This window comes from Pseudomonas ekonensis, assembly GCF_019145435.1.
GTDB lineage: Bacteria > Pseudomonadota > Gammaproteobacteria > Pseudomonadales > Pseudomonadaceae > Aquipseudomonas > Aquipseudomonas ekonensis.
Genome location: NZ_JAHSTS010000001.1, coordinates 2,785,194 through 2,842,864 on the forward strand (window position 1 = coordinate 2,785,194; position 57,671 = coordinate 2,842,864).

General features: G+C 65.8%; 48 protein-coding genes (2 of these 48 cut by a window edge). 23 read left to right on the top strand and 25 right to left on the bottom strand.

Translation table 11 applies throughout. From position 1 onward, the window contains the following. The 3 genes from KVG96_RS12285 to KVG96_RS12295 all read left to right on the top strand — a co-directional run. Nucleotides 1–42, top strand: partial view of a hypothetical protein gene (locus KVG96_RS12285; RefSeq protein ID WP_217892312.1) — the 3' end only. It extends 288 nt beyond the left edge of the window; 42 of the gene's 330 nt are visible here — the last part of the coding sequence; its start codon lies off the left edge, out of view; the stop codon is at nt 40–42. 177 nt (nt 43–219) lie between these two features. Beyond that, a complete protein-coding gene (locus KVG96_RS12290) occupies nt 220–639 on the top strand; it encodes an organic hydroperoxide resistance protein (RefSeq protein ID WP_217892313.1) in 420 nt (139 codons plus the stop codon). 310 nt (nt 640–949) lie between these two features. Beyond that, nucleotides 950–1,516 (top strand): hypothetical protein, encoded by a 567-nt coding sequence (locus tag KVG96_RS12295; protein WP_217892314.1) that lies wholly within the window; start codon nt 950–952, stop codon nt 1,514–1,516. Nucleotides 1,517–1,591: 75 nt separating this feature from the next. Here the strand turns inward: KVG96_RS12295 and KVG96_RS12300 are convergent, their stop codons facing one another. Then, nucleotides 1,592–2,011 carry a cupin domain-containing protein gene (locus KVG96_RS12300; protein ID WP_217892315.1) on the bottom strand — a complete coding sequence of 140 codons (420 nt, stop codon included), beginning with the start codon at nt 2,009–2,011 and terminating at the stop codon, nt 1,592–1,594. Between the two features lie 137 nt (nt 2,012–2,148). Further along, on the bottom strand, nt 2,149–3,069 hold the full coding sequence (locus tag KVG96_RS12305) for a transcriptional regulator GcvA (RefSeq protein WP_217892316.1): 921 nt from the start codon (nt 3,067–3,069) through the stop codon (nt 2,149–2,151). 141 nt (nt 3,070–3,210) lie between these two features. Between KVG96_RS12305 and KVG96_RS12310 the strand changes: the two genes are divergently transcribed. The 6 genes from KVG96_RS12310 to KVG96_RS12335 all read left to right on the top strand — a co-directional run bounded on the left by KVG96_RS12310 (nt 3,211) and on the right by KVG96_RS12335 (nt 8,996). Then, on the top strand, nt 3,211–4,503 hold the full coding sequence (locus KVG96_RS12310) for an aminotransferase class I/II-fold pyridoxal phosphate-dependent enzyme (protein WP_217892317.1): 1,293 nt from the start codon (nt 3,211–3,213) through the stop codon (nt 4,501–4,503). A 26-nt stretch (nt 4,504–4,529) separates the two neighbouring features. Then, on the top strand, nt 4,530–5,402 hold the full coding sequence (locus tag KVG96_RS12315) for a TauD/TfdA dioxygenase family protein (RefSeq protein ID WP_217892318.1): 873 nt from the start codon (nt 4,530–4,532) through the stop codon (nt 5,400–5,402). Beyond that, nucleotides 5,399–6,433, top strand: a complete 1,035-nt coding sequence (locus tag KVG96_RS12320) for a hydroxyacid dehydrogenase (protein ID WP_217892319.1) — start codon at nt 5,399–5,401, stop codon at nt 6,431–6,433. The genes KVG96_RS12315 and KVG96_RS12320 overlap by 4 nt, the downstream gene beginning before the upstream one ends. A 15-nt stretch (nt 6,434–6,448) precedes the next feature. Beyond that, on the top strand, nt 6,449–6,871 hold the full coding sequence (locus tag KVG96_RS12325; protein ID WP_085582291.1) for a DoxX family protein: 423 nt from the start codon (nt 6,449–6,451) through the stop codon (nt 6,869–6,871). A 63-nt stretch (nt 6,872–6,934) separates the two neighbouring features. After that, the gene (locus KVG96_RS12330; protein ID WP_217892320.1) at nt 6,935–8,437 is read left to right on the top strand and encodes a UbiD family decarboxylase; all 1,503 of its coding nucleotides are present in this window, start codon (nt 6,935–6,937) and stop codon (nt 8,435–8,437) included. After that, complete coding sequence (locus tag KVG96_RS12335; RefSeq protein ID WP_217892321.1) at nt 8,430–8,996, top strand: UbiX family flavin prenyltransferase; 567 nt, start codon at nt 8,430–8,432, stop codon at nt 8,994–8,996. The genes KVG96_RS12330 and KVG96_RS12335 overlap by 8 nt, the downstream gene beginning before the upstream one ends. 142 nt (nt 8,997–9,138) lie before the next feature. Here KVG96_RS12335 and KVG96_RS12340 read toward each other — a convergent pair whose 3' ends face one another. Beyond that, nucleotides 9,139–10,494 (bottom strand): MFS transporter, encoded by a 1,356-nt coding sequence (locus KVG96_RS12340; protein ID WP_225927395.1) that lies wholly within the window; start codon nt 10,492–10,494, stop codon nt 9,139–9,141. 119 nt (nt 10,495–10,613) lie between these two features. On the opposite strand from KVG96_RS12340, the gene KVG96_RS12345 reads away from it, so the two are divergent. From KVG96_RS12345 to KVG96_RS12360, 4 genes are all read left to right on the top strand, one after another. Next, nucleotides 10,614–11,540 (top strand): LysR family transcriptional regulator, encoded by a 927-nt coding sequence (locus KVG96_RS12345; protein ID WP_217892323.1) that lies wholly within the window; start codon nt 10,614–10,616, stop codon nt 11,538–11,540. 154 nt (nt 11,541–11,694) lie between these two features. After that, a complete protein-coding gene (gene gstA / locus KVG96_RS12350) occupies nt 11,695–12,306 on the top strand; it encodes a glutathione transferase GstA (RefSeq protein ID WP_217892324.1) in 612 nt (203 codons plus the stop codon). 62 nt (nt 12,307–12,368) lie between these two features. Continuing rightward, nucleotides 12,369–12,740 (top strand): Rid family hydrolase, encoded by a 372-nt coding sequence (locus KVG96_RS12355; protein ID WP_217892325.1) that lies wholly within the window; start codon nt 12,369–12,371, stop codon nt 12,738–12,740. Continuing rightward, nucleotides 12,730–13,143, top strand: a complete 414-nt coding sequence (locus tag KVG96_RS12360) for a nuclear transport factor 2 family protein (protein ID WP_217892326.1) — start codon at nt 12,730–12,732, stop codon at nt 13,141–13,143. The genes KVG96_RS12355 and KVG96_RS12360 overlap by 11 nt, the downstream gene beginning before the upstream one ends. Before the next feature lie 27 nt (nt 13,144–13,170). On the opposite strand, the gene KVG96_RS12365 is transcribed toward KVG96_RS12360, so the two are convergent. Further along, on the bottom strand, nt 13,171–13,860 hold the full coding sequence (locus KVG96_RS12365; RefSeq protein WP_217892327.1) for an alpha/beta hydrolase: 690 nt from the start codon (nt 13,858–13,860) through the stop codon (nt 13,171–13,173). Between the two features lie 97 nt (nt 13,861–13,957). Then, nucleotides 13,958–14,893: a Ppx/GppA phosphatase family protein gene (locus tag KVG96_RS12370; RefSeq protein WP_217892328.1), complete on the bottom strand. Its 936-nt coding sequence runs from the start codon at nt 14,891–14,893 to the stop codon at nt 13,958–13,960. Nucleotides 14,894–15,191: 298 nt separating this feature from the next. On the opposite strand from KVG96_RS12370, the gene KVG96_RS12375 reads away from it, so the two are divergent. After that, complete coding sequence (locus tag KVG96_RS12375; protein ID WP_217892329.1) at nt 15,192–15,686, top strand: PaaI family thioesterase; 495 nt, start codon at nt 15,192–15,194, stop codon at nt 15,684–15,686. A gap of 162 nt (nt 15,687–15,848) precedes the next feature. On the opposite strand, the gene KVG96_RS12380 is transcribed toward KVG96_RS12375, so the two are convergent. After that, nucleotides 15,849–17,459: a mechanosensitive ion channel family protein gene (locus KVG96_RS12380; protein ID WP_217892330.1), complete on the bottom strand. Its 1,611-nt coding sequence runs from the start codon at nt 17,457–17,459 to the stop codon at nt 15,849–15,851. A 139-nt stretch (nt 17,460–17,598) separates the two neighbouring features. Between KVG96_RS12380 and KVG96_RS12385 the strand changes: the two genes are divergently transcribed. Next, nucleotides 17,599–17,748: a hypothetical protein gene (locus KVG96_RS12385; RefSeq protein WP_217892482.1), complete on the top strand. Its 150-nt coding sequence runs from the start codon at nt 17,599–17,601 to the stop codon at nt 17,746–17,748. Nucleotides 17,749–17,793: 45 nt separating this feature from the next. Beyond that, a complete protein-coding gene (locus KVG96_RS12390; RefSeq protein ID WP_217892331.1) occupies nt 17,794–18,456 on the top strand; it encodes a glutathione S-transferase family protein in 663 nt (220 codons plus the stop codon). 6 nt (nt 18,457–18,462) lie between these two features. On the opposite strand, the gene KVG96_RS12395 is transcribed toward KVG96_RS12390, so the two are convergent. Genes KVG96_RS12395 through KVG96_RS12410 form a run of 4 tightly spaced genes read right to left on the bottom strand, consistent with a single transcriptional unit; the run spans nt 18,463 to nt 22,674 of the window. Continuing rightward, nucleotides 18,463–19,581 (bottom strand): agmatine deiminase family protein, encoded by a 1,119-nt coding sequence (locus KVG96_RS12395; RefSeq protein WP_217892332.1) that lies wholly within the window; start codon nt 19,579–19,581, stop codon nt 18,463–18,465. Nucleotides 19,582–19,604: 23 nt separating this feature from the next. Next, entirely contained in the window at nt 19,605–20,708 is a 1,104-nt protein-coding gene (locus tag KVG96_RS12400; protein WP_217892333.1) for an extracellular solute-binding protein, read from the bottom strand. A gap of 1 nt (nt 20,709) precedes the next feature. Further along, complete coding sequence (gene aguB, locus KVG96_RS12405; RefSeq protein ID WP_217892334.1) at nt 20,710–21,618, bottom strand: N-carbamoylputrescine amidase; 909 nt, start codon at nt 21,616–21,618, stop codon at nt 20,710–20,712. Between the two features lie 3 nt (nt 21,619–21,621). After that, the gene (locus KVG96_RS12410; RefSeq protein WP_217892335.1) at nt 21,622–22,674 is read right to left on the bottom strand and encodes an agmatine deiminase family protein; all 1,053 of its coding nucleotides are present in this window, start codon (nt 22,672–22,674) and stop codon (nt 21,622–21,624) included. 138 nt (nt 22,675–22,812) lie between these two features. Here KVG96_RS12410 and KVG96_RS12415 point away from each other — a divergent pair, with 138 nt between their 5' ends. Continuing rightward, nucleotides 22,813–23,688, top strand: coding sequence for a LysR substrate-binding domain-containing protein (locus KVG96_RS12415; protein WP_217892336.1), 876 nt, complete (start codon nt 22,813–22,815; stop codon nt 23,686–23,688). 49 nt (nt 23,689–23,737) lie between these two features. Here the strand turns inward: KVG96_RS12415 and KVG96_RS12420 are convergent, their stop codons facing one another. The 9 genes from KVG96_RS12420 to gspG all read right to left on the bottom strand — a co-directional run bounded on the left by KVG96_RS12420 (nt 23,738) and on the right by gspG (nt 46,209). Beyond that, a complete protein-coding gene (locus KVG96_RS12420) occupies nt 23,738–36,244 on the bottom strand; it encodes a filamentous hemagglutinin family protein (protein ID WP_217892337.1) in 12,507 nt (4,168 codons plus the stop codon). 203 nt (nt 36,245–36,447) lie between these two features. After that, complete coding sequence (locus tag KVG96_RS12425; protein WP_217892338.1) at nt 36,448–37,551, bottom strand: substrate-binding domain-containing protein; 1,104 nt, start codon at nt 37,549–37,551, stop codon at nt 36,448–36,450. 547 nt (nt 37,552–38,098) lie between these two features. After that, nucleotides 38,099–39,310, bottom strand: coding sequence for a type II secretion system inner membrane protein GspF (gene gspF / locus KVG96_RS12430; RefSeq protein ID WP_217892339.1), 1,212 nt, complete (start codon nt 39,308–39,310; stop codon nt 38,099–38,101). Continuing rightward, complete coding sequence (gspE, locus tag KVG96_RS12435) at nt 39,310–40,716, bottom strand: type II secretion system ATPase GspE (RefSeq protein WP_217892340.1); 1,407 nt, start codon at nt 40,714–40,716, stop codon at nt 39,310–39,312. Before gspE ends, gspF begins: the two co-directional genes overlap by 1 nt. Continuing rightward, nucleotides 40,713–43,097: a type II secretion system secretin GspD gene (gene gspD / locus KVG96_RS12440; protein ID WP_217892341.1), complete on the bottom strand. Its 2,385-nt coding sequence runs from the start codon at nt 43,095–43,097 to the stop codon at nt 40,713–40,715. Before gspD ends, gspE begins: the two co-directional genes overlap by 4 nt. After that, complete coding sequence (locus KVG96_RS12445; RefSeq protein WP_217892342.1) at nt 43,094–43,642, bottom strand: type II secretion system protein M; 549 nt, start codon at nt 43,640–43,642, stop codon at nt 43,094–43,096. The genes gspD and KVG96_RS12445 overlap by 4 nt, the downstream gene beginning before the upstream one ends. After that, nucleotides 43,635–44,792 (bottom strand): type II secretion system protein GspL, encoded by a 1,158-nt coding sequence (gene gspL, locus KVG96_RS12450; protein ID WP_217892343.1) that lies wholly within the window; start codon nt 44,790–44,792, stop codon nt 43,635–43,637. Before gspL ends, KVG96_RS12445 begins: the two co-directional genes overlap by 8 nt. Further along, on the bottom strand, nt 44,789–45,742 hold the full coding sequence (gspK, locus tag KVG96_RS12455; RefSeq protein ID WP_217892344.1) for a type II secretion system minor pseudopilin GspK: 954 nt from the start codon (nt 45,740–45,742) through the stop codon (nt 44,789–44,791). The genes gspL and gspK overlap by 4 nt, the downstream gene beginning before the upstream one ends. Before the next feature lie 8 nt (nt 45,743–45,750). Then, complete coding sequence (gene gspG, locus KVG96_RS12460; protein WP_217892345.1) at nt 45,751–46,209, bottom strand: type II secretion system major pseudopilin GspG; 459 nt, start codon at nt 46,207–46,209, stop codon at nt 45,751–45,753. Between the two features lie 146 nt (nt 46,210–46,355). Between gspG and gspI the strand changes: the two genes are divergently transcribed. Next, nucleotides 46,356–46,742: a type II secretion system minor pseudopilin GspI gene (gene gspI / locus KVG96_RS12465; protein WP_217892346.1), complete on the top strand. Its 387-nt coding sequence runs from the start codon at nt 46,356–46,358 to the stop codon at nt 46,740–46,742. A 278-nt stretch (nt 46,743–47,020) separates the two neighbouring features. Here the strand turns inward: gspI and KVG96_RS12470 are convergent, their stop codons facing one another. After that, nucleotides 47,021–47,380, bottom strand: coding sequence for a DUF6124 family protein (locus KVG96_RS12470; protein ID WP_217892347.1), 360 nt, complete (start codon nt 47,378–47,380; stop codon nt 47,021–47,023). 553 nt (nt 47,381–47,933) lie between these two features. On the opposite strand from KVG96_RS12470, the gene KVG96_RS12475 reads away from it, so the two are divergent. Then, the gene (locus KVG96_RS12475; RefSeq protein WP_225927249.1) at nt 47,934–48,563 is read left to right on the top strand and encodes a hypothetical protein; all 630 of its coding nucleotides are present in this window, start codon (nt 47,934–47,936) and stop codon (nt 48,561–48,563) included. 284 nt (nt 48,564–48,847) lie between these two features. Continuing rightward, the gene (locus tag KVG96_RS12480; protein WP_217892348.1) at nt 48,848–52,462 is read left to right on the top strand and encodes an SIR2 family NAD-dependent protein deacylase; all 3,615 of its coding nucleotides are present in this window, start codon (nt 48,848–48,850) and stop codon (nt 52,460–52,462) included. Nucleotides 52,463–52,697: 235 nt separating this feature from the next. Here KVG96_RS12480 and KVG96_RS12485 read toward each other — a convergent pair whose 3' ends face one another. Beyond that, on the bottom strand, nt 52,698–53,129 hold the full coding sequence (locus KVG96_RS12485) for a type II secretion system protein N (RefSeq protein ID WP_217892349.1): 432 nt from the start codon (nt 53,127–53,129) through the stop codon (nt 52,698–52,700). 133 nt (nt 53,130–53,262) lie between these two features. Between KVG96_RS12485 and gspH the strand changes: the two genes are divergently transcribed. Both gspH and KVG96_RS12495 read left to right on the top strand, forming a co-directional pair. After that, nucleotides 53,263–53,715 (top strand): type II secretion system minor pseudopilin GspH, encoded by a 453-nt coding sequence (gene gspH / locus KVG96_RS12490; RefSeq protein WP_217892350.1) that lies wholly within the window; start codon nt 53,263–53,265, stop codon nt 53,713–53,715. Next, complete coding sequence (locus KVG96_RS12495; RefSeq protein ID WP_217892351.1) at nt 53,712–54,320, top strand: type II secretion system protein GspJ; 609 nt, start codon at nt 53,712–53,714, stop codon at nt 54,318–54,320. Before gspH ends, KVG96_RS12495 begins: the two co-directional genes overlap by 4 nt. A gap of 164 nt (nt 54,321–54,484) precedes the next feature. On the opposite strand, the gene KVG96_RS12500 is transcribed toward KVG96_RS12495, so the two are convergent. The 3 genes from KVG96_RS12500 to KVG96_RS12510 are packed head-to-tail and all read right to left on the bottom strand — an operon-like array spanning nt 54,485 to nt 56,740. Beyond that, a complete protein-coding gene (locus KVG96_RS12500; RefSeq protein WP_217892352.1) occupies nt 54,485–55,423 on the bottom strand; it encodes a FecR family protein in 939 nt (312 codons plus the stop codon). Nucleotides 55,424–55,475: 52 nt separating this feature from the next. Next, nucleotides 55,476–56,021 (bottom strand): RNA polymerase sigma factor, encoded by a 546-nt coding sequence (locus tag KVG96_RS12505; RefSeq protein WP_217892353.1) that lies wholly within the window; start codon nt 56,019–56,021, stop codon nt 55,476–55,478. Next, complete coding sequence (locus KVG96_RS12510) at nt 56,018–56,740, bottom strand: TonB-dependent outer membrane receptor (protein WP_217892354.1); 723 nt, start codon at nt 56,738–56,740, stop codon at nt 56,018–56,020. Before KVG96_RS12510 ends, KVG96_RS12505 begins: the two co-directional genes overlap by 4 nt. Before the next feature lie 149 nt (nt 56,741–56,889). Here KVG96_RS12510 and KVG96_RS12515 point away from each other — a divergent pair, with 149 nt between their 5' ends. Beyond that, a complete protein-coding gene (locus KVG96_RS12515) occupies nt 56,890–57,207 on the top strand; it encodes a hypothetical protein (protein WP_217892355.1) in 318 nt (105 codons plus the stop codon). A gap of 66 nt (nt 57,208–57,273) precedes the next feature. Here KVG96_RS12515 and KVG96_RS12520 read toward each other — a convergent pair whose 3' ends face one another. Next, nucleotides 57,274–57,671, bottom strand: partial view of a carboxymuconolactone decarboxylase family protein gene (locus KVG96_RS12520; protein WP_217892356.1) — the 3' portion only. The gene runs 43 nt beyond the window's last position; 398 of the gene's 441 nt are visible here — the last part of the coding sequence; its start codon lies off the right edge, out of view; the stop codon is at nt 57,274–57,276.

The window sequence follows — 57,671 nt, forward strand, 5'->3', positions numbered from 1 at the left end:
GAACGGATCGCCTACATCGACAACATTCCGGTCATAACCTGAGCCCTCACCTGCGGAGGATGAAGGCGGCCGGCCTCTACCGCGCCCGGCCGCCTTCACGCCCGAACTACACAACGATACACAACCCCGTCCCCCACGACACATCCCCAATACATGCCGCTGCCAGAGTGTGCCCCATCGAAGCCGACCGGCCTCGACCCACATAAAGGCGAACCTCCCATGACCCGTTCCAACGATACCGTGCTGTACACCGGCAAGACCCGCACCACCGGCGGCCGCGACGGCGCCGCGCGCAGTTCCGACGGCAACCTCGACATCCAGCTCTCCCCTCCGGGCTCCGGCGGTGCCGGCACCAATCCTGAGCAGTTGTTCGCGGCCGGCTGGTCGGCCTGTTTCATCGGGGCGATGGGCAAGGCTGCGGCGGCGCTGAAGGTGCGCTTGCCGGCAGACGTGGCGGTGGAGGCTGAGGTCGACCTGTGCAAGGCCGACAACGCGTTTTTCCTCCAGGCGCGCCTGAACGTCAGCCTGCCGGGGCTGGATCCGGCACTGGCACGCGCACTGGTGGACGCCGCCCATCAGACGTGCCCGTACTCCAAGGCGACCCGGGGCAATATCGAAGTGGCCATTGAGCTGATCTGAACCCTGCGCCCGGTCCTGACGCGCAACCCCTCGAAACGCCCGGTGCACCGCATCGGGCGTTTCATGTTCAGGGTCGTGCGAACGCCCTGGCGACCGCACCGTGCGGCACGATTGCGATCCTTGCGCCGAATCAAGGCGCGGCCTGAGGAACGTGGAGTTCGTCGGGGCTGCGTTGAAAGAGTCTAAGGACTGTGCTTTAAAGAATAAGCCACGAGCCGGGATGTCCGTGGCGCACTGCGCCTGGAAGGCGCCGGCCGACCGAGGCGGACAGTCTCCAGGTGTGACCGCAAACAATAAAAGGATTTTCGCTATGACTCTGTCTCTGCAAGACCTGAAACCCGATCAGATCGCCGAGTTCCAAAAGCAGTCGCAAGCGGCTTTCAACGCTGAAATCAAACGCCGGGAGGCCGTCACGAACGCCAAACCGGCACTGCGTGAGGTGCTCCACCAGAACGTGCACCCGCAATCGTTGTGCGGATGCGGATGCCAGCAGAACATCTGCGGCTACTTCAACTTCAACGGTTGCGGCTGCGGTTGCGGCCCTCACACCGAAACCATCCAGATCACCACATCGCTCTGCAACATCGGCCCTGAAGCGCCGCAGCAAGGCACCCCGGTGCGGTTCATCGGCCAGGCGACAGGCACCGGCACCAACATCAACATTTCCAATGCGTACATGCAGGGCACCGTGCCCGACGCGGAAAACCTCATCGGCGTTCCGTTGACCGTGAACCTGTCGATCAACCAAGGCACGCTCTCCCTGGCCATCTACGAAGGATCGCGCCTGCTGGCGGTGCTGATCCATCCGTCGCAGTACGCGGCCAACATCAGCGGTCAGTTCTTCGGCAGCGGTTCCGGGATGTTCGCACCGGCATAACGGCTTGAGCGAAACCGCGACAACAGAAAAGGCCTGCCGCAATGGCAGGCCTTTTCTTGTTTCAGGCGCCGGGGCTCATTGTTTGAGGATCAGCAGCGGCTCGCCCTTCTTGACGATGTAGGTCGCCAGTTCCGAGCCCTTGTCGGTGCCGATGTTCCGGGCGATGTGCGCCACGCCGGCCGGGATGAACAGCGAATCGCCGGCCTTGAGCGTGACCGGATCCCGGCCTTCGAGCTGGTACTCGAACGTGCCGCTGACCACATAGGCCACTTCGACGCCGGGGTGCGCGTGCCGGGGCGAGGTGACGCCCGGCGCGAAATCCACCCGGGCCTGGATGACTTCGCGGTCGGCGGTGCCCAGGTCCTGGTGCACCAGGTCCGTGCGGCTCAGGCCTTGCTGCCAGTTCTGCGGGGCGGGCGCCGGTTGCGCGGCCTGCGCCAGACCGGCCAGGCAGGCCAGTGCAACAGCCGAAAGCGTATTCAGATGACGTCGCATGGTGTGTCCTCTTCGAAGCAGTGGTTGACCCTGCCTACCTTGCGCCGGACATGTACCGCCGATGTGTCGCAGACCGAACGTTTATCAAGCCACTGTATCGGCGGGCGCCCCGGATACAGACGCATACAAAGTCCGCCTCAGAGCGGCGCCACGACGGGCTGCTCGCCGCTCTGCACCAGGTCGATCAGCCAGGTGCGGAACGCCACGACTTTCTTCGAGTCGGCGATCTCCAGCGGCGTCACCAGGTAGAAGCCCAGGTCGGACTTGAGCTTGAGGTTGAACGGCGCCACCAGCTTGCCGGCCTTCAGGTCGTCGTCCACGTAGGTGGAGCGGCCGATGCACACGCCCAGGCCGTCGATGGCGGCCTGCACCGCCATCATGGCCAGGTCGAAGGTGAGCCGCGTGCCCTCGGCCAGCTTCTTCGGCTGCCCTGCCGCGCTCAGCCACATGTTCCAGTCGTTGCTGGTCATGCCGCTGACTTGCAGCAAGGTGTGGTTGGCCAGGTCGACGGGGCTCTTCAGGGCCTTGGGGCCGGTCAGCAGCCTGGGGCTGCACACCGGAAAGATCTCGTCCGACATGAGCCAGTCGGCCCGCAGGCCTTTCCAGTCGCCGAACCCGTAGCGGATCGCCGCATCGATGCCGCCCTTGCGAAAGTCCACCAGTTCGGTGGAAGCGGTGACGCGCACGTCGATGTTGGGGAACGCGTCCTGGAAGGACGCCAGGCGCGGCAACAGCCATTTGGACGCCAGCGAAACCAGCGTGCTGATGGTCAACGCGCTGTTGTTGCAGGACTCGCGCAGCATTTCGGTGGAATAGCGCAGTTCGTGGAAGGCCGAACGGATGCCGGGCAGATAGGCGTGGCCTTCGGTGGTCAGCGCCAGGCCGTCCTTGAGGCGCAGGAACAGGCGGATGCCCAGTTCGTCTTCAAGCCGGCGGATCTGATGGCTGATGGCCGTCTGAGTGACGTTCAGTTCCTCGGCGGCCTTGGTGAAACTCATATGGCGAGCGGCAGACTCGAACGCTCTCAATCCATTGAGGGAGGGAATTCTGGCGACCATTAGCTTTGTTAATGCTCATGAGATTTTGTCATAAGGTAGCACCCAAGAAGTCCTTTGCAAAATGTTTCAGCGGTCGAGGATCCTAGCGTCGCTTTCAGGCCACAACGGCCTGAAAACGCCCACTCATAGGATGAGATCGCCGTGAACAAGACAGTTGAAATCAACAACAGCCCGGACGAAAAAGCTCCACAACTGAAAGCGCGCAATGCCTCCCGAATGGCCGAAATCAGTCGCCCGCATTTCGACGCTGCGTACGAAAAAGGCCTGATGGGGGTTTCCTGCCGCGTGCTTGACAACCGCCGCATCGAAATCGCCACCAGCGGCAAGGAAGTGATCGACTACACCCGCTGCGGCTACCTCAACCTGGACGCCCATCCCAAAGTGCTCGCCGCCGCCAAGGCGTCGATGGACGAAGTGCCTTCGGTGCACTTCTCCGTGGCCCGCACCCGTCTCTCCGCCGAGCCGCTGGCTCGCCTGGAGCACACGCTGGCCAAGCTGTTCGACGTCAACGGCGTGGTGGTCTTCCCGACGGTGGCCGCCGCCAACATGGGCGCCCTGCCCCTGCTGGCCGCCGGCCTGTTCACCGGCGGCGAGAAACCGCTGATCGCCTTCGACCGCTTCGCCCACGTGACCCTGCAGTACCACATTCCGGTGCTGCGCGAGGAAACCGACGTGATCGTCATCGAGCACAACGACCTCGAACACCTGGAGCGCCTGTGCCAGAGCGGCCGCAAGGTCGCCTATGTCGGCGACGGCGCCTACTCGATGGGCGGCGCGGCGCCGGTGCGCGAACTGCGCGCCCTGCAAGACAAGTACGGCCTGTTCGTCTACCTGGACGACGCCCACGGGATCTCGGTGGTCGGCCATCACGGCGAAGGCTTCGTCCGTTCGCAGCTGGACGGGCTGGACGGCAACACCATCGTCGCCGCCTCCCTGGGCAAAGGCTACGGCGCGGCGGGCGGCCTGCTGATGCTGGGCACCCGCGACATCGAAAACTCGATCCGCCGCTACGCGCCGACCTACGGCTTCTCCTGCGCGCCGAACATGGCGGCGGTGGGTGCCGCGCTGGCATCGGCCGAGATCCACGCCACGCCGGAACTGCACAAGCTGCAGCATGCGCTGCGCAACAACATGAAGCTGTTCGACCACCTGATCCCGACCGAAACCAGCGGCAGCGAACTGCCGATCCGGATCGTGCGCATCGGCAACGAACAGGAAGCCATCGCCAAGGGCGAGTACCTGCTGCAACAGGGCCACTACACCTCCGTGGTGTTCTTCCCGACCGTTCCGCGCGGTCAGGCGGCGCTGCGCATGTCGGTCACCTCGGCGCACAACCCGTCCGACATCCTCGACCTGAGCCTGATGCTCAAGAGCAGCGAATCGAACGTGGACACCGCGGCCGCCGGCCGTCAACCGGCCGCACTGGCCGTTTGACCGACGTCGCCGCAGGAGAAACCAACGTGAAGCGAACGGATCTGGCAGACAGTTTCGTCACGGCAGTGACGGACTTCGATATCAACACGGCCTCCCTGGGCGAAATTCGCGCCCTGCAGGAACTGGTCTATGAACGCAAAGTGGTCGCGGTGAAAAACCAGGCGCTGACCCGTGAGGGCTATCAGCAGTTCGCGGCGTGTTTCGGTGAGCTCGAACAGTTCAAGCTCAAGAGTTACCACGACCCGGCCTACCCGAACATCCTGGTGATCAACAACCGCAACGGCGCGGGTGCCGTCGGTGCGCGCAAGCTGGGCAACATGTGGCACAGCGACTCCAGCTACCTGGCCGAGCCGTTGCCGTTGACCATGCTGCACGCCCGGCAACTGCCCGAGACCGGCGGCGACACCCTGTTCGTCGACATGCAGTCGGTCTACGACGACCTGCCGCGTGAGCTGTACGAGCGGGTGCGCAACCGTCAGGCCGTGCATGACGTGCGCTGGACCTACAAGGTCAAGGAAGACGATGTCGGTGAGTCGATCCAGGAGATCTTCAGCCGCCTGGAGCAACACTTCCCGGCCAGCACCCACCCGACCGTCGCGGTGCACCCGCGCACCGGCCGCGAAAGCCTGTACGTCAACCCCGGCTACACCACGCGCATCAGCGGCTATGCGCAGGAGCAAAGCCGCGCGCTGCTCGACGAGCTGACCGCGTTCGCCCTGACGCCGGAACGGATCTTCCACTACCGGTGGGAGCCCAACGACCTGCTGATCTGGGACAACCGCTCGGTGTGGCACTGCGCCACGGAGCTGCCGCGGGAGGCCGAGCGGGTGATGTACCGCATCGGCGTCAACGACGGCGAGTTCTTTGCCCGTGACGCCGGACAGGAGCACGTCGCATGAGCAAGAAGCGCGTACTGGTCGCCCACATCCTGGGGGACGAAGGCAAGCGCATGCTGCGCGAACGCGACGACATCGAAGTGGTGGAGTTCCACAACATCATCGAGCAGGGCCGCTTCCAGGCCCTGCTCGAAAGCTTCGATGCCGTGCATGGCGTGATCCTGGGCCTGACCAGGTTCGGCGCCGCCGAACTCGAGCGGGCGCGGGGGCTGCAGGTGGTCTCGCGGATCGGCGTCGGGTTCGACGCGGTGGACGTGCCGGTCATGACCGCCGCCGGCGTGCCGGTGATGGTCTGCGCCAACGCCAACCACCGCGCCGTGGCCGAGCACACGCTGGGTTTCATGCTGGCCCTGGCCAAGCGCACCGAGGCGCTGTGCGGCCTGGTGCGCAGCGGCGACTGGCACCAGCGCTACGACTACCTGCCCACCGAGCTGGAAGGCCGTGAGGTGTTGCTGATCGGCTGCGGCCGGATCGGTGCGCGGGTCGCCGCGCTGTGCCTGGCGCTGGGCATGCGGGTCAAGGTCTATGACCCGTACCTGGCGCCGCAGTCCCTGCCGGTGGGGGCCGAGCCCGTGCCGGTGCTGGAGGCGGGACTGGCCAGCGCCGACTACGTCAGCCTGCACTGCCCGAAGACCGACGAGACGGTCGGTCTGCTGTCGGCGCAGCGCCTGGCCCTGATGAAACCGCACGCGTACCTGGTCAACACCGCCCGCGGTGGCATCGTCGACGAGCAGGCGCTGTACGGCCTGCTGGCCGAGAAGCGCATCGCCGGGGCGGCCCTGGACGTGTTCCTGCCCGAACCGCCGGCTCACCTCAGCGGCCTGCCGGGCCTTCCCAACGTGATCTGTTCGCCGCACCTGGCCGGGGTCTCCCGCGAGGCGGTCAGCCGCATGGCGAAACTGGCGGCCGGCAATGTGCTGGACGTGTTCGGCGATGCGCCGAACGCAGCGAACGCGGTGAACCCGCAGGTGTTCGACCGGAGCGCGCCGCAGGGCGTGCGCGCCCCCGCCGAAACCATCCCTTACCCAATCTGACTTGTGAGCAATGGAATGTACTTACGCTATCAGCTGTTCGATGACCAACGCGACGCCATGATCCTGATCGCCCGGATCATGATCCTGATCCTCTACGGCTACTTCGGTTTCACCTACGTCACCGACCACGGCAGCTTCGTGACTTACCTCAAGTCGGTGGACGCGCCGATCCCGGAGACCACCGCCATCGTGGCCACCATCGTCGAGTTCTTCGGCGGCCTGGCGCTGCTGTTCGGCTTCTGGACCCGGCCGATCGCCGCGATCTTCGTGGTCTACACCATCGGCACCGGGATCATCGGCCATGCCTTCTGGAACGCCACCGACCCTACGGCGCACCACACGCTCTTCGTGCACTTCTTCAAGAACGTGAGCATCGCCGGCGGCTTCCTTTTCCTTTGCCTGCTGGGGCCTGGAAAGTACTCGATCGACAAGCGTTGATCCCGGTGCGGCGGGCGGAGCGATCCGCCCGCCGCTTTTTTTCCGTTCCTGCGGACATTGATGATGAAAGAATTGATTGAACCGGTTGCCGACCTTCGAGACTGGCTGGCCCGCGCCGAGCGGATCGACGAACTGCAGACCGTCTCGCAAGCCGTCGACCCCCTCGAAGAAATGAGCGCCATCACCTACCTGGTCGCCCGCCAACCCGCCTCCCCCGCCGTCCTGTTCGACCAGCCCGACTCGCCCCTGGGCCTGCGCCACTTGTGGAACATCTTCGGCCCCAGCGTCGCGCGCACCGCGATCACCCTGGAAGAGCCGCCGCACACGCCGACCATGGAACTGATCCGGCGCACCAAGGACAAGCTGCGGCACAGCATCGCCCCGCTGGAGGTGTCGCAGGAGCAAGCGCCGATCTACCAGAACACCCTCACCGGCAACGACATCGACCTGACCCGCCTGCCCATCCCCAAGCATTGGCCCAGGGACGGCGGCGCCTACGCCGGCACCGCCGACGCGGTGTTCACCCGCGACCTGGAGTCCGGCTACCTGAACGTGGGCACCTACCGGATGATGATCCAGGGCCCGCGCGAGGTCGGCCTGTCGCTGGCGCCGGGCAAGGACGCGCTGCGCCACATCCACCAGGCCTGGGCCAAGGGCCAGGCGCTGCCTGTCGCCGCTGCCTGGGGCATCGACCCGCTGATGATGGTGGTGGGTTCGCAATCGCTGCCGCCGGGTATGTCCGAGTACGACTTCGCCGGCGGCATCAAGGGCAAGCCCATCGAAGTGGTGAAGGCCCGGCACTCGGACCTGCTGATTCCCGCCGCGGCGGAGATCGTCATCGAAGGCGTCATCCGCCCCGGCTCCACCCGTGAGGAAGGCCCTTTCGGCGAGTTCACCGGCTACTACGGCTACAAGGACATCGACTGCCCGCTGATCGAGGTGACCGCCCTGCATTACCGCACCCGGCCGATCCTGACCAACGCGCTGATGGCCGACTTCCCCTCCAACGAGCAAAGCGCGTTCTTCTCCACGATCCGCTCAGCCAAGATCTGGAACGACCTGGACAAGCTGGGCATCCAGGGGATCAAGGGCGTGTACTGCCCGCCGGCCGCCGCCGGGGCTTTCGGCATGATTGTCATCAGCCTGGAGCAGAAATACGCCGGGCACGCCGCCCAGGCCCTGGCGCTGGCCGGCCAGGTGCCGGGCGGCGCGTACATCACCAAGTGGATCGTGGCCGTGGACGAAGACGTCGACCCCACCGACATGAACCAGGTGCTGTGGGCCATGGCCACCCGGGCCACGCCCAGCGACGACATCGACATCCTGCGCAACACCCGCGGCTCGCCGCTGGATCCGGCGCAGAACCCGCCGCACAAGCGTTTCTTCGGCTCCAAGGCGTTGATCAATGCCTGCAAGGACTACCGCGACATCCGCAACTTCCCGACCCGCACGCTGCTGCGCCCGTCGGTCTACGAGCGCGTGCGCGAACGCTGGAGCGAGCTCGGCCTGCCGGGCGAGGTGCCGGCGATCACGGCCTTCGACACCACGGTGGACGCCCATGAGTAACGGGCAACGGCGCATCGTGGTGGGCATCAGCGGCGCCAGCGGCGTGGTCTATGGTGTACGCACGCTGACGCTGCTGCGCGAGCTCGGGATCGAGACCCACCTGATCATGACCCGCTCGGCCCAGGTCACCCTGGCCCACGAGACCGACCTGAAAGTGGCGGACGTCAAGGCCCTGGCCAGCGTCGTGCACGACCCGGCGGACATCGGCGCGTCGATCTCCAGCGGCTCGTTCAAGACCCTGGGCATGGTGGTGACGCCCTGTTCGGTCAAGAGCCTGTCGGAGATCGCCAGCGGCATCACCGGCAGCCTGCTCAGCCGGGCCGCCGACGTGACCCTCAAGGAACGCCGTCCGTTGGTGCTGATGGTTCGCGAAACGCCGCTGCACCTGGGCCACCTGCGCAGCATGGCCCAGGTCTGCGAAATGGGCGGCGTGCTGATGCCGCCGGTGCCGGCCTTCTATGCCCGTCCGCAGTCCATCGACGAGATGGTCGACCACACGGTGGGCCGGATGCTCGATCTGCTCGGCCTGGACAGCGGCACGGTGCGGCGCTGGGGTTGATCCCCGGCGTCGCCCGTGCCGAACGCTCTTTCACAATCTGACCCGTTACCCGCAACGTTGCCGTCGCCTGCCTGAAACCTTAGGGGCAGGCGACGCGACGTTGTTTCATTGCAACACTCTCCGGCGCGCCTCGGCTCGCCGGTCAGCATTCACTCACCGTGTCGACTTCCACGGTGTACAAGCGCAATACCGTCAGCAGCCCCGCCGCCAGAAACGCCAGGGCGATGATCGACAAGGCTGCGCCCGCCCGGCCCGGCCCGTCCAGAGTAGCCCCGAGCAGGGCGATGCCGGTCACGCCGCCGCACTGGCGCGCGGCGTTGAGCACCCCGGAGCCGACCCCGACCTTGCCGCTGGGCACACTGGCCAGGCAAGCGCCGACGATCACCGGCAGGGTCGCGCCGCCAAGGCCGATCAACAGCCCCCCGAGCGCCAGGCCGATCCGGTCCATCCCGTACAGCGCCAGCGACGCCGCCCCGAGCGATCCGCAGAGCATCCCCGCCGCCCCGACGCTGCGCGCGCCGAAGGCATTGGACAGGCGCCCGGACAGGCTGGCCATCACGCCGGTCGCGACGGTCATCGGGATCATCGCCACGCCGACCTCCACCGGCGTGCGGCCCTGGGCCTGCAACGCAAACGGCAGCGCGAACAGGCTGCCGTAGTAGGCCAGGGTCTGCAGGAACCCCGCACCGATGGCGGCGGAGAACGTCCGGGACGCGAACAGGTTCAGCGGCAGCATCGGTTCCGGCCGGCGTTGCTGCGACACGATGAAGGCGACGGCCGACACCAGCGCCACCAGCAACGCGCCGGCCACCCAACGGGTGCGCCAGCCCAGCACCGGCCCTTCGATCAGGGCGAACACCAGCGACACCAGCGCCAGCGCCGACAGCAGTTGCCCCGGCCAGTCGAGCGAGCGCGGCTGCACGCTCAGACGGCTGGGACGCATCGCGCAGCCCGCCAGCGCAATCAGGCAGAACGGCACGTTCAGATAGAAGATCGAGCGCCAGTCGAACAGTTCCACCAGCGCGCCGCCCAACAGGGGCCCGGCGACCAGCGCAGTGGCCGAGATCCCGCCCCACAAGGCCACCGCCTTGGCGCGCCGCCCCGTATCCGGGTAGGCCTCGACCAGCAAGGCCATGGAACTGGGCAGCATCAATGCCGCGCCGATGCCCTGCACCGCACGGGCGGCGATCAACGCCGCCACCCCTTGGGCCAGGCCGCAGGCCACCGACGACAGCGTGAACAGCAGCAGCGCCGACATGAACACGCGCCAAGCCCCCAGCCGGTCGCTCAGCGCACCGGCCGACAGCAGCAGGCTGGCGAACACCAGGGTGTACGCCCCGGCGATCCATTGCAGGCGGTCCATGCCCGCCGCCAGGTCACGGCCGATGCTCGGCAGCGCCACGTTGAGCGCGGTGACATCCAACGCAACCATGAATGAACTCAAGGCCACGCTCACCAGCACAGGGACTGCCGAGGCGGGGCCGACCGTCACTTCCATTGACCGGGTTTTGTGCACTTTGCGACACCTCACTGAGTATTCGGGAACCGATCCTGAGGCTGCGCAGACCCTTCGTAAAATTAGAAATCGATTACCCGAACATAAGAGGAGCTACTGAAATGATGAACCTGATGCATTGGCGCCTGCTGGTCGCCGTGGCCGACGCCGAGAACGTTTCCCGCGCCGCCGAGCGGTATGGCATCACCCAGTCCGGGGCCAGCCAGGCCCTGACCCAAATGGAAGAGGCCCTGGGGGTGAAGGTGTTCGTGCGCGACCGCCGGCAGACCAGCGCCACCGCCATCGGCCAGCAGATCATCGACCGGGCCCGGCGCATGCTGGCCGAGTTCGAGTCGATCCAGAACCTGGTGGACGCTTCGCGCGGTTGCCACTTGGGGCGGATCAAGCTGGCCAGTTTCCCTTCCGTGTTCGCCAACCTGCTGCCGCCGTTGCTGCAGAGCTTCAGCCGGCTGCACCCGGGCATCGAGATCGTGTCGCTGGAGGGCACGGACGAAGAGGTCGAGCAGTGGCTGGCCACCAGCAGCGTCGACCTGGGCGTGGTGATGAACCCCTGCCCTTCGCGCGGCGCGGTGCTGTTGGGGCGCGACTCCTGGGTGGCGGCCGTGCCGGCGACCCACGACCTGGCCCGCAGGTCCTCGGCCAGCACCGTGGCGCTCAAGGATCTGGTGGACGAGCCCTTCATCCTCGCCACCGGCGGCTGTCACCTCAACGGCCAGTCGCTGGTCGAGCGCGAGGGCCTGAAGCTCAAGGACATCAAGATCAGCGTGCGCGACTGGACCACCGCGTTCGCGCTGATCAGCGAAGGCATGGGCATCTCCATCGTGCCGGCCTCGACCCTGCCGGTGGACCGCCGCGGCATGCGGGTCTTCGAACTGAGCAAGCCGATCTACCGCGAGTTCGGCCTGGTCTGCTCGCCGTCCGGCGAACGCACCCCTTCGGCCCAGGCGTTCCTCAACGAGATCCGCAAGTCGACCCTGGGCAGCCACATCCCGATGACGGTTCGCAGTACGGAAGCGAAAGTCGCCTGAGCGACCATAAGGGCACCTAATGATGGGTGCATAGGATCGTAATTTTACCGAACGATGACATGCCACCACTATGTCTGGAACAAGGTTCACAGCCGCTCCGGAGCCGGAACGGCCACACGCCCGGGCAGCCGTTGCCCGCCTATGAGGAGATACCATGAAACTGTACTTTGCCCCGATGACCTGCTCCCTGTCGCCTCACATCGTGCTGCGCGAACTGGGCCTGCCGTTCGAGCTGATCCGGGTCAACAACAAGACCAAGGACACCGCCGACGGCCGCGATTTCCGTGACATCAACCCCAAGGGCTACGTCGCGGCCCTGGTGCTGGACAACGGCGAAGTACTGACCGAAGGCCCGGCGATCGTCCAGTACCTGGCGGACCTGGTGCCCGGCAACACGCTGGCGCCGGCCAACGGCACCTGGGCGCGCACCCGCCTGCAGGAGCTGCTGAACTTCATCACCTCGGAAATCCACGGCGGCAGCGCCCCGCTGTTCAATGGCGACCTGCCGGAGCCGGTCAAGGAAATCTTCCGCCAGAAACTGTTCAAGCGCCTGGACTACCTCAACCGCGGGCTGGTGAACAAGGACTACCTGCTGGGCACCTTCGGCCTGGCCGACGCCTATCTGTTCACGGTGCTCAAGTGGCTGCCGTTCTTCAACATCGACATCAAGAACTGGACCGAACTGGCGTCGTTCATGAACCGGATCGAAGCGCGCCCGAGCGTGCAGGCCGCCATCGCCGCCGAAGAGGCCACCCAACCGGTCTGACCGCGCTCCACGGAGGCCGGCCGACGCCGGCTTCCGCCCCCTTCAACCTGGATGAAGCTCCCATGCACAACATTGAACGCGTCCCAAGCGGCCACGCAGGGCGTAGCCGTTCCAGCGCATACGCCGACCTCGTCTGGACCGTGGCGACCTCGCCGGACACCGCCCTGGACATCGCCGGCCAGACCGAACAGGCACTGGCGGCCCTGAGCGCCAACCTCGAACAACTCGGATCGCACCCTTCGCGGATGCTGTCGGCCCAGGTGCTGCTGGCGGACATGCGCGACAAGCCCCTCGTCGACGGGCTCTGGGCCCGCTGGCTCGGCGAGGATCCGCAGCACTGGCCGCAGCGGGCCTGCTACGGCGTGGACCTGGGCGGCAAACTGCTCATCGAAATCATCGTGACGGCGGCACGGAGACCAGGCGATGGCGCATAACGATCAGATCGACCTGGTGATCCGCACCTGCGAAGCCCAGCGCAGCGCCGCCATGCTCGGCGGCCATCTGGACATCTTCAGCCACCTGTTCCACCCCGACCTGACCTACATCCACGCCAGCGGCGCCGTCGACGACCTCAAGAGCTACCTGGGCAAATGCCGCGCCAAGCAATTCGTCTATCACGCCCTCACCCACCAGATCGACAAGGTGACCCGGGTCGGCGAACTGGCCATCGCGTTCGGCGAACTGGACGCCACGGTGACTTCGTGCGGCGTCAGAAAGCACCTGCACAACCGCACGCTCACGGCGTGGCAAAAGACCGGCGAGCAGTGGCAACTGCTGGTCTACCAGGCGACACCCCTCACCCCGCCGGCCGTCGCCGAAGACCCCGAGGCCGGCTGACCGCCCGGGGCCTTATTCCGTCTGCACTCAACCCGCGCTGGCCGCCTCGTCGATCAGCGCGGCCACCTCGGCGGCACGGGACGCCAGCGAAGCGTGGCTGGCGTCCAGCGTGATGACCTTCCTGGCCCCGAGCCGGGACGACATGAACGCCTGGTTGTCCGGATGGATCATGTGGTCCTGGCTGGAAATCTGATACCAGGACGGCTTGCTGCGCCATGCCGGCACGCTGATCGCATCGCCGAAGGTGCTGGCCACCGGCGCCTTCTGGGTGACGGCCATGACCAGCCCTTCCTCGGCGCTCAGGTCCTGGCAGAAGCTTTCGTGGAACTTGTCGGCCTTGAGCCACAGGTAGCCGTCGCTGTCCGGCGCCAGGTTCGGCGCGGCGGCGGGCAGGTGCTGCTGGGTCAGGCCGCCGGGGCTCTCGCCGGCATCCGGCGCGAACGCGGCGATGTAGACCAGGCCGACGACATTCGGCTGGTTGCCCGCCTCGGTGATCACCGCGCCGCCGTAGGAATGCCCGACCAGCAGCACCGGCCCGCTTTGCTGCGCGATCATCTTGCGGGTACGCTCGGCGTCGTCGGCCAGCGAGGTCAGCGGCATCTCCACCGCGCGGATGTCGCCGTAGCCCTTGCGCGCCAGCTCGATGATGACCTTGGCCCAGTGCGCTGCGCCGCCCCAGAACCCGTGCACCAGAATGATCGTCGGTTTGTTGCCCATGGTCGTGCTCCTCTCTTCACCCGCGTGATTTCGGAAAGATCAACAACCGATGGAGTATGGAGCCGTTGCGCCGATCCGGCCATGACCGCCTGCGCGGTCAGTGGCGGGACATCAGGCCGTGCAGCACGCCCAGGCGCAAGCCGGGTTCCGACGGCATCATCCGCGCGATGCCGAACACCTTGAAGGCGGCCAGCATCACTGCCAGCCCGCCGGGCAGGATGCCGTGCCGGTGGGGCTGCAGCCCGGCCAGCTTCAGTTGGCGCACGTTCTTCACCTCCAGCAGACGCAGCGACAGCCGCAGCAGGCCGCCGTAGGTGATGCCGCCCTGGCCGTCGTCGTTGAGCCGGTTGGCCTTGAGCACCTTGGCCAGCATGCGGGCGGTGCCCGACGAGCCGATGGTCTGCTGCCAACCCTGGGCCCGGTAGCGCCGGGCGACCTTTTCGAACTGCAGGATCGCCACCCGCTCGGCCTCCAGCAGCGCCGCCGCCGAGAGCTCGCCCCCGCTGAAGTAACGGGCGCCCAGGGTGCCGCTGCCGACCGCGATGCTTTCGGTCAGCAAGGGCCGGGTGCCCTGCCCCAGGATCAGTTCGGTGGAACCGCCGCCGATGTCCACCACCAGGCGCATGTCCTCGGCGCAAGGGATGGCGTGCGCGACGCCGGCATACACCAGCCGGGCCTCTTCGTGCCCGGAGATGACATCGATCGGGAACCCCAGGTGGCGCTCGGCGCTGGCCAGGAACAGCGGCGCGTTGTCCGCCTCGCGCACGGCGCTGGTGGCCACCGCCCGCACCCGGCCGGCCTCGAAGCCGCGCAGTTTCTTGCCGAACCGGGCCAGGGCCTGCCAACCGCGGTCCAAGGCCATCTCGTCCAGCGCGCCGCCGTCGAACCCCTCGGCCAGGCGCACCGGCTCGCGCAGGGTCTTGACCTCCTGAATGACGAACCCCCGGCTGTGCCGGAGCGACTGCCCGATCATCATGCGAAACGCATTCGAACCCAGGTCGATGGCGGCAAACAGCGAGGCGTCTTCTTTCATGGGGGATCCTTGCAGGCACCCGGCGCGGGATGCGCAAACCGGTTTGCGCGCAGTGTGCCCGGGGATCGATGACAGCCTGATGACGCGGGCAGGTTGCCGGTCGGGGAATGCCTGTCATGACACTGTCATTTTCAGGTCGCCATACTGCACCCAATACCTCGCGTGCTCTTCACTTCGCTGCCGACATGGCAGCTTTTTTTTGCCTGCCCTCGCCGCCTGTGCGACGGCGGATCTTCCTTGCGCGCGGTTCAGGGTTAGAATCGCCCGGTTCGACACTCACGTTAAGGAAGATCGAGGCATGTCCACCCCCGGCATTTCACTGCAAGACACCGCGGCACCCGAAGGCGTCTGCTACGGCTGCGGCGGCCGCAACCCCCACGGGCTGCACGTCAAGAGTTTCTGGCACGAAGACGGCGTGCACGTCATGGCCGAGCACCTGCCCGAGGCCAAGTACTGCGGCTGGCCGGAACTGGTCTACGGCGGGCTGCTCGCGATGCTGGTGGACTGCCATTCGAACTGGACGGCCATGGCCTGCCACTACCGGGCCGAACGGCGCGAACCCGGCAGCCTGCCGCGCATCGACTGCGTCACCGGCAACCTGGGCCTCAAGTTCATCAAACCGACGCCGATGGGCGTGCCGCTGACGCTCAAGGCCCGAGTGGACGGCGACGTCGGGCGCAAGACCCGCGTCATCTGCGAGGTCTACGCCGGGGACACCCTGACCGCCGTCGGCGATTCGGTGTTCGTGCGGGTGGACACCGGGCAGTTGGCCGACGCCGCCCACGGCCGCTGAGCCCGCCGCGCCGGCCTGCGCTAGCCCTGTGTGAAAAGTCTTGAGGCAAAGGTCAGGCAAGGCGAAAACAGCCGAGGAAGCGGAGTTTACGGGTTGTAAATGAGCATTCCGAGGCTGTTTTCAACGCAGCATCACCGAGTATCAAGGCTTTTCACACAGAGCCTAGCCCTCCTCCGGCGGCTGCGCCGGCGCGGTGTACCACTGCTCTTTCGGCACGCGCTTTTGCTCTTCGGGATCGCCCAGGTAATGCGGCGACATGATCTGCACGCCGTATTCGTTGAACACGTCCTGGATGTTGGCGTGCAGCATGCTCAGCAGCACCGCCCGGGGCCGGGGTTCGCTGGGGATGGCCTGGGCCACCAGGCGGTATTCGGGGTAGAAGTCCGACAGCGCCGTCTGGAACACCTGCGCGGGCGGTTTCTCCAGCACCCCGGGCGTGCGCCGGGCCGCCTCCAGCAGCATCGCTTCCACCTGGCGCCACGGCGTGTCGTAGCCGATGGTGACTACGGTGTCGACCACATAGCCCGGCCCCTGCACGGTGCGCGAATAGTTCTTGGTGACCGTGCCGGTGATCATCGAATTGGGCAGCGTCAGCACCTCGCCCAGGCCGGTGCGGATGCTGGTGGTGAACATGCCGAGCTCCGTCACCGTGCCTTCGTATTCGCCGATGCGCACGAACTCGCCGGGGCGCAGGGTGCGGGTGTAGGTCAGGATCAGCCCGGCCGCCGCCTGCCCCACCACGCTGGTGGCGCCCAGGGAAATCATCAGCCCGATCAATACCGACAGGCCCTTGAACGCATCGGTGTCGGCGCCGGGCAGGTACGGGTAGGCCATGGCCAGCGCGAACAGCCAGATCGCCAGGGACGTCAGGCGTTGGGTCGGCTGCAGGGTTTCGCCATTGAGCCAGTTGAAGGTGCCGGGCGCCGCCATGCGTCTGAGCACCCGGCGGCTGAACGCGGTGGCGCCCCGGGCGATGAAGAAGATCGCCAGGGCCACGCCCAGTCCCGGAATGGCGCCGACGATGGCCTGGAACAGATAGCCGGCCACCTCGACCAGGTAAAGGTTGAGACTCTCGCCCCAAGGGCGGGTGTAGGGGAAACGCGACAGGACGAACCCCAGCCACTCGTAGGTGAGCAACAGCAGCACCAGCCAGCGCAACAGCCAGAACAGGCGGATCACCAGCGGGTAGAGGAAATTGCTTTCGATCACCTGCACCCGGCCCACCTTCAGCGCACGGGTGTGCCGGTCCATCACGTCGGGCAGGCGCTTGAGCACCTGGCCACGCAGCCAGGCCACGCCCCACAGCAGCGCCAGATAGACCGCTGTGGCGATGGCCGCCGCGCCGACCGCACGCAGCATCAGGTGCAGGTTGCGCGCCTCGCCCGTCTCGGCCACCACCTGGCGCAAGGTCAGCGCCGCCCCCTGCGCCGCCTGCTCGACGGAGGCGTACTCCAGGCTGTCGACATCCCCCGGATCGACGATGAACGCACGCTTGTCGCCCAGCAGCACCAGGTAGCTGTCGCGCACCGCCTCGACGCTCACCGCCAGATCGTCCGCCGCGTCCAGCGCCTCGGCGATCACCATCCTCGCCCGCTTGGCCCGGACGGCCGGCGCCTCGCCCAGCACGGTGGCGCGGAACACCATGACGCTGCGGTTGGCCACGGTCAGATCGGCGCGCTCCCCGACGGGCTTCAGGCTGTCCCCGGCCCACAGCGACGCCGGCCAGGACAGCGCGAAAACCACCAGCAAAAGGGCCGCCAACCTGCTGCGCATGCGTCGATTCCTTCGTTCACCGGGTGAGGACATCCATACAGATCGCAGCGTAGCCCAGGGCTGCGGGGTTGTCAGACGGGCACGCCGCCGACGGCGCGGCTCGACAACCGGGCCGCAGCGTCTACCTTTACTTGACCGTTTGAACGCCACCGATGGCGGCACGGGAGTCAACCTGGGCCAGCTCTACACGGTCGACGAACAGACCAAGCGGCGCTCCGGCACGACCCTGTCCGGCACCTTCAAAGACAGTGCCCTGCACATCTTCGGCGGCGCGACCTGGCGGTCATGAGCCGTTGCACGGCAGGACCGGCCCGCGGCCTCAAGGAATCCGACCATGCCCCTGACCCTCTATTACCACCCGTTGTCGTCGTACTGCCACAAGGTGCTGATCGCGCTCCACGAGCACGGCACCGCGTTCCAGAGGCGGATCATCGACCTGTCCAGCGAGGCCGACCGCGCCGAGCTGCAGGCGCTGTGGCCGCTGACCAAGTTTCCGGTGATCCGCGACCACGAGCGCCAGCGCGACGTGCCGGAGTCGAGCGTGATCATCGAGTACCTGGATCACGTTCACCCCACAGGACCGCGCCTGATTCCCGACGGCTGGGAGGCGGCCCTTGACGTGCGCCTGTGGGACCGTTTCTTCGATCAGTACGTGCAGACGCCCGTGCAGCAGATCGTCGGCGACCGCATACAGGCCCGCCATGGCGACATGAGCGCCCAGCGCAGCCTGCTGAACACGGCGTACGGCATGCTCGACAAGCAACTGGCGCCCGGCGCCTGGGTCGCCGGCCCGGACTTCAGCCTGGCCGACTGCGCCGCCGCCCCGGCGCTGTTCTATGCCAGCACGCTGGTGGCGTTCCCTGCGCAACACCGGCGGCTGGGCGACTACTTCGAGCGGCTGGTGCAGCGTCCCTCCGTGCGCCAGGTGCTTGAAGAAGCCAAACCGTGGTTCGGCTTCTATCCGTTCGCCGAGGCGATTCCCCCGCGCTTTCGCTGAGGCCGGTCAGGCCGGCTGATGGCTGGTCACGCAGTGGATGCCGCCGCCCCCGGCGGCGATGGCGTCGATGTTGAGCTGCACCACCTCACGCTCCGGATACAGCTGCCGGAGCAGGTCCAGGGCCTTTTTGTCGGCCGCCTTGTCGCCGAACTCCGGGGCGATGACCGCGCCGTTGATCACGAAATAGTTGATGTAGCCGGCGGCGAAGTCCGGGTTGCCCTTGCTGAACTTGCTGCTGCGCGGGTTCAGCGGCGGCGACACGGTGTGGATCTGCAGCGGCCGGCCGTCGGCATCGGTGGCCTTCTTCAGGATCTCCAGGTGCGCCAGGGTGACCGTGTGGTCGTAGGACCGCGGGTCGGTGTCGAGGTTGGCGATCACCACACCGGGCTTGACGAAGCGCGCATAGAAATCGACGTGGGCATCGGTGATGTCCTTGCCCTTGATGCCCGGCAGCCAGATGATCTTGCGCAGCCCCAGGCGCGCCTTCAGTTGCGCCTCGACCTCGGCGCGGCTCCAGCCGGGGTTGCGGTTGGCGTTGACCCAGCAGCTCTCGGTCATGATCGCGGTGCCGTGGCCGTCCACCTCGATGCCGCCGCCCTCGCCCACCAGTTCGCTGCGGATGTAGGTCGCCTGGGCCTCGTCGGCGACCCGCCGGGCGATCTTCGCGTCCTTGGCGTGCTGCTGCTTGTTGCCCCAGCCGCTGAAGTTGAAGTCCACGGCGCCCAGGCCGTTCTTGTCGTCGACGACGAAGTTGGCGCTGATGTCGCGCATCCAGATGTCGTCCAGGGCCGCCGTCACGTACGTGACGTTGGAGGTGCCGCAGAACTCCTCGGCCAGGCTGCGTTCGCCCGGACGGCAATAGACCGTCAGCGGCTCGTAGCGGGCGATGGTGCGGGCGATCCTGCCGAGGGCCTCTTGCACGTCCTCGGTGAAGTCTTCCCAGATCGCGTCCTGGGCGCCGAAGGCGATGAACGCCCGTTCGTGCCGCTCGCCTTCGTCGGGCATGAACCAGCGGCCCTCGGCGGCGGCCAGCACGAAGGACGACGGCAGGCCGAGGCCGGCCAAGGCGACGCCGGCACCGGCGACGACGGAAACCTGTTTGATGAACTCGCGACGAGTCGGCATGGGGCTGTTCCTGATGAGTGAAGTTACGGAGCGGTGGCGGTCTTGAATTTGGTCCAGGTGCGCATGCGGGCGCGCATGTCGGCCTGGGGGATGTCCTTGCCCGGGATCAAACGGGCGTAGGTCGCGTCGTCGAGGTAGATGTCCGGGTTGTTGCGCATCGCCGCGTCCACACCGGGCCGGGCCTTGGCGTTGGACGTCGGGTAGCCGGTGAAATTGCTGATGGCGGCCATGTTCTCCGGACGCATCACGAAGTTGATGAACGCGTAGGCGTACTCCGGGTGCTTGGCGTCCACCGGGATGGCCATGGTGTCCATCCACACCGTGGTGCCTTCGCGAGGCACGCGGTACTGGAAGGTGTTGGCCTTGCCGGCGGTGTCGGCGGTGCGCTGGGCCTGGGTCATGTCGCCGCTGTAGCCCAGCGACAGGCACAGGTTGCCGTTGACCAGGTCGGTCACCGGCTGCGACTGGAACTTGCGGATGTGCGGCCGCAGCTTGAGCAGCAGGTCACTGGCCGCCGCGAGGTCTTCGCGCTTGGCGCTGCGCGGATCGCGGCCCAGGTAATTGAGCACCACCGCCAGCACTTCGTCGGGCGAGTCGATCATCGAGATCCCGCAATCGGCGAACTTGCCGGCCAGCTCCGGCTTGAACAGCATGTCCAGGCTGTTGACCGGCGCATCGGGCATGCGCTGCCGGATCTGCTGCTCGTTGTAGGTCAGGCCGATGGTGCCCCAGGTGTAGGGCACCGTAGCCTTGTTCGAATGCTCGTAGCGGCTGCGCAGTTTCTGCAGGCCCGGCTCGACATCCCCCAACGCGGTGATTTTCATTGGGTCCAGCGGCAGCAGGCTGCCGGCGCGCATCAGGCGCTCGGCCACGGTGTCGCCGGGGAAGATCAGGTCGTAGCCGCTGCCGCCAGCCAGCATCTTGGCCTCCAGGGTTTCGCTGCCGTCCATCACATCGTAGATCACCTCGATCCCGGTCTCGGCGGTGAACCGGCCCAGGGTGTCTTCGGCGAAATAATCCGCCCAGTTGTACAGGCGCAGGGTCTTGTCTTCGGCGTGGGCCGCCGGCAGCGCGCCGGCCAGTGTCAGGCACAGCGCGGCGGGCAACCACTGGTTGAGTGCAGGCATATCAGACTCCTTGAGGATTCCAGCGTGCGTGAAGGTGACGGCCGTCCTGGCTGAGCAACGCGCCGTACATCTCCGGACGGCGGTCGCGGTAGATCCCCCAGCTCAGGCGCTCCTCGCGCATGGCCGCAAGGTCCAGCGTGCGCAGCAGCACACCGGTGCTGTCGCGGTCGGCCTCGGCCAGCAGCTTGCCTTTGTGGTCGGTGATGAACGACGAGCCGTAAAAGCTCATTTGCAGGCCCGCATCGGTGGTCGCCGTTTCCCGGCCCACCCGGTTGGAGGCCACCACCGGCAACAGGTTGGCGGCGGCGTGGCCGCGCATGGTCATCTGCCAGTGGTCGCGCGAATCCAGGTCCGCGCAGCCGGGCTCCGAGCCGATGGCGGTCGGGAACAGCAGTACCTCGGCCCCCATCAAGGCCAGGCTGCGGGCGGTCTCCGGGAACCACTGGTCCCAGCAGATGCCCACGCCGAGGCGGCCGAAGGCGGTGTCCCAGACCCGGAAACCGGTGTCGCCGGGGCTGAAGTACTCCTTCTCCTGATAGCCGATGGCGTTGGGGATGTGGGTCTTGCGGTACACGCCCAGCAGGCGCCCGTCGGCATCGGCCACACTCAGGGAATTGAAGTAGGCGTTGCCGGCCTTCTCGTACCAGCTCAGCGGCAGCACCACGCCCAGCTCCCGGGCCAGGGCGGCGAACCGGGCAAGGACGCGGCTGTCGCGGTATTCCTCGGCCAGCGCCATGTGCTCGTGGCGCTGTTCGATGCAGAAGTACGGCGTGGCGAACAGTTCCTGCAACAGGATGACCTGCGCCCCCTGGGCCGCCGCCTCACGCACCAGGCGTTCGGCTTCGTTCAGGTTGGCGGCCAGGTCCCAGCTGCACGGCATCTGCGTGGCGGCGATCGTCAGCGTCGTCATGGCTCAACCCTCCAGCGGCCAGGCCGGCTGCTGCTGGGTGATGCAGTGCACCCCGCCGCCGCCGTGGGCCAGACGGTTGATGCGCACCGGCACCACTTCGCGGCCGGGGAATGTCCGGGCCAGGGTCTGCGCCGCCACGTCGTCGGCCGCGATGCCGTAGGCCGGCATGATCACCGCGCCGTTGGCGAGGTAGAAGTTGGTGTACGAGGCGCAGAACACTTCGGCCTCAGGGTCCACGGCGTCGCTGGCTTCGAACAGCTCGATCAGCTCGAACTGGCGGCCCTTGGCATCGGTGGCCAGCTCCAGCGCACGGCGGTTCTCCCGCGCCACCTCGGCGTAGACCGAGCTGCGGTCATGGGTGGCGTCCACCAGCAGCACGCCGGGCCGGGCGAATGCGCACACGCCATCGACGTGGCCGTCGGTCATGTCGCCGGTCACATAGTCCGGATCCCCCGGCAGCCAGATGGTTTTGGTCACGCCCAGCAGGCGGGCGAAGATCTCTTCCATCTCGGCCTTGCTCACGCCGGGGTTGCGGTTGGGGTTGAGCAGCACCGATTCGGTGGTGATCAACGTGCCCTCGCCGTCCACATGGATCGCGCCGCCCTCGTTGCTCAGCGGCGTGCCGAAACACTCGCCGCCCAAGTGGTTGAGCACGCGCCGGGCCAGGCTTTCGTCCAGGTCGTGGGCCGACTTGCCGCCCCAGGCGTTGAACCGCCAGCTCACCCCGGCCAACCCGTGCTGCGGATGGCAGACGAAACTCGGGCCGGAGTCGCGGCACCAGCTGTCGTTGACCGTCAGCGGAATCAGTTCGATGTTCGGCCCGCACAGGGCCTTGGCGCTGGCGACCGCAGAAGGATCGACCACCATCTTCACCGGCTCGAAGCGGGCGATGGCGTTGGCCACCCCGGCGAAATCCTCCTGCACCTGGGCCAGCGTCACGCGCCAGCCCGACTCCCACAGCGCCTGGTTGTGCGGCCAGACCATCCACGTCGCCGCGTGGGTCACCCACTCCGCCGGCATCATCCATCCGCTGTTGTTGTGTTTGTTCTGCTGCATGGTAAAAAGCCCTTTGTGTTAAGCCATTGTGTTCAGTGAAAAACAGCCTTGGCGGTGATGGCGTGAATGCTAATGGCGCCTTCAAGGGCAAACAAACGATGGATTTAGCGGACAACTGATTAGAGGAACTTATCGATCATGCTCAAACACTGGCCACCGCTCAGTTCCCTGCGCGGCTTCGAAGCGGCCGCCCGGCTGGGCAGTTTCCACAAGGCCGCCGAGGAGCTGAGCCTCACCCAGTCGGCCATCAGCCAGCAGATCCGCAGCCTGGAGGCATACCTGGAGCAGCCGCTGTTCTTCCGCGCCGGGCGCAGCGTCAGCCTGACCGACGCCGGCCACGACCTGCTCAGCACCACCCAGGCGATGCTCCAGCAACTGGCGGTGGGCATCCGTCGCCTGGGGCAGTACCAGAAGCCCAACCAACTGGTGCTCAACACCACGCCGGCCTTCGCCCGGCACTGGCTGCTGCCGCGCCTGGGGGATTTCCGCCGGCGCCATCCGCAGGTGGACCTGTGGATCTTCAGCACCGACGAAGTGCCGGACATGGCCACCCAGACCATCGACCTGGCGGTGCGCGACGACATCAGCTCCCAGGCCGAATGCAGCTTTCGGGTGCTGCACGCCGACCGTCTGTTCCCGGCCTGCCACCCGAGCCTGCTGGACGTGCCGCCGGCGCAGCGCACCACCTTGCACGGCGAGCGGGAAATGGACTGGAGCCACTGGGCGGTGGAGTCCGGCATCGACGTCGGCCAACAGGCCCAGGGGCTGAACTTTTCCGATCCGGGCCTGCTGCTGGACGCCGCATGCGGCGGCCTCGGCATCGCCCTGGTCAGCCGCCTGCTCAGCCGCCGGGCCCAGGCCGACGGGCTGTTGCAGCCCTTGGTGGAAGACACCATCCGCGGGCCGAACTGGGCCCTGCTCACCCACCGCGACAGCGAAAGCTATCCCCTGGCCCGCAGCTTCACCGACTGGCTGCTGGCGCAACTGGCCGAATCCGAGCCTGCGCCGGCGTAAAAAAAAAGGGCGGCCAAACGGCCGCCCGAAGCGTGTTGCCACGAGAGTCCTAGAGCGTCAGCTGGCGCTGCTCTTCTTCAGTCAATTGCTGCCGCGCGCGGTCGTCGAGCACCCCGGCGCCCAGCACCTGCACCGGGCTGTCCGGGTTGTAGCCCGGCGCCGGCGCACGGCTGGCGCCTTCCCGGGACGGCGCCAACTGCTCGGAACCGAAGCCCAGCACCTGCACGGTAAACACCGACGCCTGGTTCTGCCGCGCCGCGGCCTGCTGCTGGCGCGCCACGTCTTCGGCCGCCTGGGTCGCCGACGAGGCCGCCGAACTGGCCGAGGTGATCGCCCCGGTGTTGACCGACGCCACCACCGGCACGCCGCTGGCCTTGCCCTGCACCGCGATGTTGGCGGCGTTGACCACGGTCAGGGCGGCGATGTTGACGTTGCCCGACACCCGGATCCCCGCTTCGCCGGCATCGATGGTGCCCAGCGGCGCGATCAGGTCGATGTCCCCCGGCGCCACCTCGGCGATGGGGTTGAGGGTCGCGATCCCCGCGCCGGTGCTCGGCACCGACGGCGACAGGCTGACGTTGCCCCACGTGTCGTAGACCCGCTTGGGCGGCGTGTAGACCACGGTGGTCTTCGAGCCCCGGCCGGCGTTGATGTCGCCTTCGGCCGACCAGCCGACGATGGAGCCGCCGAAGGTGGTCATGATCCGGCTCTGGCCGAGCAGGATGCTGCCTTTGGCGTAGAGCTGGATGTCGCCCTGGCCCTGGGTGACGATGCCGGCGGTGGACGGCGGCGCCGCGCCTTCGATGCCGAACACCTGGCCGCCGCCCGGCGTGAGCATCTGGATGCCGCCGCCGAACAGGGTCTTGACCCCGGCACCGCCGAACAGGGTGATGTCGCCGTCGTAGCGGATCGGGTTGCCGGCCACGTCGGTGCTCGGGAACAGCGCCGCGATGGCGTTGCGGCCGCGCAGGTAACTGCCCTTGCGCGGGCCGTCGGCGTCGTTGTACTCACGTCCCCCGGCCCGCAGTTCGGCGAAGTACACCTGACGGGCGAAGATCGACTGCTCGGCCGCCGGCAACGCCGCGTAGAAAGCCTGGGCCTGCGCTTCGCCGCCGCTGAAGCCGTAACGGAGGCTGAGCCAGCTGTTCAGTTCGCCCAGGTAAGTCTTGGCCACCTTGCCCGGCTGCGCGCTGAGCGACACGTTCGGGTCGGCCAGGTTCTGCCGGTCCAGGTATCGGGCGACGAACCGCGCGTAGTCCGGCCCCTGCGCCCCCGCCCCGGCCTGCAGCACCACGCTGGCGCCGGGACGGTTGTCGCCGGCCGCCACCGGCCCGAGGCTGGTGATCGCGGCGCGGTCTTCCATCAGGATGTTGCGCCCGGCGTTGACTTCCAGGGTGCCGGGGCCTGCGATGTCGAAGCCGCTGTAGAGGATGTCGCGCCCGGCCGAGACCCGCGACACGTCCCGCGCATCGCCGTGGATGAACAGGTTGCCGGTGGACGTGATGCTTTCGGTGCCGCGCCCCAGGCCGTCGCTCGGCACGGCGGTCGGCTGGCCGAGGTTGGTGCCGGACGCCACGATGTCGCGGCCCGCCAGCATCCACACCGGCCCCGCCGCTTCGTACCAGGTGCGCCTGGACAGGTCGAAGCTCAGGGTCTCGCCGCTGCGCACCCCCACCAGGTCGCCGGTCAGCGCATAGAAGCGCGCCGGGGCCTGCGCCGCGCCCGTTGCCGAATAGGTGTCGGCGCCGAACGCGAACAGTGGGTAACGCACGTTCTTGTTCGCGGCCACGCCGTCGCTGCCCCGGTTGGTCATCACCGGCGTGGCGCTGACGTTGTCGCCGAAGCCGTTGAACGCCGGGGCGAACGGCGTGGCGACGGACGACAGGCTGGCGCCGGAGCGGTTGATCGCATAGCCGCCGGCGTAGATCGAATCCCCCGCCAACAGCTCCAGCTGCCCGGCGTTCGATGGCGCCAGCAGCAGCGAATAGCCCTTGAGCGGATACACCCCGCCCACCGAACCGTAGGCCGCCGAAGGGCCTGCGTAGATCGAGCCCTGCCCGGCCACCGCCCGCAGGACCGACGGATACACGAAGCGCCCGTCGGTCGGCGAGCTGTTGCTGCCCTCCACCGGCAGCGACGAGCTGGCGACGATCTCCGCCATCTGCGTGCTCGGCGTCAGGTTGCCGCCGGCCGAGAACAGGTCGATGGCGGTGTGGTCGGTCCACAGCGAGAATCCGCTCAGGCCGCCGCCGGCGTGCACGGTGCCGTCCGCCGTGGTGAACGGCGTGGAGTTCTGCAGGCGCACGCGGCCCGGATCGGCCGCGCCGCCGAGCACCAGGTCGCCGCGGGTGTTGATGCGCATGCCGGCGTCGCCGGGGATCAGCACCAGGCCGCCGGACGCGCTGCCCAGGGTGGAGGTGAACAGGTCGAACGGACGGGTCTCGCGCGGGTCCTGCTGGAACGGCGCGGAACCGTACTGCAGATTGATCCCGCCCACTGCGCCGCCGCTCAGTTGCGCGGCGCCGCGCAGGTTGATCAGCGCGCCTTGCAGGTCATGCTGCGGGGCGGCGGTGCCGCTCTGCCCTGCCCGTGCGGCCAGCGACGGGTTGAGCGCGCCGCCGATGCGGATGTCCATGTCGCCGCCGCCGGTCAGTTGCAGGCGGCCGTCGCTGCCCACCCGCCCTGTGCTGCCCACCGCCACCACCAGCCCTTGCCCGCGCGGGTACAGGTTGGTGTTGCCGCTGCCGCCCATAGCCTTGAGCTGCCCGCCGTCGGCGCCGGCGCGCAGGCTGATGTTGCCGCCGCCCAGGGTGCCGAAGCCCGTGAAGCCGACCAGATAAGCACCGGTGTCGACGCTCTGGTCCGGCAGCGGCTGGGTCGCGTAGCTGCCGAAGTTGATCCACCACGCGGTCGGCACGTCCGCGTTGCCGGTGCCCTGACGCCACAGCCAGTTGCCGACGGCCACGCTCGGCACCTGCTCGCGGGTGTCCATGTTCTGCGAATAGCCGCGACGGCCGAGCACATCACCGGACACCGAACCGCCGGCATTGATCGTCAGGTTGCCGCCCAACTGCGGATACCAGGCCTGGTACAGGCTGTCGCGGCCGCCGTCGACCCATTTCTCGTTGTCGGCGTCGGCACTGCCCAACACCGAGCCGTTGTCCGACAGGCGCCCGCGCGGCTGGTTGAAACGCGGATCGACGTCGGCCGACTGGGTGCCGGCGGTGTACACGCCGAACGGCGACGCCATGCTCAGGTCGCCGGCCGCCGACACATCCAGGTCGCCGGTGCCGGTGCGCAGCACGCTGAACATCTGGGTGCGGGTCTTCACGGTGACGCCCGGCTTGTTTTCCACGCACAGTTCCGGGAACGAACCGCACCAGGCGAGCACTTCGTCGTCGGTCATCGGCGCGTTGTCCGGCATGCCCATCCAGTTGCCCGGCGCCCAGCGCCAGCGCGGCGCCGGCACGCAGGAGTTGGGCGCCCAATCGCACCAGTCCTTGAGATCGTCCGGCACCGGATCCCCCGGCGTGAAGCCGCCCAGGTTGCCGTCGCCCCACACCAGCGTCGGCGGTTTCTCGGTGATTTTCATCCCGTAATGGGTGTCGGCCAGGCGCAGATGGCCGTCGCTGGCCACCGGCTTGACCGCGCGGGTGTCGGCGGCGTCCAGGTCGGCGCCGGCCACCACCCGCATCGACCACGACGCGCTGCCCGACGGCAGCAGGCTGGCCACCGCCCAGTTGCGGCCCTGGGTGGTGCCGCTCAACGGCCGCAGTTCGATGAACGTCGTGCCGTCGGCCAGCGCCACGTCGGTCATGGACGGGATCAGCGAGCCGCGCAGCAACGCCAGCGAGCCGCTCAGGCGCACGCCCTTGACGGTCTGGGCATCGCCTTCGACGCTGCCCGGCAGCGGCACGCCCTTGGGCCAGGTCAGGCCCAGCAGCGCCGTGTTGCCGTTGAGGCGGATGCCGGCGCCCAGGCGGGTGCCGGCCGGCACGGTCACACTGTCGCCCAGCAACGTGCCGGCGGCGTACAGCAGGTTGCCCGAGCCGTCGTGCACGGGGCCGGCCAGCACCGTGCCGGCAGCGAAGGTGTACGGCGCCGCCAGGGTGCCCTGGGTCGGCAGCAGCGTGCCGGCGGCCAGGGTCGCGGCCTGCAGCGGCACGTCGTAGTTGAGGGTGGCGCCCGCCGGGAACAGCGTGCCTTCGGCCAGGGTCACGCCGGTGCCCGGCACGATCAGGTCGCCACCGAACGGCTGGATGCCCGGCAGCAGTTTCCAGCCGGCGTCGTCCACGGTTTCGGGCGGCGGCGCAAAGCCGTCGTTGAGGCTGCCGTACACGTCGAGGTTGCCGCCGGCACGGATCGCCAGGCTGCCCGCCTCGCCGGAACCGTACACCGAGGTCTTCTGCGTGTGCGGATTGAGGCTGGCGTAGCGGTAGCCCGACAGATCGATGTCGCCCTGCACCACCAGATCGCCGTCGGCGGTCTTGCTGGCGATCTCGACGCCGGGGCGCAGGTGCAACGCGTCGCTGTAGGCGCGGCTGCGCAGGCCCGCGAGCTTGCGTTGCAACAGGTCGCCGTTGGCCAGCGCGGCATCGATGAACGCGCTGCTGTCGCCGTGGATCCGGTTCAGGTAGGCCTGGTCGATCACCTGGTAAGGACGGCCGCTGGCCGTCGGATCGGTGCCGTCGGCGGCATCGGTGTAGCGCCGCACGGCGTTGAGCCCGATGGAGCGCGCGCCCTGGATGTCCAGCGCACCGCCGGCGTCGATGGCAATGTCGTTGGCGCCCAGGCGCGGCGCATACAGCTCCAGGGTGCCGCGCAACCGGCCGTCATGCTGCCCCGGCAAGGTGCCGGCCACGGCGTCGGTGCCGTGGCGCAGGTCGATCCGCGCGCCTGGGGCCAGGGTCAGCAGACCGTCGCCGGCGTTGAGTTCGACCGTCGCCCGGTTCGGCGCGTCGATGATCTGGCCGTAGCTGTCGACCCGCAGCACCCGGCCATGGGCATCGAGCATCCCGTTGCCGGCCAGGGTCAGGCCCTGCTTGCCGGCCAGGCGGATGCTGCCGACCCGCTCGCCGCTGGCGTCGATCAGCCCGGCGACCGTCAGGCTGCCGTTGTCCACCGACACGCTCACCTCGCCGGCCTTGAGCCCGTCGCCGATCACAAGGCTGCCCTGCTTGAGCTGGAAGCTGCGGCTGCCGAACACCTGCCCGGCGTTCAGCCGCCCGTTGAGCGCGGCGAACTGCTCGTTGAGGTCACCGCCCAGGCGCTGGGCGCGGATGTCCACCCCGGCGGCCTTGTACGGCACCCACGTGCCGCCGGCATCGTAACGCCCGCTGGCGGCGCCGAGGATCTGCCCCAGCAGATCGACCATGCCCGCGTCCGCCCCCAGGGCCACCGCGCTGAGGGTGCCGGCCTGGTTGTTCTGCGCCGACAGGTCGATGCGCGAACCGGACGCCTGGCGGATCGAGCCGTTGGCGCTGTGCAGCACCACATCGCCGCCCCAGCTGTACTTGTTCACGTCGTTGAACGGCAGCGTGCGCCCGGCCACGTCCAGCAGCGCGCCGGCCGCCAGGGTCAGGTCCTGTTCGGCCTTGACCGTCAGCTTGCCGCTGGCCAGGGCGATGCGGCTGTCGAGCACCACGTCGCGGGCGTCCAGGGTCAGTTCCGCGCCCAGCGCATCGGCGCGCGCCAAACCACCGCCGCCGCTGAGGGTGAGGCGTTCGCCGGCCCTGAGCCGGTTGACCGACGCCGCCTCGCCGGTCAGCAGCGGCGTACTCAGGTTCAGGTTGCCGCCGCTGTAGGCGTAGCCCTTGACCGGGTCGTAAGCGCCCTGGGCCTGGTACACCGACAGGCTGCCCTTGTGGTTGGCGGTGATGCGTTCGCTGGCGCTCAGGTTGACGTTGGCGAACCCCAGCGCCAACCGGTCGTTCTGCGCCAGGCCGTTGGGCTGGGCGTAGGCGCCGTAGCCGAACTCGATGCGCTGCGCCTGGATGTCCAGGGTGCCGCGGCCGGTGCCCGCGCCGCCGGCGACCACCGCGCCGGGGGCCTGGGTCGCGCCGTTCCAGATCAGGTTGGCGGTGCGCAGGGTCGCGACGTCGCCGGCCTCGCCCAGGCCGTAGACCGCCGGGGTGGACAGCATGAAGTTCTTGAGCCGGCTCTGGCCGGTCACGGGGTCGAGCGTGTCGAGGGTGACGCTGCCGTAGAAGTTGAACGCGTCACGGGTGGTCAGGTTCAGGGTTTCCAGGGCCGGCGCGCCGAACTGCGTGTCGCCGCGCAGCAGGCGGTCGAGCACCTGCTGGTTCAGGGTCAGGCCGGTCGGCACCTTGGCCCCGGCCTGCGCGAGAGCCTCGGCGCTGCCGGCGTTCACCGCCCCCACCGCCAGCGACAGTTGGCGGGTGCCGAAGCGCACCGAATCGCCCAGTTCGAACTGCTTGTCGGTGGCGGCGGTGATGCTGCCCTGGGAATACAGCAGCGCCGGTTCGGCACAGGCCGCCGTGGCGCAGGTGCCGATGCGGATGCTGCCGGAAGACGTGATGCCGTTGCCCGCCGCCGGCGCCAGCACATTGTTCCAGCCGTTGGACACCACCAGCAGGCTGGCGGCCCCCGGCTGGTAGACGTAACCGCTGGCGGAATCGTATGGCACGCCGCCCCGGCTCAGGGTGTTGATGCCGGCCCCCGCTTCCACGGTGATGGCGCCGCTGCCCGCGTTGCTCCACAGCATGACTTCCGGCGCCGACAGCATCGCGCCTTCGCGCAGGGTGACGCTGCGGGTGTTGCCCTTGAAATCGACGATGTTGCCCGCCGTGACGTAGTCCACCGTGGGCGTCGCACCGATGGCCAGGCGACCGGCGCCGAGCCGGTTGAGGGTGTCGGCATACAGCGAGACCCCGGTGAAGCCCTCGCTGCGCGAGTGTCCGGCGCCGAGGATCTCGATGTCCGCCAGGCTGCTGCCGCGCACCACCGCCGAACCGGCCACGCCGCCCGCCGCCGCACCGGACAGCACCTGGCCGTTGAAGTCCAGGGCGATGTCGTGGCGCCCGCCGTTGGTGAGGAACAGGTTGAGCGACTTGGCGTCCGCCGGGGTCAGCGCCCGAGGCACGCCGCGCCGGGCGGCGTCGCTGCGGATGAACGCGGCGAGACCGGTTTCGTTGTACTGGGAGTAGCGGCGCAGCACGTCCGCCGAGGTCAGGATCAGCTGACTGGCCACAGTGTCGCGCAACCCGGTGTTGGCCACCGACAGCAGGCCCGACGCCGTCCACGAGCCGTTGCGCATCGCCAGCGCGCCGCCGGCCGCCGTCGTGGCCTGACCGTTGACCTCGACCCGGAACGCGCCGGGCAACAGGGCGAAGGTCGAGGGCAGCAAGGTGTACGTGCCCGCCGCCAGTCCCGGCACGCCGGCGCCGATCGTGATCTGCTGGCCGATCCGCGGATCCGACGCGCCCGCCTCCGCGAGCATCGGCGCGTAGGTGCTCTGGTTGCCCGGCACGATCGCGTACACCGGGTTGGCCGCCAGCCCCGGCAGGCTGAACGTACCGTCGGCGGCGTTGCGCACCAGCGGGTTGAACCGCGCATCGGTGGAACCGCCGCGCCCGGACACGAAACCGGCGCCGCGCAGGTCGCCGCCACCGGACAGGTCGATCAACGCCCCGTTCTGCACATCGACGTACTGCGAGCGCAGCGTCACCCCGGCCGTGTCGCCGCTGATGCCGTTGAGCACCACCGGCTTGCCGTTGTAGCGGTAGTCGATCCCGTCGGTGGTGCCGCCGTACGGCATCACCAGCCCGGCGCCGCTGACCGACGTCACGCTGCCGGGCAACAGGCGCACTTCGCGGGTCTGGGTCAGCAGGTCGTCGCCCAGGGTGATCATCCCCAGCGGCGCCCGCAGGACGCCGCCCTGCTCGATGTACCCGGCGAACAGGTTCAACTGGCCGAACACCGAGTAAGGCAAGGCCTGCGGCGCGGCGCCCGCTGCGCCGATGCTCAGCGTGCGGCCGGGGCCTGCGTCGGCGCCGGCGCGCGTGAAGCCGACGCGCACATCGGCGGTCACGCCGCTGGCCGGGTAGATCTGCGCCGCACGGAGATCGAGGTCGCCCGGCGTCCACAGCTGGGTCTTGGCCTTGCTGTCGGTCGGCGCGAGGAAACGCAGGTCGCCGCGGCTCTCCAGCGAGACCCGGTCGAAGCCCCGGCGCCCGGAGGACACCGCCGGGGCACCGTGCTGCAGGATCGAGCCGCTGGCGCCGAACGACAGGCTGTTGGCCACGTCCAGCAGCTCCGCGCTGGCCCGCAGCTGCGCCGCCGACAGCGACACCGGCAATTGCGAGGACGCGGTGTTCTGGATCAGCGGCCGGATGACGCCGACGTTGGTGAAGTACTGGCCGATGCCGGACAGGCGCAGGTACGGTGCCGCCAGGCTGACTTGCGCGGTGTCCTTGCCCTGCTCGCTCAGCGACAGCACACCGGCATACAGGCTCAGGCGCTGGCCCATGCGCAGGTCGACATCGCCGTCGAACGACAGAAAGCCGTTGCTCATCAGGCTCAGGCTGTCGAAGCCGCCCGCCATCAAACGGTCGGCGCTCAACCGCGCCTGGCCGTAGCTCAACGGCGCCGAAGCGTCCGCCGACGGTGCGGTCTGGCCGATGACCATTTCCCGGGGCTTGCGCACTTCGTTGCCGGCGCTGTCCTGGTACAGCGGCGAGTCCAGCACCACCTCCAGCTGCCCGCCCGCCGCCCCGACGCCGCCGGCCGCCGCGTGCAGGCGGCCTTCCAGGGACAGGCCATTGTAGGAACTGAACGCGATGCGCCCGCCGTCGCTGGCGACCCGGGTCGGCCCCTGCCCGGCGATGTCCAGCGTCGCTTCGGTGCCGGACGCCTCAAGCCTGGCGCCCTCGCGCACGATCACAAAGGCGTCGGCGGACGTGGCCGTGGCCTTCTTCGCGTCGATCTCGCCGCCGACGATGATGCTGCCGCCGCGCCCGACCTGCCCGTACACCCGGCCGAGGGCGTCCACCGCCGTATTCGCCCGGCCCGCCACGTCGAGCACGGCGTGTTCGCCGATGAGGATCGAACGCTGGTGCGCTTTCGGGTCGGCGGTCTGGTCGGAAGTCGCAGGGTCAATGGCCGCGAATTGCTGCTGGCGGATATCGATGGTGCCGCCCCAGGCGTTGAGCTCGCCGTCGATTGTGATCTGCCCCGGCCCGCGCAGGCTGATGCGCTGGCCCGGATCGACGCTGATCCGCGAACCCTGCCCCAGCAGCAACGGGCTGTTGGCCGGGTCGATCAAGTTGCGCAGGCTCGCCCCGGCCTGCAGCGACAGGCTGGCCCCGGCGCGCTGGGTCAGGCGGCCCTGGGTCGGGCTTTCCTGGAGCAGGGTCGGCGTCCACACCTGCATCGCCGTGTCCGGGTCCGGGTCCACACCGCTGGGGCGGTCGGCCGCCGCATCGGCGAACCGGTAGACCGGCATCGTCACGTCGAGGGCGGTGCCGTCGGCCACGGTCAGCCCGTTCAGGCCGATCAGGCTGTAGGCGGAGAAGCCTTTGCCGAACAGCGCCGGGGTCAGGTGCAGGGTGTCGTCCGCCAGCGTGCCGGAACCCTGGCCGACGCTGATTTTGCCGGCCTGCACCGTCAGGCTGCCGCCGCCGGTGACGCCGTAGCCGCGCACGTCGCCGTCGAAAACCAGCCGGGAATCGCCGGGGGCGGAAATGGCGCTGGACTCCAGCGTCACATCACCGCCCTTGCCGCCCCGGGTCTTGCCGTTGGCCAGCACCGCGCCGCCGGACGACACGTCCAGCAGGCTGCCGGCGGCGACCCGGATGTCGCCGCTGCTGCGGATCGACACCGAACCGCCGTTGAGGTACGCCAGGCTGGCGGAATCGTCGGGGTCGCTGCGCAGGTTGGTCCACAGGCCACGGGTGTCCAGGCGCACGTTTTGGGCGATGTCCACCACGGTCGGCTGGCCGTCCGGGGCGCTGATCCGGGTGTCCGCACGCTTGTCGGTGTTGAGCTGGTTGAGCACGTTGCCCAGGTGCAGGCTGCCGCCCCGGGCGGTGAGGTCGGCACCGACGTGCACCTGCGGCCCGTAGAGGGTGATGTCGCCCCCGGCGTCGACGCTCAGCGCGCCGTCGACGTCGATCCGCTCCTTGGCCGCGACCTTCAGCGCACCCAGCCGCCAGCCGTTGAGGGTGTCGGCGTCCAGCGTCAGCGAGCCGCTGCGTGCGGCGGGCACGGCACCGGCCAGATCCGCCGGGGCGTCGGCGCCGCCGACGTTGTCGATCAGCACCCGGTCCATCAACGGATTGAGGCCGTACAGCAGGCCGCCGGCCGCCGCCACGTAGGCCGGGTCGTAGCTGCCGACGATCAGTTGCGCGCGCCGGGCCAGTGCGGTCTGGCTCTGCTCGTAGCCGTCCAGCGCCGCGCGCGGGGCCTGGGTCTGGCGCTCGCCCTGGAAGGTTTCGCCCAGCAGTTGGCCGCCCAGCACCGCGCTGCGGGTGCCGATCACCAGTTGTCCGGCGTCGCGGCCGACGGTGTAGCCCGACTCGAAACGCTTGCCCGGCGCGATCAGCGGGTTGTAGTACACGCGGGTCTGGCCCCAGCGTTCGCTGCGGTCTTCGTAGCCCTTGTACAGCCCGGTGTAGAGCAGGTCGCCCGGCGCCCGCGAGACCTCGTACAGGCGCCCGTCCGCGCCGCGCAGCCAGCTCTGGCGGATCTCGCCGCTCTGCACGTCGAGGGTGCCGCCGGACAGGTTGATCAGCGAGCCGCGCTCGGTGACCACGTCGTTGCCGGCGAAGCTCACGGTGCCGCCCTGGGCCATCCATTCGCCGATGCCGTGGCCGCGGGTGCCGAGGTAGCCGCCGACCTCCAGCAGGCCGCCGGCGGTGTACCAGCGGTCGGTGGCGTAGCCGTTGGTGCCGGCGGGCACGTACACCAGCTCACGCACATCGACCCAGACGTCGTTGCTGTTGAGCGCGCCTTTTTCGCGGTTGACCGAGGCATCGCGCTGCTCGTTGCCCTGGACGTTGATCTTGATGCTGTTGGATTCCATCGCCACTTTCACGCCGACGGCCCCGGACACGTCGATCAGGGCGCCGTCGCGCACCACGCTGCGGCGCTGGGCCGTCACCGCGACCTGGCCGCCGGTGGCGAGGGTGACCGAACCGTTCTGGAACTCGACGCTGCCGCCGCTCTGGATGTCGATGCGCGACTGGTCGCTGCGGATCCGGTTGTTGGCGTTGACCCCGGTCAGCGCGGCCTGGTGCTGGCTGTCCAGGGCGGTGAGGTCGCTGCCGTCGAGCAGGATCGCCGTGGCGCTGCCCGAACCGAGGGTGACGCTGCCGGTGGTGTCGGCCGCCGGGTTGAGCAAATGGATCGTGCCCCGGGTGGCCACCGAGGTGCTGGCCACCGCGACGCCGTTCTGCACGACGTCGTGGCCGGTCAGGGTGATGTCGCCGGTGGCGGCCTGGATCAGGCCGTTGTTGCTGACCTTGCCCGCGCTGGCGCCGGCCTTGAAGCCCGGCGTGACTTCGTTGCCGAACGTGGTGGAGAAAACGTTGCCTTCGGTGCCCGCACCCTTGCGGATGTAGAAGCGGTCGCCGGCGCCGAGCACGGTCTGGCCCTTGGCGGTGGCGATGCGGCCGTCGTTCTGCACCTCGTTGCCGAGCAGCAGCACATAGCCGCCGGCGGCGGTGGACGTGGCCGGCGCGTGGGTCTCGAGGGAGGCGCCCCGCTCCACCAGCACCTTGCCGGCGGCGTCGGTGAAGGTCGCCTGGCTGGCGCTGCTGTCGACGTACAGGCCACGGTCGCGGAACTGGCTGTCGCTGATCGTCGCGGCGGCGGCCACCAGGTTGCGCACGTTGACCTGGCTTGAGCCGCTGAACACCACACCGTTGCGGTTGATCAGCATCACCGTGCCGTCGCCCTTGATCGCGCCCTGGATCTGGCTCGGCCGCGCCGCCGGGTCGTTGATGCGGTTGAGCACCGCCCAGTCCGCCTGCTGGGCAAACTCAACGGTGGTGTTACGACCGACGTTGAAGGTTTCCCAGTTGAGGATCGCCTTGTCGGCGGTCTGCTCGATCTTCACCGTGGTCTTGCCGTCGGCCTGGGACTGCTGCGGGCCTTTGGCGTTCTGCCAACCCTGGGCCAGGCTGTTGTCGACCTTCAGCCCGCCTTCGCCGAGCCCGTCCGGCACCCACTGCACCGAGCCCAGCGCCGCGGCGCGGCCGGCGGCCTGGACGGCCTGCTGCGCGGCGATGGCGGCGACGGTGTTGTTGAGCGTCTGCAGCGAGCGCTGCAACTGCTGGTTGGCCCGCTGCTGCTGGGCCAGCGGCGGGGTCATGCCCGGCAACCCGCCGACGCTGCCCCGTGCGGCGGCATTCTGCTGCGCGGCGCCCTTGGCCGCGAACCAACCGGAGCTGAACGCGGTCGCCGCCTCGGCGCTGCCCGCCACCAGGCACAGCGCGACCGCGTGCGCCAACGGCTTGAGCAGCCACAGGGTCGGCTGCGCGGCGGCGTGCGGGAGGGACGGAGCAACGTTACGGCGACGGGACGGGCGAGCGGGCATCACTGCGAAATCCTTTTTTGTCTGGCGCATTTGTCTGGCACAAGAGACCGCAGGTCACACGCCCCTGCCGTTACCACCTAGGCGGTTGGCGCAGGCCGCGACCGAACGGATGTCACACAAACTTCATGAACGAGGAGTAGGCCGGCCAAAAAAAACGGCGGCAGCCCGAAGGCTGCCGCCATTTCTTGCGGCGGGTGCTGCGCTTACAGAGGACGGCCTACGCCGTTGCAGACGCTGGCGTTGTTGATGTCCAGGTTGTTGCCGGAGGTGTTGGTGATGAAGTTGGCGGTCACAGCGGCTTTCCAGTTGGTCGGAACCGGCGTGAAGCTGTGGGCCACGGTGGCGGCGTTGTTGCCTGGGTTGCTGTAGTGGGTGGTCAGGAAGCTGCGCACATCGTTGGCCACGGAAGCGTCCTTGTAGCACTGGCCGAAGATGAAGTTGGTGTAGGCCACGATCGGGTAGCCGCTCGATGGGTTAGGCACGACCGGCACCCACTGGGCAGGGTTCGAAGGCGTGGTCGGCAGTGCGGCCGAGCCCAGGGCCAGCGAGACGTTGGCGGTGGTCGGCTGCACGCCGTTGACACGGGCGACGACGGCGTTGCTGGCGGCGTTCACGCCGTCCGGGCCGACGTAGCCGATGGAGCCGTCCACAGCGTTGACGGCGGTGGCGACGTCAGCGGTGTTGGCCACGCCCACCCAGTTCGAAGGCAGGGTCGAACCGGCTGGCAGACGGGCGCTGGTGAAGGTCGAGTTGACCGCGAACTTGGTCGGGCAGATCGAGTTCAGGTGACGGCTGAGGATCTCGGTGGTGCCGCTGGAGACGTTGCGGTAAACGACGCGGATCGGGGTGGTGTCGGCGGTGCCCAGCAGGGTGCCCCAGGTGGTGGCGGTGCCGGACAGCGCGTCGCACAGTTGGGCGCTGGTCAGGTTGAGGGCGGTCTGGCCGGCCTTCTTGTACGGGATGGCAACCGAAGTGGCCACGGAAGGCAGTTGGATCAGCGGGCCGTACGAAGCACCGAAGTTGGTGTTGTAGGTGCTGATTTCAGTGGCGCTGAGGATCGAGTCGCTGCCGGCGAAGTGCACGGTGCCGGTGGTGCCGAACTGCGAAGCGGTGTTGGTCAGGAAAGCGCTTTTGCCCACGCCGCTGCCGGTCACGGCGTAGCTGAAGTTGGCAGGCAGGATGCTGTTGGCAGAGCCTTTGTACAGAGCGGCAGGCAGTGAGGCGCCACCACCGGTTACGGCCATGGCCTGGGCGGAAGCCAGGGCGGCGACAGTCAGTGAGGCGGCGATCAGAGTGCGCTTGAACATGAAGAATCTCCTTTTCAACGTAGGTTGGGTACACAGGTTTTCAGGTGACTTGCATGACGCGGGTCGGACTCACCGCTGACCGTCGCTGACGTGGCCCGTGGTTAAGTCGCAGGGAGAAATTCGCAGGTTCCGGTGACAGATAAAGGAAAAAACCTCGGGAGCCGAAGACGCCTTGCGGCGCTTTTTCCTCGGGTGTTTGCGCAGCGGCCGCGAGCGTCTGGGACGGGGTTTTGCGCAAGATCGGCCAGAGCCGTTGAACGGCCGTTGCAGATGACAGAAAGGAGAACCCGAGGATGGCCGGCACGGGACTCGGGTGACGGTTCGGCCGCTGAAAAATATTTCCAGGAACCGGCCTTCTCCCAATCCCTGTAGGAGCCAGCCTGCTGGCGATGGCGTCAGCCGGGGCGCCGCCGGACAGGATCAAGGCCGATATTCCAGGAAGGACGTCGCAAGTCTTTCGGCATGCGCAGACTTCACCGGCGCCATCGCCAGCAGGCTGGCTCCTACAGTGGCCGGTGCGGCCGGCACCCCTCCGGTTGACGGGGTTCTATTGCACCAACTGGTTGATCTCGATGATCGGCAACAGCACCGCCATGACGATCACCAGCACCACCCCGCCCATCACCACGATCATCAGCGGCTCCAGCAGCGCGGTCATGCCCATGGCCCGGCGTTCGATGTCGCGGGACAGGGTCTGCGCCGCCCGTTCCAGCATCGGCGGCAGCGCGCCGGTCTTCTCGCCGCTGGCGATCAGGTGGATCAGCACCGGCGGGAACACGTTCTGCGCCTTCAGCGCCGCCGCCAGGTTGGCGCCCTCGCGCACCTGGGCGGTGGCCTCGTTGACGCTCAGGCTCAGGCGGTCGTTGGACAGGGTCTGGCGCGCCGCGTCCAGCGCCCGCAGCAACGGCACCCCCGCCCCGCCGAGGATCGCCAGGGTCGAGGCGAACCGCGCCGTGTTCAGCCCCAGCACGAAACGCCCGAACAACGGCAGCCGCAACACCCGGTGGTGCCAGCTCAGCCGCGCCGCCGGGTTGCGCAGGTACAGGCGCCAACCCCAGAAGGCCGCTCCCAGCAGCCCTGCGCACAGCCAGCCCCAGGCGCGGATGAAATCGCTGGCCGTGAGCATCGCCAGAGTCAGCCCCGGCAGGTCCTGGCGGGCCTGGGAAAACGCGCTGACCACCTGCGGCACCACGTAGCTGAGCAGGAAGATCACGATGCCGATCGACACCAACCCGACCACGCCCGGATAGATGAACGCGGTAAGGATCTTGCCGCGCAGGTTGTTGCGCTCCTCGATGTAGTCGGCCAGCCGCTCCATGACCTGAGCCAGGTCGCCGGACTCCTCCCCGGCCGCGATCAGCGCCCGGTAGATCTCCGGAAAGTCCCGGGGCCGGGCCGCCAGCGCTTCGGCCAGGCGCATGCCGCTGCGCACGTCGGCGCGCACGGCGCCGAGGGTGTGGGCGATGTGCTTTTTCTCGGCCTGCTCCACCGTGGCGCTCAGAGCGGCCTCCAGCGGCAGGCTGGCGCCGAGCAGGCTCGCCAGTTGCCGGGTGGCCCAGGCCAGGTCGTTGTCCGACAGCTTCGGGCTGAACAGCCCGCCGGCGCCCTGTCCCGCGGCGGTGTTCTCCTTCTGCACCGACAGCGCGGTCAGGCCCCGGCTGCGCAGCAGGCCGAACGCGGCGCTCTGGCTGTCGGCCTCCAGGTGCCCGGATTCGATCTTGCCGCCGGCGTCGGCGGCTTCAAAGCGGTAGCGGTTCATCAGGCGTCCCGTGTCACGCGCAGGATTTCCTCGGGCGCGGTGGCGCCGCTGCGGATCCAGCGTTCGCCGTCCTCGCGCAGGCTGAGCATGCCGGCCTTCTGCGCCGAGGCGCGCAAGGCCTGCTCCCCTGCCCCTTGGTGGATCAGGGTGCGGATGTCGTCGTCGATGCAGAACAACTCATGGATGCCGGTGCGGCCGCTGTAGCCGGTGTGGTTGCACGCCGCGCAGCCCACCGGGCGCCAGGTGCCCGGTGCGGCCGGATCCGGCTGTTTGCAGTGGCCGCACAGGCGCCGCACCAGCCGCTGCGCGAGCACGCCGAGCATCGACGACGCCAGCAGGAACGGCTCCACGCCCATGTCGATCAGGCGGTTGACCGCCGACACCGCGTCGTTGGTGTGCAGGGTCGCCAGCACCAGGTGGCCGGTCAGCGAGGCCTGCACGGCGATCTGCGCGGTCTCCAGGTCGCGGATCTCGCCGATCATGATGATGTCCGGGTCTTGCCGCAGGATCGCCCGCAGCGCCAGGGCGAACGTCATGTCGATCTTGGCGTTGACCTGGATCTGGCTGATGCCCGGCAAGTCGTACTCCACCGGATCCTCCACGGTGAGGATGTTGCTGGTGCTGGCGTCCAGGCGGGCCAGCGCGGCGTACAGGCTGGTGGTCTTGCCGCTGCCGGTGGGGCCGGTGACCAGCACGATGCCGTGGGGTTGGCGGATCAGGCCGTCGAGCCTGGCCAGCACCTGGGCGTCCATGCCCAGGGTCTCCAGGTGCAGGCGGCCGGCCTGCTTGTCGAGCAGGCGCATCACCACCCGCTCGCCGTGGCCGGTGGGCACGGTGGACACCCGGATGTCGATGGGCCGCCCGGCCACGCGCAGGGTGATGCGGCCGTCCTGGGGCAGGCGTTTCTCGGCGATGTCGAGCTGGGCCATGATCTTGATCCGCGACACCAGCGCGCCGTGCAGGGCCTTGCGCGGCGAAACCACGTCACGCAGGGTGCCGTCGACCCGGTAGCGCACCACCGAATGGGTCTCGAACGGCTCGATGTGGATGTCGCTGGCCTCGTCCCGCGCCGCCTGGGTGAGCAAGGCGTTGATCATGCGGATCACCGGCGCGCCGTCCTGGGTGTCGAGCAGGTCGGTGATTTCCGGGATGTCCTGCATCAGGCGGTCGAGGTCGACTTCGCTCTCCGCCGCGCCGACCACCGCCGCCGCGCTGCCGGTGTCGGCGTAGGCGCTGGCGAGCAGGCCGTCGAGCTCGTCGTCCCGTACCCGCTCAAGCCGCGCGGCGCCGAACTGGCGGCGCACCTCGCCGATCGACCAGCCCGGCGTCGACGGGCACACCGTCAGCACGCCGTCGCGCAGCAGGATGCGCTGGGCCTTGGCCCAGGCGTAGGGCAATGCGCTCATGACCGGGGGCTCCCTTCCAGCGGAACGGCCTTGATCGTCGCCCGCGGTCCGGAGGCCGGCGCCGCTGCCGGCACGCCCTGGGCGGCGTTGGGCAACTGCGGCGCCTGCATGTCCGGCATCGCCCAGCTGCGCTCCGGCTGCAGGCCGCCCTGGGCGCGGCGCATGAAGTCGTAGCGGTTGAGGGTGATGCTGCGCCCCGCCGCGCTGTCGCGGATGATGTACGGGCGCAGGAACACCATCAGGTTGGTCTTGTTGATCGAGCGGCGCTCGTTGCGAAACAGCGCGCCGATCCCCGGCAGGCTGCCCAGCCACGGCACCGCTTCGTTGCTCTGGCTGTAGCCGTCCTGCAGCAGGCCGCCGAGCACCATGATCTGGCCGTCGTCGAGCAGGATGCTGGTGTCGATGGCGCGCTTGCTGGTGACGATCCCCGCCGAGGTGGCCGCCGCCGAGGCGCGTTCGTCGATGCTGCTGACCTCCTGGTAGATGTCGAGCTTGACCGTGCCGCCCTCGGAGATCTGCGGCCGCACGTTGAGCTTCAGGCCCACTTCTTCGCGGGTCACGGTCTGGAACGGGTTGTTGCTGGTGCCCCCGCCGCCGGTGACGTAGCTGCCGCTGACGAAGGGGATGGTCTGGCCGACGAAGATGCTCGCCGCCTCGTTGTCCAGGGTCAGCAGGTTCGGCGTGGACAGCACGTTGGTGCCGCCCTTGCTCTTCAGCGCCCGGGCCAGCACCTTAAGGTCGAGAACCTTGCCGATGCCGGGGATGTCCACGGTGCCGTTGACGTAGCCCACGTTCAGCCCCTGGGGCAACACGTCGAGGCTGGTCTTGCCGTTGAGCTTGAGCCCGGAGCCGCCGAGGTTGGCGCCGCCGATCACACCCTTGCCGCCGAGGTTGCCGCTCTGCCACTGCACGCCGAATTCGCTGGCGTCGTCCTCGCCGACCTCGACGATCAGGCTTTCGATCACCACTTGGGCGCGGCGCTGGTCGAGCAGGTCGATGACTTCGCGCAGGTTGCGGTACAGCGGCTCCGGCGCGGAGATCAGCAAGGTGTTGGTGGTGGCGTCGGCCTGGATGGTCACGCCGCCGGCGCTGAAGGCGACGTTCTGTTCGCTGGCCTGGCCGCCGGCGGTGCCGCTGCCGCTGTCGGCGCTGCTGCCCTGGGCATAGCCGCCCCCGTTGCCGGAACCGCTGCCCGTGGTGGTGCTGCCGGTGGTGGTCTGCGTGCCGTTCTGGCTGGTCTGCCCGCCGCCGTTGGCCGTGCTGCCCATGGCGCTGAGCACCGACCGGGCGCCGTCGCCGGTGCCGCTGTCGCTTTCGCCCGTGAGCAGGCCGCGCAGGGCCTGGGCGAGCTTGCCGGCCTGGGCGTTGCGCAGGTACACCACGTGCAGGTTGCTGGGGTTGCTCTGGGCGTTGTCGAGCTTGTAGATCAGGTTGCGCGCCAGCTCCGTACGTTCGGGGCTGCCGGCGCGGATGATGATGGTGTTGGAGCGCGGGTCGCCGATCACCGCGATCTTCTGGGTCGGATCGTTGCCCGGCGCGTCCAGCAGGTCGGCGACCATAGGCGCGATGTCGGCGGCGATGCCGTTCTGGATCTGCACCACGTCGGTGTCGATGGCGCTCGGGGTGTCGATGCCGGCGATCAACTGCGCCACGCGGTTGAGGTTTTCGGCGTAGTCGGTGACCACCACCGTGTTGTTGCCGGGATAGGCGTTGATCGGGTTGTTCGGCGAAACGATCGGGCGCAGCACCGGGATCAGGTTCACCGCGTTCTCGTACTGCAAGCGGAACGTGCGGGTGAGCATGCCGTTGCCGGCCGGTTTGTCGGCGCTGTAGATCGGCCCGCCGAGCAGCTTGGCGTCGGCCTCCGGCACCACCTGGGCGACGCCGCCGACGTCCACCACGCTGAAGCCCTGCATGCGCAGCGCCGCCAGCAGCATCTCGTAGGCCTGGCGGGCCGGCACCTGGCCTTCGGAAACCAGCGTGAGATTGCCCTTGACCCGCGGATCGACCAGGAACTGCTGGCCGGTGGAACGGGACAGCGCCCGCACCACGGCCTGGATGTCGGCCTCGACGAAGTTCAGGGTCACCGGTTGCTCGCCCAACGGATTGGCCGCAGCGACGGGCACCGGCACCGCCGCGCCGCTGCGGGCGCGCTCGGTGAGGTTGTGCAGTTGCTTGGGCGCCGGCCTGACCTGGGCCTGCATCCGCTCACGGTCCAGCACCGCGTCGCCGCTGCGCTGGGTGTTGGCCAAGGGCCGGCCGAGTTCGCTGTCCACCAGCAACGGCGGCTGATTCTGCGGGGCGGTGTTGCTGCACGCGCCCAACGCCACCAACAGCATCGGCAACGCCTTGCGCGCCGGGTTGAAACCTGACCCCTTCATGAAGCTTCCTTAGCGCCCAGCGCCTGATCCATGCGTACGGTGCCTGACAGAGTGCCGGCGGTGTCATCGGTCGCGGCGGCCTCTGCGCGTTGCAGACGGGCCTCGACCACGTGCAGCGAAAACTGTTGCGGGCGGCTCAGCAGCCAGTCGAGCACGGCGTCCGCCGGGGCTGCGTCGAAGGTCAGTTGCCAGCCGCCGGACGGCACGGCCTGCAAGCGGAAATGGCCGGCCAGCCCGGCGGCCTGCAACCCGTGCTGCAGCGAAGATTCGAGGTCTTGCCCGGCGACCGGCGCACTGACCTCGCGCAACAGCACCTCCAGGGCTTCGGCCTGGGCCCGCAGCTTCGGCGTTTCGGCCTGCCAGTGGGCGATCTTCTTCAACGGCGGCTGAATCAGCGCGCCCCACACCAGCAGGGCCGCCAACGCGACGGCCATGCCGCTCACCATGCGTTTCTCCCGCAGGGCCAGCGGCTGCCAGCGCGCCTGCACCTGCCGGGCGACGCGCTGCCAGGCGGCCCGGCCATTGGCCAATGTCACCTTATTCATCTTCCGCTCCGCTGTTGTCGCCGTCGTCGTCGCCTGCCGTGGAGAGGGCCTCGCCGGCCGGACGCAACGTCCAGCCGTCCGCGTCATGGCTGACGCTGATCCCGGCTTGGGCCAGCGTGTCCTGCCAGCCTTTGTCACTGCCGGCCCGGGCCTCGTCCAGCAGGCTCAATTGCAGGGCGCCGTCGACGAACGTCAGGCGCTGCACGCTGCCGGCCATGAACGGCATGCCGCTGCCCGCTTGCAGCACCAGCCGGCTAAAGGCCTGCCCCGGATCGTCCGCCGCCCCCTGCTGACGCGCCGCCAGTTGCTGACGGGCCTGTTGCAGCGGATTGAGGATCACCGGCAGTTCGGGAAAGGCCTGTTTCACCCGTTGCATCATCTGCGCCTTGAGCTGCTGGCCCTGGGCGGCTTCGCGGGCGGCGTACAGGTTCAGGCCGGTCACCCACACCGTCAGCGCCAGCACGGCGCAACCCAGCGCCCGCCCCCAGCCGCGCCGGTCCACCGGCTGCTGGAGGCCGGCATGCAGCCCCCAGGCCGGCAACGGTCCGCTGCAGCGCTGGCCGGACGGCAACGGCTGCGCGCCTTGCGGGGCATCGTCGCCGATCCAGTGCAGCGCCACGCCGGGTTCCGCCTGCTCCCCGTCATCGAGCAGCGGCTGGATCCGCGCCGTGTGCAGGCTGTCGCGCAGCAGCAGGTGCCCTTCGAACACACAACCGACCCCGCCGGCCATGACCGGCAAACCGTAGGCCACCGGGTACAGGCCCTTGAGGTGCAGCCCGGCCTGGCGCAGCAACCGCCCCAGCTGTTGCAGTTCCTGCCGCGCCAGCCACGCCACCGCCACCTGCCCGGCGTCATCCCGCGGACCGTGGGCCACGTGCATGGCGGCAACGTCGCCGAGCATCAGGGTCTGCGCCGCGCACTGGACGGCGGCGGCCATTTTGGCGTTCGGCAACGGCGGCAGATCGAGGCTGGCCAAGAGGCTGTCCACCGGGTGCAGGAAGCACACCAGCGGTGTCTTCGCCGGCAATTGCCCAAGACGCTGCACCTGCTGCCGGACCACCTGCCCCTGACGGTCGAGCCACACGCACGAAAGCTCGCTGTCCGGGCTCAGCTGCGCCAGCGGCGGCAGGCCCACGCGCACCGGCGTCATACGCCCACCCGCGACCAGATCACTTGCGGCAGACGGTCCTGGCTGCGGTGCAGCAACGCCTCGACGCTGACCCGACGCTGCTCGCGGCGGGCCTGGCCGCGCAGGCGGAACCAGTCGCTGGTGATGCCGACCTTGACGCTCGTGACCTCCAACTGCGGCAAGCGCAGACGGTTGACGAAGTCGCCGCGGTTGATGAACCAGCGCCCGGCGTCACGCTCATTGATCAACGCCTGCGCCCGCTCCAGCGACAGCCCCGGCACATACGCCGCCAGCACCGGTGCGGTGGCGGTGTTGCCGTTGACCCAGGTGTTGGCCGGAATCACCGTGAGGTAAGGCGCCAGCTTGCGGACGACAGCGTCGTCGACCCCATCGACACTGCGCAGGTCTTCCAGGCTGCGCAGCATCGGCAGGGCCGGCGGCTGCGGTTTGCGTGCGGCGCCGGGCGAAATGCCGCGGCCGCTGTCGAAGCCGTTATTCGCCATGGCCTTGTCCGCCAGGGCCGGGTTCAGCAGCCGCGGGTAGGATTCGATGACCCGCAGGGTGATGCGCCGGGCCAGTGCGTCATTGAGGCCGATCAGGGCGCACAGGCGCTGGAACGCCTCGACCTGGCCGTCATCGACCCGTTCGTTGGCCACCAGCGTGCGCAGGTTGAACTTGCCCTGCTCGTCTTCCAGCCGCCCTTCGAAACCGTAGGCGTTCAGCACCTGTGCCCAGGGCTGGTCGAGCCGGGTCAAGGGGTCGCGCTGACGGGCGTCCCAGAGCAATTGGCGGCTCAGTTCCAGGCCGCCGTTCAACAGCCAGCGCCCTTGCACCCGCAGTTGCTCGGCCTCCAGCGCACGGGTCGAGACGCTTTGGCGGGTAAGCATGCCGGCGGCGATCACCGCCACCACCGCCGCGATCAGCAGCGCACTGATGATCGCCATGCCCCGCTGGTTCGATGGGCTGTCCATGGCCGGCCCTACAGCTGCCAGGAGCCGATGTCGGCATTCACGCCCTCACCGTCCGGCTGGCCGTCGGCGCCGAGGGAGAAGATGTCGATCTCGCCGTTGGCGCCGGGGTTGAGGTACTGGTACGGGCGGCCCCACGGGTCGTTGGGCAGGCGCTCCAGGTACGAGCGCCAGTTGCTGTTCTTGGCGTCGGCGGGACGCTCCACCAGCACCTTCAGGCCCTGGTTCAGGGTCGGGTAGCTGCCGTGGTCGAGCCGGTACAGCTTGAGGGCCTGCATCAGCCCGCCGATGTCCTGCCGGGCCGCCGTGGCCCGTGCCTGATCCGGCCGGTCCAGCACCTTGGGCACCACCATGGCCGCCAGAATCCCGAGGATCACCACCACGACCATGATCTCGATCAAGGTGAAGCCCTGCTGCCGGCGCGGCATCCGTGGCGGTTGTTCAGGCTGTTTGCGCTGCGCGATATCCATCTCGTCATTCCCTGGCTAGATTCGATTCGACGCGCAGTGTTGCAAGAAGATATGTCAGAGATGTTGTGAATCCTCGGGAGTTTCGGTCTTCAAGCGGTCAAGCGCGGGGGTTAGCGTCAAGGGCTGCCCGACCGCCCGAGACCCCGATGCGCGCCCCCTCCCCGCAAGCTGGATTCACCCTGATCGAAGTGCTCGTAGCCCTGGCGATCATCGCCGTGGCCATGTCAGCCGCCGTGCGCGTGGCGGGGCTGATGACCCAGAGCAGCGGGATCTTGCGGGACCGCTCGATTGCGATGATTGCGGCGCAGGGGCGCATGGCCGAACTGCAGCTGGAGGGGCGGTTGCCGATGGGGATGAAGGCCGTGGAGTGCGATCAAGGGCGCTTGACGTTGCGCTGCGAGCAAATCATCGGCACCGCCGAGAACGGACGGCTGCTGAAGGTCGGCGTGCAGGTGTTCGACCGCAGCCAAGATGCGCCGCCGTTGGCCAAACTCGAAACATTGCTCACGCCACAGGAAAGACTTCCGCAGTAAATACACTCCCAAGCAGCAGGAAAACGCTCTCGGTTCATCAGGTGCCTGAGACCTATGCGCACACAAAATCCTGTGGGAGCCAGCCTGCTGGCGATAGAGGACGAGCAGACACGAGAAACAGCGCATGTGCCATTGCCATCTCCGCCGACCCGGCTCCCACAGATTTCAGCTTCCTACACAATATCTGTGATCAACATAAATCCCTGTGGGAGCGAGCTTGCTCGCGAAGGCGCCAGAATTGACACCCGCTTAATCAGCAGTTGATCCCGAGGTCTGCCTCACTCCGGCAATTGCAAATTATCCAACGCCCGATTCACCGCCAACTCCCCTAGCATGATCAACTGCGCAATCCCCAACAACGCCCGACGCTGCGCAGCTGGCACCAGACTGGCGAAATTTTGGGCAATGGTTTGGGCCGAAGCGAGTGTTTCACTGGCATCAATCAGCAATTCTTCGTTTTTGTTGTCCGCTGTCACGGCATACATCCCGCGGGTTCTACGTGGGGACGGCGTGGAGCCGGGCGGACAGAGGTAATGGTCGAGCGCGCGGTCGGCGGCTTCGTGGAGTTTTCTGGAATCGATGGATTCGTAGGGGGAAACCGAGTCGGTTTCAGGCGGGTTGGGTGTTGGTTTGATCATGGTGAAGCTCCATCTTTATACCTGGTGGAACCACCAACACCCGTCGCTAAACAGGTAAGGGTGGCAGCTGTACGCGGGTTAGCGAACCGAGAGGTATAAGACCCGGCAGACCCGAAGGTCTCCCACGCACAGCCACCATATCGTCATCGCAAAAGTCTGCGACAAACTGGAGCGTCGTTGAACTCATACCTGGTCGGGTCGCTAAACCCGGTCGCTGGGTTGCCAGCGACCCATAGACGATAAAGACCAGGTACAAAGCGCACAAGCCGGCGGATTCTGGCGTAGCTGTAGGCAACGGCGCAAGGGTGTGTAGCCTGAGAGAGTGTCTGGAGATGTCCTTTTAAACCTTGGTGCTTATCGTGACCTTACTGCGGCACCTCCATGAGGTGGGGAGGCTGGCCAGATGAGCCTCAGATTTATTTTCTTGAAATAAATCAGTCCCCTTTTTCGAATTCATGTGGTTTGCCTTGTCTCAACTCGGTATTGCATTTGTCGAGGCCTCCATTTTGCCACTATCCTAGGTGCACGACCAAGGTTGGAACGGAGTGCTAGCATGGAAGACAGAGAGCAACTATACGCATTGCTGGCTCAGAAAGACTGGGAGGCAATTGGTAAAGTCATCTACAAGAACAAGAAGACCAAGACGCAAGATCCCTTCTTGAACCAAGTCACTGAGTATTTTGAAGCTGAATTTTTTACCTTCGCTGCATCTTTACCGGCAGCAGAGCGAACAAAGCAGTTTGAGTTCACTAACTTAATAATCGAACTCGGTCAGCACGGATTCAGCCAGAGCTTTGTGGATCGTTTTGTGGATGAGCGTCTGAAGCTGATGCAGGAAACGAAACACCACGCACTTCTTAACTATGCTCAGTCGTATCAGCATCGCCCACTAGCTAAGCAAATAATTAAGTCTTTTATGCAGACTAGTCCAGAAGCGGTCGCAGCAAGTCTCCACGAAAACATGAAAATCCGCGCTACAGAAGTAGTGGGTGGCAACGCAAAAACCATTCGACTATTCAAGTCCAGGCAGGAGGAAAACTTCTACGAGGCAGTACGTAGAGTTTTTCCAACCTATCACCCCTACCCAAATGTCGCTTTGAGTTGCGTCTTGGATTATCCGGCCATCAAGGACCAGCTATCTGAAAAGGCTAAATTATACTTTTTTTCAGGCGATCATAGATAGCGTCGTATTTGATGTCGGCAGCGGTTATGAGCCTAGATATTTTATAGAATTGGACAGTAGCTTTCATGATAGCGCTAGAACCCAGAACAATGATGAACTAAAGGACTCAATCTTCCGCGCCGCAAATGCAAAACTAATTCGCATCCGGCCTTTACACACCAAGGCATCATCGATTGCAGAGTTTGAAAAACTGGTACGCAAAATAATGCAACAATAAAAATATTAAAGAATCATTCTAAAAATCACAACATCACTCCTCTAACCACCATTAATAAGGAAACAAAGTGACAGCCGACGAAATCATTTTGCTAGAAAGAGCAAACAAACTACCAGACTTTGCATTGATCAAGAAACTTGCTACAGCGCTTTGGCGACAAGACTCTACAGGCCATGGAGCAGCCATAATGCTGGGAGCAGGATTTACTCGCTGCGCAGCTCAAAGTGGTGATATATCAAAGGCTCCACCACTGTGGCTCGATCTTTCAAAAAAATTGGCGGAGGAGTTAGATCCATCGAACATGGATCTCCCTTATTCCGACCCACTTCGCTTAGCAGAGGAATATCGTGCCCACTTTGGACATCAAACTATGATCGACCTACTTAGGGGCGAAATCAATGACGCTTCTTGGTCACCAGGCGAACTCCACAAAACTGTTTTAAGCTTTCCGTGGACTGATGTATTAACAACAAACTGGGATACTTTGCTAGAACGCACTGCAACTAGCATACACACGCCAATTTATAATATCGTCACAAAGCCGTCAGATCTTTCTTATTTCCGCGCCCCTAGAATCGTTAAACTACACGGGACCATAGATACTACTGAAGATTTAATCTTCACTCAAGAAGACTATAGAAAATACCCGCAGACGCACGCAGCATTTGTGAACCTTTCCAGGCAGATATTTATTGAAAATGAGCTATGCCTTCTGGGGTTTTCCGGAGAAGACCCGAACTTTTTACAGTGGGCAGGATGGGTAAGAGACAACCTTACAAAAAACGCACACAAAATATACTTAATAGGCGCTTTAAAATTAACTCCAGCCAAGCGAAAATACCTTGAGTCATTAAATGTTGCTCCAATAGATCTATGGGGGCTCGTTGATGACTACGACGATCATAACCTTAAACACATAAAAGCTACTGAAGCTTTCTTTTTACTGCTAACCTCACTAAAGCCTAAAGACCCCTCGAATTGGCGCCCTACCCACCTAGAAGGAACAGCGACTCCTGAGCAAATCATAAATACATTAAAAACAGATAGAAAATCATATCCGGGCTGGCTCGTTTGCCCACACGCAATTCGATGGGATATACAAACGCAGCTATCCGGAATCCAAATATCACCCGACTACTTCAACAACATTCCAAAAGAGCAGAAAGAGTCTCTCCTATATGAAATTTGCTGGCAGCACAGCAAAACCTATGAAATTCTGCCTGATTGGCTCGTATCAGAACTCATACAAATCTCCGACCCTGCAACCAGATGTTCTCTTACTATTAAACAACAATTAGAAATCGCGCTTCTAATCCTAAAAAACAGCCGATGGCACACTTACACGTTAGCGGAGGAGAAATCAGCTTCCAACATAGCTACAACCTCACTACTGCAGAACCTACAACATTATCCAGAAGCCTCCAACGAAATCAACTACCACCTCGCTCTGATTTCGCGCGACAGCTTTGACTATTGGGAACTAGAAAAACTTGTAGACAAAATCGACGAGAGAGATCCAATCTGGAAAATAAAGAAAGCTTCTCTATTAGGAGAACTTGGAAGATTTGACGAAGGGGAAAACCTGATATCATCTGCATTCGCTGAACTTCAAGATCACCATCGCAAAGATAGAAAGTCAATCTATGTCTTTTCCAGACTAGCTTGGGCCCACTTTATCATCCAAGGCGTGCACTCAAACTATTCGACAACTACTGAAAACACTTCATCACAATACAAAAAATGGAAATGCGACCCCTGGAACCACCTAGATCATATTGATGCCCGAGTAAGAAAAAGCCTTGAAACGCACCACCAACAGAAGATAGAGGCGCTTTTCAAACCTGGTAGTTACAAAGACAACGCTAATCAAATCATATTTAGCAACGAAATACATCTGGTGCTATTAGTCGACGGAATAACCCGAGAAACAGGCCTCCCAATAAGATGGGACAACATTAACTTCATAAAAAACGCCATAGAAAACATCACCCTATTAGACAGCGTAGGCTTTAGGGAAAAACTCACACTTTCCATCCTAACCTCCAATTATGAAAAATCAAAATCTATAAAATCAAACTTCTCCAGAATAAAAATCGCCTGCATAGAAGAAGATGAAATAAACATCGCTATAAGTCATTGCTTCGAAGCGATAAATTACTGGCGAGAAAAACACAACACAAAAACACCAGAATACAAAAGATACTGCGTAGAAAAGCTGCGTGTATTCATTGAGATTTTCAGCCGACTCTTGATACGAGCAAGCCCAGAGATGGCTAAAAATATGTTTGTGATGGCAACCGAGATGGGGCAAGAAAATTATTCAAAGCATCCTTGGATTCACGAGCCTTTAAAGAACCTACTAAACAACTCATTGCTCAGCATTCCACCTGACCAGCATGGAGAAGTTTTGCTGCACTCCCTGAAATTTCCATTACCTAACGTAAAGTTACACTTGGATGCTCCAAATCCAATCGTAGAAAACCCGGGAACAAGATCCAAGACCTCAGAATACGATCAAATAATTTCTGACTTAATTCGAACCGTTTCACTCACATCAAATCCCTCTCGACCGCTCATAAGCAACCCATTGTCTGGCGTTCCTGAAAACGCAACAACCGAAGTAAATAATATACCAAAGAGGCCATTAAATAGCACATCCGCACTTAGCAGGCTATTACCTTTGGTAATCAACAAGTTTACTACAGATCTAGAAAATCAAAAACTATCGGAAGCTTTATACGGACAAAATTTTGATTACACCTCCCTCCCAAGTTCAGATTTTTACCCTCACGTATTCATGAGCATCCCTACTGAGGATCCAGAAAAGCTCGCCTCCTTAATATCCAACACATTATTCAACAATATAAGCAACACGAACCCGATGCATCTGCAAGCAATAATTTATGCAGCGAAAAATAATAAAAATAAATTCTTCCCTTCCGTATCTCAAGCTATAGAGCACTTTGAGAAACTCACTCAATGGTGCCCTCCTGACAAATCAGAGATCTTATTTGCAAATGATCAGAATTACATCGGAGCGTTAATAGGTCAAGCTCTCGCGTACTCGATTGTGCCAGCTTTACCCGCTGATGAACTAACACCAGAAAGATATGAAAAAATCAGAAATTTCCTGCATGTAGTAGATCTTCCTTCAATCGTGTTTTCCATGGTGTTTTTTGTAAAAAATGACGAAGCCATAGAAATTGAAGTTAGCAAATTAATACGGCGCTTCTTACAAGGAAAAAAACAAGATAATATAATTTACGCTACGCTGGCCGCCTTTAAACTTAGAGAGCTTTCCGACTCAACCCATGCAAAATCGTTAATATCTAGAATAATTTACCTGGTTGAATCCGGACGAAAAACGGGGCTATCCTACATATTAAGAATATTAAATGACTCGAGCATTGAAACATCATTAAGCGATGAAGACTTCGAAATTCTAAGCGACAGCCTCCAAGCGATCTACGAAGAATCGAAATATGAAGACATAGACCCCAACAGTTCCGAAGCCATAGACGCCTCAGTAATACGATCAGAGTGTGTAAAATTGGCAAAAAAAATAACCATACTCAGGGATGGCAACTATCAACATCTAGAAACCTTGATCAAAGACTCTCTTCACGACCCACTTCCAGAGGTTAGGTTCTCATCTCTTATCAATTATAATCCGACGCACTAATCAACCTCAAAAAGCGTGACTAAAAGGTCACGCTTCTTTCAAAGAGTAATTCCTAAGTTCTCTCAGCGCTGTTTTTTGTCATACACGCTTTTTCAGCCGAATTTTCACACCAAACAGGAAACGAACACAATAATCTTTACTTGGCCATTCTCCTTTTACCTTGAGGCGATTGGCCTATTAATTGAGAAAGCACATAACGTTAATTGAAACGACAAAGAAACTCCCCCCCCACAACTCACGGTCTAACCAACCTAGGCATCTCCACCTCCTCCCCCAACCTCTCCACCCCCAGCCTTACCCTCTCCCCACCCTGCTCAATCACCACCCCATCCCCCTCCACCGCCACCAACCTCACCCCAGGACTCACCCGCTCGCCTTGCAGGAAGCTCTGCGGCGGTCCGTCGTTGAGGCTGAGGATCGCCACCGCGCCGCGGCTGCCGGCCATCACGCCGCTGACTTTGATCTGCACCGGCGCCGTGTGGTCGGCAAACCATTGCAGCGCCGGGCTGTCGCTGCGGGCGGCGAGCAGTTGCGGGGCGGCGGCCGGGGTGTGCGATTCGGCGGGGGTCAGCAGCAGCGACGACCACGTCGCGATGCCCACCAGCGCCGCCAGCAGCGCCAGGGCTTGCGCCATCTGCGGCGGGGAAACGCGTGCGGTGAAGTTCATGGGTTCAATCTCCTTTCAATCCCGACCGTCAGACTACCCGGCAATTCTCACGGTTTTATTTCACACGCCTTACATGTTGGCCGTGCAGGATGGTTTTTTGGGACGGGGCTGGACGCAAAGGAGTGCGCATTCGATGAACCGGTTCAAGCAACAGGGCTTCACCCTGATCGAGCTGATGGTGGTGCTGGTGATCATCGGCATCGCTAGCGCGGCGATCAGCCTGAGCATCCGTCCCGACCCGCTGCAACTGCTGCGCAAGGACTCCGAGCGCGTGGCGCAATTGCTCCAGGTGGCCCAGGCCGAAGCCCGCGCCGACGGCCGGCCGATCGCCTGGCTGAGCGACGCCAAGGGCTTCCGCTTCAGCCGGCGCAGCGACAGCGGCCAGGGGTTCGACCATTTCGAGCGGGATCCGCAATTGCGCCCGCGCCCTTGGCAGAGCCCCAAGCTTGATGTGCGGGTGGAGCCGAAGCAGAAAGTGGTGCTCAACGCCGAATGGATCAATCCGCCCCTGCAATTGACCCTGTCCGACGGGCTCAACCGCCTGAGCGTGCTGCGCGATGCCGCCGGCCGGATCAGCGTGCAATGAAGCGCCAGCAAGGTTTCACCCTGATCGAAGTGATGGTGGCGATCCTGCTGATGGCGGTGGTCAGTCTGATTGCCTGGAAGGGGCTGGACAGTGTCACGCGCGCAGACAGCCATTTGCAGGCCAGCGGTGAGCAGAGCGACAGCCTGCTGCGGGCGCTGAACCAGTTGCAGCGTGACGTCGAGCTGCGCGCCGGGATCGAGCTCAGCGAACCGAAACGTGCCGGCGAAGAGGACGAACCCGACACCGCCCCGCCCGCGCTCACCGTGCGCGGCAGCGACAGCCAAGGCTTTCGGCTGGACATCATCCGCACCGCCGCCGACCGGCCCGGCGCCCTGCAGCGGGTGCGCTGGTGGCTCAAGGGCGACACCCTGTACCGCGCCGCCGCCCCGGCTCGCAGCCGCTATCCGCTGCCGGCGCCGACCTCGGGGGTGGCGGTGCTCACGGATGTCAGCGAAGCGCAGGTGCGGGTCTGGGATCCGGACAAGGGCTGGCGCCAACTGAGCGGCAACCGCAAGGAAGACCCGCCGGGCCTGGAACTGCGCCTGACCCGCCAGACCCCGCAAGGCCCCGAGCACTACCGCCAGGTCATCGGCCCGCTGCTGTGATCGCCCTGATCCTGTGTTGCCTGACCCACCGCCATCGCGGGCAAGCCCGCTCCCACAGGTTTCTCAGGTGCCCGCAAAATCCAGGCACACCACAAAAACCTGTGGGAGCTTGCCTGCAAACGATGAGGCCGGCACTGCTGGCATCTAAACCGCCAGCCATGCGGTCAGCTGAAAACGACGACCCCGCCCGGCAGTTCGGTGCAATTGACGCCATAGGCGTCGCGGATCAGCAAGGCGACGCCGGCCAGTTGGTCAAGGCTGAAGCGGGCCTGCACCCGGCGCTGGCCCAGTTCGCGGTTGAGCAGCACCAGCATGCCGGGGCGGTAGCGGTTGATCTCGTCGATCATCTGGCTCAGGGTCACGCCGTTGAACACCAGCACCTGGTGCCGCCAGTTCATCACCGCGGCGATGTCGACGCTCTGCACGCTGCCCACTTGCTGCGCGTCCCAGGTCAATTGCTGGCCCGGTTCCAGGCGCACGCTGCGGCCTTGCAGGTCCACCTCCAGCGCACCGTCGAGGCACGTCACGCACACCTGCCGGTCGAGGTTGCGCAGGTTGAAGCGCGCCTGGCTGGTCCGCAGCCAGCCGCTGCCCGCCTGCATCGCCAACGGCCGGCGCGCGGTCTGCACTTCGACTTCGCCGCTGAGCAGTTCGAAGCCTTGCGCACCGCCTTCCACGGCGCGCTGGTTGATGCGGGTCTGGGTGTTGAGCTCCAGGCTCAGGCCGTCGGCCGGTTCGAACCGGCGCTGCTCGCCGACCTCGGTGATGTAGTCGGCCCCAAGCCCCGAGAAACCGCCGGGCACCGTGCCGCGCACCAGCAGGAACGCCGCCGACGCCGCAATGGCGCCGCCCAGGAACGCCCGCCGGCCGAAGCGCCGGGGAGCCCGCAAGCCCTCAGCCGCCGGTTGCAGCAGATGCCACAGGGCCTTGCAGTCCTCGAAGGCGCGGGCGTGTTCGGGGCTTTGCGCGCACCACTGGCGCAGGGCCCGGGCATCGGCGACCGTGGCCCGACCCGAGGTCAGCAGGATCAGCCAGTCGCGGGCTTCGCTCTGCAGACGTTCGCAGGCCTTGGGCGCGGCAGGTGTCAGACGGAGGATATTCAAACGCACAGTTACTCGACGGGTTGATCGGGACGCCCGGATCGGCGCTCTACTTTCAAGACGGTTTTCCGGCCCCGCGACCGAACCGCTGAAACACTTTTCTTTCCAGTTTCGCCGCACAGTGCCCCAGCGCAGCCTTGATTTCCTTCTCGACCATGCGCGTGGAGATGCCGAAGCGCTGGGAAATCTCCAGGTGCGGCGCCTCTTCCAGGCGGGCGGCGATGAAGATCCGCCGGCGCCGCGCCGGCAGTTCGTACAGGGCGCTGAGCAGCGACTGGATTTCCTTTTGCCCGCCCACCACCCGCGCCGGGTCGAGGGCTTCGTCGCCGATCTGCAGCAGCTCTTCGACCTCGCTGCCGGTGAGCAGCCGGGCGTCGGCCTGGCGGCGGTCGGCGGCGATGTTCAGCGCCATGCGGTACAGGTAGGCGTTGGGCCGCAGAAGATCCGGCGGAGGCTCCATGCGGTCCACCCGCAGGTAGGTCTCGTGCAGCACGTCGTTGGCCAGGTCCTCGGAGCCGAGACGACGGCGCAGGCGCACCCGGAAGTCGTCGTAGGACGTCAGGAACAACTGGAGCATCGAACCTTGTCCGGCGTCTTTCATCCCCCGGAGACTCCTTCCCATCTGGTGCAGTCCATGCGTTTCCCTGTGTTTTTCTTGTCCATGGTTTCCGGCAACAGCAGCAGCGTGACCGGCTGACGCAAAGCCCCGGGCGTCGGGCGCTCGATGCTCAAGCGTTGAAAACTGTCCACCAGCGCTGCGTCCCGCCGGTCGTCGCCGGTGGAGGTCAGCAGCCGGTGGTGCTGCACCACCCCGTCGCGGCCGATCCACAACTGCAGCACCGCGCGGTAACTGCCCGGGCGGGTGAGCGGCGAACGGCACAGCGTGCGTTCGATGGCCGCCTGCACCGCCGTCGCGTAGCTGCGGTTGACCGCGCTGGGCGCCGCCGGTGCGTACCGGGCCGGGCCCTGTGTCTCTTCGACCTGCGCCACCTGCAAGGTGAACGCATCGGCGCGGGCGTACTTGGCCATCAGGCCGCTGCCGCCGAGCATGTGGCGCAAGGCGTCGGCCGCGGTGAACTCACCGTCCACCGCCGACGAACGCCGGCCCCGGCTCAACTGGCTGTCCACCAGCACCGCCATGCCCGTGGCCCGGCTGAACCTGTCGAGGGCCGAGGCCAGATCCTGGGCCGGGATGTGCAGCGTCATGCGCAGCGGTTCGGCCTTCGCCCCCAGCGCCATGAGGCCCAGCAACAGGCCCAGACAGGCCTGGCGCAAAGGCGCTGAACGCACAAAACCGCCCTTGGCATGGCCTCGCTGCACGGCTGACGCACCCCTGAAAACCGTCATCCTGAGGGCTGTTTATGAATCTGGTGTGACGGACGGTGCAAAAAAACCATCACGGGATCGCCGGCGGCCTTGCAGTAGACTCAAGCACCAGAGCGGCCCGTCGGGCCGGCCAGGAGGCCAGCATGAAATCACTGTGGAACATCATTCTGGGCGGATGCCTGCTCACCGCCTTCGGCGCCGCGCAGGCCGAGCAGCCGCCGGGCTGCATCGACGTGACGGTCGGCGGCTACAAGGCGCCGAACTACGATTGCCTGAGCCAGCAGATGGGCAACAACCCCGAAGGCGCCAAGGCGGCGCAAAAGAACCGCGAGGCGATGAACGTGCCGGTCTACAAGCGGCCGCCGAACCAGGTGGGCCTGGCGACACCGGCCGCCACCGCCACGCGGATGGGCAACGCTTTCGGCAACTCAGTCAAGCCGCAGCGGCCACAGGGCCAATGAACCCAGGTCCTGTGGCGAGGGCGCAGGCTCGCTCCGGCGTACGAGGCAGCCCCGCGCATTCCCGGATCACTCGCTGGGCTCCTGGCGGAAACTCACCGCCAACCGGTTCCAGCTGCTGATGGTGCTGATGGCCATGGTCAGGTCCACCAGCTCGCCTTCTTCAAACTGCTCCCGCGCCTGCCGGTAGACGGCATCCGTCACCTGGCCTTCGGACAGCAGCGTCACCGCTTCGGCCCAGGCCAGCGCCGCCCGTTCGCGCAGGCTGAAGAAGCCGCTGTCGCGCCACACCGCCACCGCGTACAGGCGCCGCTCGCTCTCCCCGGCCCGCCGGGCCTCCACCGAATGCAGGTCGGTGCAGAACGCGCAGCCGTTGAGCTGCGAGGCGCGGATTTTGATCAGGTGCAGCAGCGGCGCCTCGATGCTCAGGCTGCCGGTCAGCGCCTCCAGGGCGATCATCGCTTTCA

Excerpts from the sequence above, each read along its gene's own strand:
- KVG96_RS12400 (WP_217892333.1), bottom strand. The coding sequence starts at position 20,708 with ATGCCTGCACTCAACCAGTGGTTGCCCGCCGCGCTGTGCCTGACACTG.
- KVG96_RS12340 (WP_225927395.1), bottom strand. The coding sequence starts at position 10,494 with ATGGAAGTGACGGTCGGCCCCGCCTCGGCAGTCCCTGTGCTGGTGAGC.
- KVG96_RS12485 (WP_217892349.1), bottom strand. The coding sequence starts at position 53,129 with ATGAACTTCACCGCACGCGTTTCCCCGCCGCAGATGGCGCAAGCCCTG.
- KVG96_RS12335 (WP_217892321.1), top strand. The coding sequence starts at position 8,430 with ATGAGTAACGGGCAACGGCGCATCGTGGTGGGCATCAGCGGCGCCAGC.
- KVG96_RS12360 (WP_217892326.1), top strand. The coding sequence starts at position 12,730 with ATGGCGCATAACGATCAGATCGACCTGGTGATCCGCACCTGCGAAGCC.
- gspH (WP_217892350.1), top strand. The coding sequence starts at position 53,263 with ATGAACCGGTTCAAGCAACAGGGCTTCACCCTGATCGAGCTGATGGTG.
- KVG96_RS12355 (WP_217892325.1), top strand. The coding sequence starts at position 12,369 with ATGCACAACATTGAACGCGTCCCAAGCGGCCACGCAGGGCGTAGCCGT.
- KVG96_RS12295 (WP_217892314.1), top strand. The coding sequence starts at position 950 with ATGACTCTGTCTCTGCAAGACCTGAAACCCGATCAGATCGCCGAGTTC.
- KVG96_RS12305 (WP_217892316.1), bottom strand. The coding sequence starts at position 3,069 with ATGGTCGCCAGAATTCCCTCCCTCAATGGATTGAGAGCGTTCGAGTCT.
- KVG96_RS12515 (WP_217892355.1), top strand. The coding sequence starts at position 56,890 with ATGAAATCACTGTGGAACATCATTCTGGGCGGATGCCTGCTCACCGCC.
- KVG96_RS12320 (WP_217892319.1), top strand. The coding sequence starts at position 5,399 with ATGAGCAAGAAGCGCGTACTGGTCGCCCACATCCTGGGGGACGAAGGC.
- KVG96_RS12330 (WP_217892320.1), top strand. The coding sequence starts at position 6,935 with ATGAAAGAATTGATTGAACCGGTTGCCGACCTTCGAGACTGGCTGGCC.
- gspG (WP_217892345.1), bottom strand. The coding sequence starts at position 46,209 with ATGGATATCGCGCAGCGCAAACAGCCTGAACAACCGCCACGGATGCCG.
- gspE (WP_217892340.1), bottom strand. The coding sequence starts at position 40,716 with ATGAGCGCATTGCCCTACGCCTGGGCCAAGGCCCAGCGCATCCTGCTG.
- gspI (WP_217892346.1), top strand. The coding sequence starts at position 46,356 with ATGCGCGCCCCCTCCCCGCAAGCTGGATTCACCCTGATCGAAGTGCTC.
- KVG96_RS12380 (WP_217892330.1), bottom strand. The coding sequence starts at position 17,459 with ATGCGCAGCAGGTTGGCGGCCCTTTTGCTGGTGGTTTTCGCGCTGTCC.
- KVG96_RS12470 (WP_217892347.1), bottom strand. The coding sequence starts at position 47,380 with ATGATCAAACCAACACCCAACCCGCCTGAAACCGACTCGGTTTCCCCC.
- gspK (WP_217892344.1), bottom strand. The coding sequence starts at position 45,742 with ATGGACAGCCCATCGAACCAGCGGGGCATGGCGATCATCAGTGCGCTG.
- KVG96_RS12475 (WP_225927249.1), top strand. The coding sequence starts at position 47,934 with ATGGAAGACAGAGAGCAACTATACGCATTGCTGGCTCAGAAAGACTGG.
- KVG96_RS12290 (WP_217892313.1), top strand. The coding sequence starts at position 220 with ATGACCCGTTCCAACGATACCGTGCTGTACACCGGCAAGACCCGCACC.
- KVG96_RS12395 (WP_217892332.1), bottom strand. The coding sequence starts at position 19,581 with ATGCCGACTCGTCGCGAGTTCATCAAACAGGTTTCCGTCGTCGCCGGT.
- KVG96_RS12415 (WP_217892336.1), top strand. The coding sequence starts at position 22,813 with ATGCTCAAACACTGGCCACCGCTCAGTTCCCTGCGCGGCTTCGAAGCG.
- KVG96_RS12300 (WP_217892315.1), bottom strand. The coding sequence starts at position 2,011 with ATGCGACGTCATCTGAATACGCTTTCGGCTGTTGCACTGGCCTGCCTG.
- gspL (WP_217892343.1), bottom strand. The coding sequence starts at position 44,792 with ATGACGCCGGTGCGCGTGGGCCTGCCGCCGCTGGCGCAGCTGAGCCCG.
- gspF (WP_217892339.1), bottom strand. The coding sequence starts at position 39,310 with ATGAACCGCTACCGCTTTGAAGCCGCCGACGCCGGCGGCAAGATCGAA.
- KVG96_RS12425 (WP_217892338.1), bottom strand. The coding sequence starts at position 37,551 with ATGTTCAAGCGCACTCTGATCGCCGCCTCACTGACTGTCGCCGCCCTG.
- KVG96_RS12505 (WP_217892353.1), bottom strand. The coding sequence starts at position 56,021 with ATGAAAGACGCCGGACAAGGTTCGATGCTCCAGTTGTTCCTGACGTCC.
- gspD (WP_217892341.1), bottom strand. The coding sequence starts at position 43,097 with ATGAAGGGGTCAGGTTTCAACCCGGCGCGCAAGGCGTTGCCGATGCTG.
- KVG96_RS12390 (WP_217892331.1), top strand. The coding sequence starts at position 17,794 with ATGCCCCTGACCCTCTATTACCACCCGTTGTCGTCGTACTGCCACAAG.
- aguB (WP_217892334.1), bottom strand. The coding sequence starts at position 21,618 with ATGACGACGCTGACGATCGCCGCCACGCAGATGCCGTGCAGCTGGGAC.
- KVG96_RS12420 (WP_217892337.1), bottom strand. The coding sequence starts at position 36,244 with ATGCCCGCTCGCCCGTCCCGTCGCCGTAACGTTGCTCCGTCCCTCCCG.
- KVG96_RS12370 (WP_217892328.1), bottom strand. The coding sequence starts at position 14,893 with ATGAAAGAAGACGCCTCGCTGTTTGCCGCCATCGACCTGGGTTCGAAT.
- KVG96_RS12375 (WP_217892329.1), top strand. The coding sequence starts at position 15,192 with ATGTCCACCCCCGGCATTTCACTGCAAGACACCGCGGCACCCGAAGGC.
- KVG96_RS12495 (WP_217892351.1), top strand. The coding sequence starts at position 53,712 with ATGAAGCGCCAGCAAGGTTTCACCCTGATCGAAGTGATGGTGGCGATC.
- KVG96_RS12445 (WP_217892342.1), bottom strand. The coding sequence starts at position 43,642 with ATGAATAAGGTGACATTGGCCAATGGCCGGGCCGCCTGGCAGCGCGTC.
- KVG96_RS12345 (WP_217892323.1), top strand. The coding sequence starts at position 10,614 with ATGATGAACCTGATGCATTGGCGCCTGCTGGTCGCCGTGGCCGACGCC.
- KVG96_RS12325 (WP_085582291.1), top strand. The coding sequence starts at position 6,449 with ATGTACTTACGCTATCAGCTGTTCGATGACCAACGCGACGCCATGATC.
- KVG96_RS12410 (WP_217892335.1), bottom strand. The coding sequence starts at position 22,674 with ATGCAGCAGAACAAACACAACAACAGCGGATGGATGATGCCGGCGGAG.
- KVG96_RS12365 (WP_217892327.1), bottom strand. The coding sequence starts at position 13,860 with ATGGGCAACAAACCGACGATCATTCTGGTGCACGGGTTCTGGGGCGGC.
- gstA (WP_217892324.1), top strand. The coding sequence starts at position 11,695 with ATGAAACTGTACTTTGCCCCGATGACCTGCTCCCTGTCGCCTCACATC.